This window comes from Nocardia sp. GP40, from assembly GCF_050434125.1.
Classification (GTDB): Bacteria; Actinomycetota; Actinomycetes; order Mycobacteriales; family Mycobacteriaceae; genus Nocardia; species Nocardia albiluteola.
The window spans coordinates 1-56,505 of the sequence record NZ_JBNPVW010000009.1; the positions used below are offsets into that span (position 1 = coordinate 1).

General features: G+C 65.8%; 56 protein-coding genes and 6 pseudogenes (1 of these 62 only partly in view). 24 read left to right on the plus strand and 38 right to left on the minus strand.

Annotated elements, in window-relative coordinates; genetic code table 11:
- Positions 1-92 precede the first annotated feature (92 nt).
- Both ABH933_RS25430 and ABH933_RS25435 read left to right on the plus strand, forming a co-directional pair.
- On the plus strand, positions 93-1,115 hold the full coding sequence (locus ABH933_RS25430; RefSeq protein ID WP_429455133.1) for a group II intron maturase-specific domain-containing protein: 1,023 nt from the start codon (positions 93-95) through the stop codon (positions 1,113-1,115).
- A gap of 93 nt (positions 1,116-1,208) precedes the next feature.
- Positions 1,209-1,409 (plus strand): annotated as a pseudogene (locus tag ABH933_RS25435) (IS630 family transposase); the annotation flags it as partial.
- Here ABH933_RS25435 and ABH933_RS25440 read toward each other — a convergent pair.
- The 3 genes from ABH933_RS25440 to ABH933_RS25450 form a co-directional block, all read right to left on the minus strand.
- Positions 1,406-2,872 carry an aromatic amino acid ammonia-lyase gene (locus tag ABH933_RS25440; RefSeq protein WP_429428081.1) on the minus strand — a complete coding sequence of 489 codons (1,467 nt, stop codon included), beginning with the start codon at positions 2,870-2,872 and terminating at the stop codon, positions 1,406-1,408. The pseudogene ABH933_RS25435 and the gene ABH933_RS25440 overlap by 4 nt on opposite strands.
- Positions 2,872-4,206, minus strand: coding sequence for an MFS transporter (locus ABH933_RS25445; protein ID WP_429428083.1), 1,335 nt, complete (start codon positions 4,204-4,206; stop codon positions 2,872-2,874). The genes ABH933_RS25440 and ABH933_RS25445 overlap by 1 nt, the downstream gene beginning before the upstream one ends.
- 219 nt (positions 4,207-4,425) lie before the next feature.
- Positions 4,426-5,220: an IclR family transcriptional regulator gene (locus ABH933_RS25450; RefSeq protein WP_429428085.1), complete on the minus strand. Its 795-nt coding sequence runs from the start codon at positions 5,218-5,220 to the stop codon at positions 4,426-4,428.
- Between the two features lie 239 nt (positions 5,221-5,459).
- On the opposite strand from ABH933_RS25450, the gene hutU reads away from it, so the two are divergent.
- Entirely contained in the window at positions 5,460-7,112 is a 1,653-nt protein-coding gene (hutU, locus tag ABH933_RS25455; RefSeq protein WP_429428087.1) for a urocanate hydratase, read from the plus strand.
- Between the two features lie 326 nt (positions 7,113-7,438).
- Positions 7,439-7,561, plus strand: a pseudogene (locus tag ABH933_RS25460) (IS3 family transposase); the annotation flags it as partial.
- 4 nt (positions 7,562-7,565) lie between these two features.
- Here the strand turns inward: ABH933_RS25460 and ABH933_RS25465 are convergent.
- Positions 7,566-7,802, minus strand: a pseudogene (locus ABH933_RS25465) (helix-turn-helix domain-containing protein); the annotation flags it as partial.
- 204 nt (positions 7,803-8,006) lie between these two features.
- Between ABH933_RS25465 and ABH933_RS25470 the strand changes: the two are divergent.
- Entirely contained in the window at positions 8,007-8,543 is a 537-nt protein-coding gene (locus tag ABH933_RS25470) for an FAD-dependent monooxygenase (protein ID WP_429428089.1), read from the plus strand.
- Positions 8,544-8,952: 409 nt separating this feature from the next.
- Here ABH933_RS25470 and ABH933_RS25475 read toward each other — a convergent pair whose 3' ends face one another.
- The 6 genes from ABH933_RS25475 to ABH933_RS25500 all read right to left on the minus strand — a co-directional run bounded on the left by ABH933_RS25475 (position 8,953) and on the right by ABH933_RS25500 (position 13,863).
- Positions 8,953-9,186 carry a hypothetical protein gene (locus tag ABH933_RS25475; RefSeq protein ID WP_429428090.1) on the minus strand — a complete coding sequence of 78 codons (234 nt, stop codon included), beginning with the start codon at positions 9,184-9,186 and terminating at the stop codon, positions 8,953-8,955.
- A 40-nt stretch (positions 9,187-9,226) separates the two neighbouring features.
- On the minus strand, positions 9,227-9,760 hold the full coding sequence (locus ABH933_RS25480; protein ID WP_429428092.1) for a dihydrofolate reductase family protein: 534 nt from the start codon (positions 9,758-9,760) through the stop codon (positions 9,227-9,229).
- A gap of 1 nt (position 9,761) precedes the next feature.
- On the minus strand, positions 9,762-10,685 hold the full coding sequence (locus ABH933_RS25485; RefSeq protein WP_429428094.1) for a helix-turn-helix domain-containing protein: 924 nt from the start codon (positions 10,683-10,685) through the stop codon (positions 9,762-9,764).
- Between the two features lie 527 nt (positions 10,686-11,212).
- Positions 11,213-11,521: a chitin binding peritrophin-A domain-containing protein gene (locus ABH933_RS25490; RefSeq protein WP_429428096.1), complete on the minus strand. Its 309-nt coding sequence runs from the start codon at positions 11,519-11,521 to the stop codon at positions 11,213-11,215.
- Positions 11,522-11,953: 432 nt separating this feature from the next.
- Positions 11,954-12,664, minus strand: coding sequence for a response regulator transcription factor (locus ABH933_RS25495; protein WP_429428098.1), 711 nt, complete (start codon positions 12,662-12,664; stop codon positions 11,954-11,956).
- On the minus strand, positions 12,652-13,863 hold the full coding sequence (locus tag ABH933_RS25500) for a histidine kinase (protein ID WP_429428100.1): 1,212 nt from the start codon (positions 13,861-13,863) through the stop codon (positions 12,652-12,654). Before ABH933_RS25500 ends, ABH933_RS25495 begins: the two co-directional genes overlap by 13 nt.
- Positions 13,864-13,991: 128 nt before the next feature.
- Between ABH933_RS25500 and ABH933_RS25505 the strand changes: the two genes are divergently transcribed.
- Complete coding sequence (locus tag ABH933_RS25505) at positions 13,992-14,975, plus strand: CPBP family intramembrane glutamic endopeptidase (RefSeq protein WP_429428102.1); 984 nt, start codon at positions 13,992-13,994, stop codon at positions 14,973-14,975.
- Between the two features lie 280 nt (positions 14,976-15,255).
- Here the strand turns inward: ABH933_RS25505 and ABH933_RS25510 are convergent, their stop codons facing one another.
- Positions 15,256-15,549 carry a helix-turn-helix domain-containing protein gene (locus ABH933_RS25510; protein ID WP_429428104.1) on the minus strand — a complete coding sequence of 98 codons (294 nt, stop codon included), beginning with the start codon at positions 15,547-15,549 and terminating at the stop codon, positions 15,256-15,258.
- Positions 15,550-15,925: 376 nt separating this feature from the next.
- The gene (locus ABH933_RS25515; RefSeq protein ID WP_429428106.1) at positions 15,926-16,408 is read right to left on the minus strand and encodes a hypothetical protein; all 483 of its coding nucleotides are present in this window, start codon (positions 16,406-16,408) and stop codon (positions 15,926-15,928) included.
- A gap of 517 nt (positions 16,409-16,925) precedes the next feature.
- Here ABH933_RS25515 and ABH933_RS25520 point away from each other — a divergent pair.
- Positions 16,926-17,093, plus strand: a complete 168-nt coding sequence (locus ABH933_RS25520) for a hypothetical protein (RefSeq protein ID WP_429455110.1) — start codon at positions 16,926-16,928, stop codon at positions 17,091-17,093.
- A gap of 943 nt (positions 17,094-18,036) precedes the next feature.
- Here ABH933_RS25520 and ABH933_RS25525 read toward each other — a convergent pair.
- The 4 genes from ABH933_RS25525 to ABH933_RS25540 all read right to left on the minus strand — a co-directional run bounded on the left by ABH933_RS25525 (position 18,037) and on the right by ABH933_RS25540 (position 21,147).
- Complete coding sequence (locus ABH933_RS25525; protein ID WP_429455111.1) at positions 18,037-18,852, minus strand: alpha/beta hydrolase family esterase; 816 nt, start codon at positions 18,850-18,852, stop codon at positions 18,037-18,039.
- Positions 18,853-19,473: 621 nt separating this feature from the next.
- Positions 19,474-19,902 carry an IS110 family transposase gene (locus ABH933_RS25530; protein WP_429426406.1) on the minus strand — a complete coding sequence of 143 codons (429 nt, stop codon included), beginning with the start codon at positions 19,900-19,902 and terminating at the stop codon, positions 19,474-19,476.
- Positions 19,903-20,183: 281 nt separating this feature from the next.
- Positions 20,184-20,729: a YdeI/OmpD-associated family protein gene (locus tag ABH933_RS25535; protein ID WP_429426404.1), complete on the minus strand. Its 546-nt coding sequence runs from the start codon at positions 20,727-20,729 to the stop codon at positions 20,184-20,186.
- 1 nt (position 20,730) lies between these two features.
- Positions 20,731-21,147: a VOC family protein gene (locus ABH933_RS25540; protein WP_429426402.1), complete on the minus strand. Its 417-nt coding sequence runs from the start codon at positions 21,145-21,147 to the stop codon at positions 20,731-20,733.
- A 29-nt stretch (positions 21,148-21,176) separates the two neighbouring features.
- Here ABH933_RS25540 and ABH933_RS25545 point away from each other — a divergent pair.
- Positions 21,177-21,506, plus strand: a pseudogene (locus ABH933_RS25545) (helix-turn-helix transcriptional regulator); the annotation flags it as partial.
- A gap of 463 nt (positions 21,507-21,969) precedes the next feature.
- On the opposite strand, the gene ABH933_RS25550 reads toward ABH933_RS25545, so the two are convergent.
- From ABH933_RS25550 to ABH933_RS25580, 7 genes are all read right to left on the minus strand, one after another.
- Entirely contained in the window at positions 21,970-23,763 is a 1,794-nt protein-coding gene (locus tag ABH933_RS25550) for a serine/threonine-protein kinase PknD (protein ID WP_429426400.1), read from the minus strand.
- A gap of 310 nt (positions 23,764-24,073) precedes the next feature.
- The gene (locus ABH933_RS25555) at positions 24,074-24,640 is read right to left on the minus strand and encodes a carboxymuconolactone decarboxylase family protein (RefSeq protein ID WP_429455113.1); all 567 of its coding nucleotides are present in this window, start codon (positions 24,638-24,640) and stop codon (positions 24,074-24,076) included.
- Between the two features lie 92 nt (positions 24,641-24,732).
- Positions 24,733-28,257, minus strand: coding sequence for a carboxylic acid reductase (gene car / locus ABH933_RS25560; protein WP_429426396.1), 3,525 nt, complete (start codon positions 28,255-28,257; stop codon positions 24,733-24,735).
- 167 nt (positions 28,258-28,424) lie between these two features.
- Positions 28,425-28,910 carry a MarR family winged helix-turn-helix transcriptional regulator gene (locus ABH933_RS25565; RefSeq protein ID WP_429426394.1) on the minus strand — a complete coding sequence of 162 codons (486 nt, stop codon included), beginning with the start codon at positions 28,908-28,910 and terminating at the stop codon, positions 28,425-28,427.
- Between the two features lie 112 nt (positions 28,911-29,022).
- Entirely contained in the window at positions 29,023-29,997 is a 975-nt protein-coding gene (locus ABH933_RS25570; protein ID WP_429426392.1) for a quinone oxidoreductase family protein, read from the minus strand.
- 116 nt (positions 29,998-30,113) lie between these two features.
- A complete protein-coding gene (locus ABH933_RS25575; RefSeq protein ID WP_429426391.1) occupies positions 30,114-30,527 on the minus strand; it encodes a PPOX class F420-dependent oxidoreductase in 414 nt (137 codons plus the stop codon).
- 64 nt (positions 30,528-30,591) lie between these two features.
- Entirely contained in the window at positions 30,592-30,954 is a 363-nt protein-coding gene (locus ABH933_RS25580; protein WP_429426389.1) for a nuclear transport factor 2 family protein, read from the minus strand.
- 149 nt (positions 30,955-31,103) lie between these two features.
- Between ABH933_RS25580 and ABH933_RS25585 the strand changes: the two genes are divergently transcribed.
- Together ABH933_RS25585 and ABH933_RS25590 are read left to right on the plus strand one after the other, a co-directional pair.
- Complete coding sequence (locus tag ABH933_RS25585) at positions 31,104-31,919, plus strand: MerR family transcriptional regulator (RefSeq protein ID WP_429426387.1); 816 nt, start codon at positions 31,104-31,106, stop codon at positions 31,917-31,919.
- Between the two features lie 90 nt (positions 31,920-32,009).
- Positions 32,010-32,150 carry a hypothetical protein gene (locus ABH933_RS25590; protein WP_429426385.1) on the plus strand — a complete coding sequence of 47 codons (141 nt, stop codon included), beginning with the start codon at positions 32,010-32,012 and terminating at the stop codon, positions 32,148-32,150.
- 133 nt (positions 32,151-32,283) lie between these two features.
- Here the strand turns inward: ABH933_RS25590 and ABH933_RS25595 are convergent, their stop codons facing one another.
- Positions 32,284-32,679: a hypothetical protein gene (locus tag ABH933_RS25595; protein ID WP_429426383.1), complete on the minus strand. Its 396-nt coding sequence runs from the start codon at positions 32,677-32,679 to the stop codon at positions 32,284-32,286.
- A 152-nt stretch (positions 32,680-32,831) separates the two neighbouring features.
- Entirely contained in the window at positions 32,832-33,113 is a 282-nt protein-coding gene (locus tag ABH933_RS25600) for a hypothetical protein (RefSeq protein ID WP_429426381.1), read from the minus strand.
- 92 nt (positions 33,114-33,205) lie between these two features.
- On the opposite strand from ABH933_RS25600, the gene ABH933_RS25605 reads away from it, so the two are divergent.
- Positions 33,206-33,529 (plus strand): hypothetical protein, encoded by a 324-nt coding sequence (locus tag ABH933_RS25605; protein WP_429426379.1) that lies wholly within the window; start codon positions 33,206-33,208, stop codon positions 33,527-33,529.
- 59 nt (positions 33,530-33,588) lie between these two features.
- Complete coding sequence (locus ABH933_RS25610; RefSeq protein ID WP_429426377.1) at positions 33,589-34,023, plus strand: hypothetical protein; 435 nt, start codon at positions 33,589-33,591, stop codon at positions 34,021-34,023.
- 390 nt (positions 34,024-34,413) lie between these two features.
- Here ABH933_RS25610 and ABH933_RS25615 read toward each other — a convergent pair whose 3' ends face one another.
- From ABH933_RS25615 to ABH933_RS25635, 5 genes are all read right to left on the minus strand, one after another.
- On the minus strand, positions 34,414-35,109 hold the full coding sequence (locus tag ABH933_RS25615; RefSeq protein WP_429426375.1) for an isochorismatase family protein: 696 nt from the start codon (positions 35,107-35,109) through the stop codon (positions 34,414-34,416).
- A gap of 149 nt (positions 35,110-35,258) precedes the next feature.
- Positions 35,259-35,519, minus strand: coding sequence for a hypothetical protein (locus tag ABH933_RS25620; RefSeq protein ID WP_429426373.1), 261 nt, complete (start codon positions 35,517-35,519; stop codon positions 35,259-35,261).
- A 357-nt stretch (positions 35,520-35,876) separates the two neighbouring features.
- Positions 35,877-36,233: a hypothetical protein gene (locus ABH933_RS25625; protein ID WP_429426371.1), complete on the minus strand. Its 357-nt coding sequence runs from the start codon at positions 36,231-36,233 to the stop codon at positions 35,877-35,879.
- A complete protein-coding gene (locus ABH933_RS25630; RefSeq protein ID WP_429426369.1) occupies positions 36,230-37,549 on the minus strand; it encodes a helicase-associated domain-containing protein in 1,320 nt (439 codons plus the stop codon). The genes ABH933_RS25625 and ABH933_RS25630 overlap by 4 nt, the downstream gene beginning before the upstream one ends.
- Positions 37,550-37,559: 10 nt before the next feature.
- On the minus strand, positions 37,560-39,977 hold the full coding sequence (locus tag ABH933_RS25635; protein WP_429426367.1) for a TOTE conflict system archaeo-eukaryotic primase domain-containing protein: 2,418 nt from the start codon (positions 39,975-39,977) through the stop codon (positions 37,560-37,562).
- Between the two features lie 99 nt (positions 39,978-40,076).
- Here ABH933_RS25635 and ABH933_RS25640 point away from each other — a divergent pair, with 99 nt between their 5' ends.
- Complete coding sequence (locus tag ABH933_RS25640; protein WP_429426365.1) at positions 40,077-41,279, plus strand: hypothetical protein; 1,203 nt, start codon at positions 40,077-40,079, stop codon at positions 41,277-41,279.
- A gap of 503 nt (positions 41,280-41,782) precedes the next feature.
- On the opposite strand, the gene ABH933_RS25645 is transcribed toward ABH933_RS25640, so the two are convergent.
- The 4 genes from ABH933_RS25645 to ABH933_RS25660 form a co-directional block, all read right to left on the minus strand.
- Positions 41,783-42,508, minus strand: coding sequence for a class I SAM-dependent methyltransferase (locus ABH933_RS25645; protein ID WP_429426363.1), 726 nt, complete (start codon positions 42,506-42,508; stop codon positions 41,783-41,785).
- Positions 42,509-42,569: 61 nt separating this feature from the next.
- Positions 42,570-42,893, minus strand: a complete 324-nt coding sequence (locus tag ABH933_RS25650) for a hypothetical protein (RefSeq protein ID WP_429426361.1) — start codon at positions 42,891-42,893, stop codon at positions 42,570-42,572.
- Between the two features lie 305 nt (positions 42,894-43,198).
- Entirely contained in the window at positions 43,199-44,086 is an 888-nt protein-coding gene (locus ABH933_RS25655; RefSeq protein ID WP_429426360.1) for an alpha/beta fold hydrolase, read from the minus strand.
- Complete coding sequence (locus tag ABH933_RS25660) at positions 44,083-44,298, minus strand: hypothetical protein (RefSeq protein ID WP_429426358.1); 216 nt, start codon at positions 44,296-44,298, stop codon at positions 44,083-44,085. Before ABH933_RS25660 ends, ABH933_RS25655 begins: the two co-directional genes overlap by 4 nt.
- A 934-nt stretch (positions 44,299-45,232) precedes the next feature.
- Between ABH933_RS25660 and ABH933_RS25665 the strand changes: the two are divergent.
- A pseudogene (locus ABH933_RS25665) lies at positions 45,233-45,661 on the plus strand (IS110 family transposase); the annotation flags it as partial.
- Between the two features lie 279 nt (positions 45,662-45,940).
- On the opposite strand, the gene ABH933_RS25670 reads toward ABH933_RS25665, so the two are convergent.
- Positions 45,941-46,423, minus strand: a complete 483-nt coding sequence (locus ABH933_RS25670) for a MarR family winged helix-turn-helix transcriptional regulator (protein WP_429426356.1) — start codon at positions 46,421-46,423, stop codon at positions 45,941-45,943.
- A gap of 108 nt (positions 46,424-46,531) precedes the next feature.
- On the opposite strand from ABH933_RS25670, the gene ABH933_RS25675 reads away from it, so the two are divergent.
- Together ABH933_RS25675 and ABH933_RS25680 are read left to right on the plus strand one after the other, a co-directional pair.
- Positions 46,532-46,876, plus strand: coding sequence for an EthD domain-containing protein (locus tag ABH933_RS25675; RefSeq protein WP_215922755.1), 345 nt, complete (start codon positions 46,532-46,534; stop codon positions 46,874-46,876).
- A 136-nt stretch (positions 46,877-47,012) separates the two neighbouring features.
- Positions 47,013-47,876: a dioxygenase family protein gene (locus ABH933_RS25680; protein ID WP_429426354.1), complete on the plus strand. Its 864-nt coding sequence runs from the start codon at positions 47,013-47,015 to the stop codon at positions 47,874-47,876.
- 205 nt (positions 47,877-48,081) lie between these two features.
- On the opposite strand, the gene ABH933_RS25685 is transcribed toward ABH933_RS25680, so the two are convergent.
- Positions 48,082-48,498 (minus strand): esterase/lipase family protein, encoded by a 417-nt coding sequence (locus ABH933_RS25685; RefSeq protein WP_429426352.1) that lies wholly within the window; start codon positions 48,496-48,498, stop codon positions 48,082-48,084.
- Here ABH933_RS25685 and ABH933_RS25690 point away from each other — a divergent pair.
- Positions 48,481-48,915 (plus strand): hypothetical protein, encoded by a 435-nt coding sequence (locus ABH933_RS25690; RefSeq protein ID WP_429426350.1) that lies wholly within the window; start codon positions 48,481-48,483, stop codon positions 48,913-48,915. The two genes, ABH933_RS25685 and ABH933_RS25690, sit on opposite strands and share 18 nt — an antisense overlap.
- Before the next feature lie 132 nt (positions 48,916-49,047).
- On the opposite strand, the gene ABH933_RS25695 is transcribed toward ABH933_RS25690, so the two are convergent.
- Both ABH933_RS25695 and ABH933_RS25700 read right to left on the minus strand, forming a co-directional pair.
- Entirely contained in the window at positions 49,048-51,099 is a 2,052-nt protein-coding gene (locus ABH933_RS25695) for an FAD-dependent monooxygenase (protein WP_429426348.1), read from the minus strand.
- A complete protein-coding gene (locus ABH933_RS25700) occupies positions 51,096-51,566 on the minus strand; it encodes a GbsR/MarR family transcriptional regulator (RefSeq protein WP_429426346.1) in 471 nt (156 codons plus the stop codon). The genes ABH933_RS25695 and ABH933_RS25700 overlap by 4 nt, the downstream gene beginning before the upstream one ends.
- A 205-nt stretch (positions 51,567-51,771) precedes the next feature.
- Between ABH933_RS25700 and ABH933_RS25705 the strand changes: the two genes are divergently transcribed.
- The 7 genes and pseudogenes from ABH933_RS25705 to ABH933_RS25735 all read left to right on the plus strand — a co-directional run.
- Entirely contained in the window at positions 51,772-52,761 is a 990-nt protein-coding gene (locus ABH933_RS25705) for an MBL fold metallo-hydrolase (RefSeq protein ID WP_429426344.1), read from the plus strand.
- A gap of 222 nt (positions 52,762-52,983) precedes the next feature.
- Positions 52,984-53,205 (plus strand): annotated as a pseudogene (locus ABH933_RS25710) (class I SAM-dependent methyltransferase); the annotation flags it as partial.
- A gap of 1,168 nt (positions 53,206-54,373) precedes the next feature.
- The gene (locus tag ABH933_RS25715) at positions 54,374-55,051 is read left to right on the plus strand and encodes a M24 family metallopeptidase (protein WP_429455115.1); all 678 of its coding nucleotides are present in this window, start codon (positions 54,374-54,376) and stop codon (positions 55,049-55,051) included.
- Positions 55,048-55,182, plus strand: coding sequence for a hypothetical protein (locus ABH933_RS25720; protein WP_429455117.1), 135 nt, complete (start codon positions 55,048-55,050; stop codon positions 55,180-55,182). Before ABH933_RS25715 ends, ABH933_RS25720 begins: the two co-directional genes overlap by 4 nt.
- Before the next feature lie 10 nt (positions 55,183-55,192).
- Complete coding sequence (locus ABH933_RS25725; RefSeq protein ID WP_429426340.1) at positions 55,193-55,447, plus strand: hypothetical protein; 255 nt, start codon at positions 55,193-55,195, stop codon at positions 55,445-55,447.
- Positions 55,399-55,674 (plus strand): hypothetical protein, encoded by a 276-nt coding sequence (locus tag ABH933_RS25730; RefSeq protein ID WP_429455119.1) that lies wholly within the window; start codon positions 55,399-55,401, stop codon positions 55,672-55,674. Before ABH933_RS25725 ends, ABH933_RS25730 begins: the two co-directional genes overlap by 49 nt.
- Before the next feature lie 31 nt (positions 55,675-55,705).
- On the plus strand, positions 55,706-56,505 hold the 5' end (the start) of the coding sequence (locus tag ABH933_RS25735) for a polyprenyl synthetase family protein (RefSeq protein WP_429426336.1). 1,219 nt of this gene lie beyond the right edge of the window; only the first 800 of its 2,019 coding nucleotides appear in the window; it begins with the start codon at positions 55,706-55,708; the stop codon falls past the right edge of the window.

Consider the following 56,505-nt stretch of genomic DNA (forward strand, 5'->3'; position numbering starts at 1 on the left):
CATCCCCATCCGCGAACGCACCCACACCGACACACCCGCCAACGAGAACACCGACACGGAGGGCGAACATTGCCAACTGCGTTGGGGGCGTAATCAGCCCGTTGCTACTCAACGTTGCTCTGCACGACATGGAGGCCGCCGCCGGGGTCGCCTACTACACCGCCGGCACTCGTGCCGGGAAAACGGTGAAAGGTTGTCCGGCGGTCATCCGATACGCTGATGACCTTCTCGCACTGTGCTATTCACGCGAGCAGGCCGAACAGGTCAAGCAGCAGTTGGCGGATTGGCTGGCTCCCAGGGGGCTCGTCTTCAACGAGGACAAGACCCGCATCACGACCCTGGATCAGGGCGTGGATTTTCTGGGATTCAACATTCGCCGCTACCCGAACGGGAAGCTGTTGACCAAGCCGAGCAACACCGCGCTGCGGCGCATCCGGTTACGGCTGTCCACCGAGATGAAGCGGCTGCGCGGCTCCAACGCCGACGCAGTGACCGCCACTCTCAATCCGATCATCACCGGATGGGCGGCCTACTACCGGATCGGGGTCTCCAAACGGGCGTTCGCAGCGTTGGACGCCCATACCTGGCGACTGGTCTACAAATGGGCCAGATTCCGTCACTCGAACAAACCGATGTATTGGGTCAAGGCCCGCTACTTCGGTATGTTCAACCCCGCCAGGCGGGATTCGTGGGTATTCGGCAGCCACGATAGTGGCTTCTATCTACGGAAATTCGCTTGGACACCGATCGTCCGGCACCGGATGGTCGCAGGCACGGCGTCTCCGGACGACCCAGCCCTGATCGACTACTGGACCGAGCGGCGTCGCCGCCGCACACCCCCGGTGGGCAAGGACACCCTGCGTCGCCTGCGCGCGCAGAACGGCCGATGCCCACTCTGCCGGGGGCTGCTGCTGCACACCGACCGCGAACCACAAACTCCGCATCAGTGGCAGCAGTGGCTCACGGCCGCCCGCACCGCGATCCGCCGAGAGGCGATCACCGTCACGGGCGCTCACCGACCGGACGAACGGACCGCAACGCATCTCGTTCACGCTCATTGCCATCGCAACCTCACCAAAAGTGGTGGCGGGCACCGCACTTCTGCCGACCTGTGAGCCTTCAGGGCTTGCTTGAGCCGGTTGCCTGGAAAGCGGGCACGGCCGGTTCTTAGGGGGCGGGGGCGTGGCAACACGCCCCCGCTACCCGCCGAACGCTGGTTCGGGCTGCTGACCGACAAGAAGCTTCGCCGCAGCACCCACCGATCGGTCCAGGCCCTCGAACGCGACATCCGGGACTGGATCGCACACTGGAACGACAACCCGAAACCGTTCACCTGGACCAAGACCGCCGACGACATCCTCGAACGACTCGCCTCATATCTTCAACGAATTCCTGGCGTAGGACACTAGTGGGGCAACAGCAGTTCCGCCGCGGATTCGACGTCCTCAGTGAGGTTGCGGTCATCAGTGCTCGGATGCAGCACGGCGGCGGCTCGGTCGTAGAAGTCGCGCAATTCGCCCGGGGGCACCACGATTGCGCGCATTCTGAGGGCGCGGACCGCGGCTACCAGTTCACAGGCCAGGACCAGGCGCAACGGTTCCACCGATTCGGTCAGCCGGCGGGCGCCGGTGGAGGCGAAGCTGGCATGTTCCTCCGTACCACGCGAGATGACCGCACTGCCGAGAGTGACAGGCTGTGCCGCGCCGCGGATTTCGGCGACCGCGGCCTGGGCGGTGTACTCGGTGATCATCACACCGCTGCTGCCGTCCGCGCTGTGTGCGAGGAAGGGCGGCAGGCCGGTGAACGCTGGTTCGACCAGGATGCCGAGGCGTTTGGTGGACAGTTCAGCGGTGCCGAGCAGGCCCAGCCGGAGCTGGTCCAATGCCAGGGCCAGCCGGGCGAAGTGGAAGCCGCCGTGGTGGTGGTAATCCTGCGCGCCGATATCCAGCAGCGGATTCTCCACCGCCGCATTCAGTTCCACGGTCAGCACTCCGGACAGTGCGTCGAGGGCCTCGCGCGTCGCACCGTCTATCTGCGGCAGACAGCGCAGGCCGTACGGGTCCTGGATCAGCGCCGGCTGCCAGTCCGCGCCGGCCAGGAGTTCGCGCATCCGGGCGGCCAGGTGTTGCGCACCCGGATGCGGTCGCCGGGCATGCACGTACTCGGCATACGGTTCGGTGGAGCCGCCGACTGCGGTCAGGGTCAGCGCGGCCAGCAGCGGCAGTCGTTCCAACAGTACGGTGAGATCGTGCGCGGCCAGGCAGGTCTGGCCGATGGTGAGCGCGCCACTGGAGATCAACGGCAGCGCGTCCCAGCGGGTCAGCTGGATCGGTGTCGGCGCCGGGCCACTGCCCCCGTACCAGGGCAGTTCTCCGGCCAGGGTGAGTCCCAGCTCGGCCAGCGCGGTGAGATCACCGGTCCCGATCGGACCCAGCGCGTGCACCCGCGGCAGGTGCCCGCTGCTCAGTGCGTCGACGAGGTGCCCGGCGACCGCCGGGTCGATGGCAGATCCGCCGGCGAGCAACTGGTTCGCGCGGACCGCGAGCATGCTGCGCACTTGGTCATCGGGCACCAGCGCGCCGATGCCGCCGCTGTGACTGCGTAGTAATCGCATTCCGAATTCGGCCGCCGCCTCGTCGGACACCGCGGTGGTGCGGTTGGCGCCGACACCGGTGGTGTAGCCGTAGACCGGGCGGGTTCCGGCGATGGCACGGCCCAGCAGTGCGGCCGGAGCGATCCGCGCGCGGGCCGCATCGTCGACGCACGCCCGCGCCTGGCCTCTGGCGAGCTTCGCGACCTGCGCGATCGTCAAGGTCTGCCCGTCCAGGGCGATCGTAGACCGCTGCAGATCGGTAGTGATTGCGTCCGTCATCAGTGGGCCCAGTCCTCGGCGGTGAGAGTGTTGCGGGTTTCCGGCGCCCACGCGATGCTGAACACGGTGCCGGCCAGCAGTACCAGCGCCATCCAGGCCATTGTCCAGCTGATGCCGAGATGGTCGAGACTGACCGGGAGGATGAAGGTGCCCACCGCCGCGGCGATCCGGCTGGTGCCATTGACCAGACCCACACCGGCGCCGCGCAGCGCAGTCGGGAAGAGTTCGGGCGGATAGACCTGGGTGATATTGGATGCCGCGGCCATGACAAAGGTGTAGATCAGGAACGGCGCCATCAGGACCCAGCCGGAAGCGCCGCCGGCCACTGCCATGATTCCCAGGCTGACCGTCAGGATGGCGAAGGTCCAGATGGTGAACGGCCGCCGTCCCATCCGCTGCACGGGCCACAGCCCGATCACTCCACCGGCGAGCAGAGCGAGGTTGAGCACGTTGTTCTGCGCGTTGGCATCGTCGATGCGCAGGGTGCCCAGGATCTGCGCCATGAAGGTGTAGATCGCGAAGTACGGCAGCACCTGGGCGCTGTAGAAGATAATGCCGAACCAGGTGCTCTTGGCACGTTCAGGAGCGAACAACTCACGGTAGCGGGGCTTGGGCTGATGGACGACGGCCTCACCGTCTGCCTCGGTCTCGGCGGTGGCGAAACTCTGGCCCAGGAAACGGCGGCGGATCTGTGCGGCTTCGGCGAAGCGTCCGCGTGCGGCCAACCAGCTCGGTGACTCGGGGATGCCGATCCGCAACGCCAGCACCAATGCGGCCGGCAGCGCGCCACTTGCCAGCAGCCAGCGCCCGGAGGTCTCGGTCAGCGGAATATAGGTGGTCAGGATATTGGACAAGACATAGCCGACAGTCCACAGCACGGTCAGCGCGCCCAGCATCAGGCCACGCAGCCGACGCGGCGCGAATTCCGACAACAGCGTCGGCCCGACCGCGTAGTCGGCACCCAGACCGAAGCCGATCACCACCCGCAGCAGAAACAGCGCCCACGGGCCGTGTGCCCAGAACTGCAGTGCCGAGGCGATGGTGATCAGAATGAAGTTGTACAGGTAGACCCGCTGGCGTCCGATGGCGTCGGCCACACGTCCCAGGGTGATGCTGCCGAAGAACAGACCGATGAGGGCGGAGGCGGCGAGCATGCCCTGCCACACGCCGGACAGATGCCACGGATCGGTCAGGATCGGCAGAACTGCGCCGATGGTGCCGAGGGCGTAACCGTCCGAGAAATTAGCTCCGAAAGTAGTTGCGGTGACGCGCAGATGGAAGCCGGTAAGCGGCTCTTTCTGTATGGCCGCTGGAGTGGTACGTACGAAAATCATGGGCGTGCAGCTTCCTACAAAGAAAATTATGGATTTTCCGCCGATATCTGCTGATGCAAATATATCTATGGCAAACGGGTCCGGACCGGGTGCATTGCGGCGAAAATGCACCCGTGGACATTGCCTAGTATGCACCGAAAAAGTTATCGGGCAGTTATCTACGGTTCCGGCAGGCTACAACATAGCTTGTGATCGGCGCAACATGAGCGGTCGATCAGGTTATCCGCTCTCCGGGCGCCCGCCGAGGGTGGCTGTCAGCGCCGCGGCGGTCCGGCGCACCTGGTCGGCGAGATCTGGCCAGGTGTCACCGCATTCGATCGAGTCGTTGGGGCAGTGGTGGCGCAGAGTGACCGCCACCGCTGCGATCGGACGCCCGCCGTGGTCGAAGGCCGGGGCCGCCACAGTTGCGAAACCCGCTGTGACACAACCATCTTCGATGCTCCATCCGCGCTCACGGTCGGCACTGAGCCGACGACGCAACTCGGTGAGAGTGCGTGGGCCGCGGTCGGTGCGCATCGGGAACGCGTGCGGACCGGGAAACAACGCGCGCACATGCGGGTAAGTCAGGTACGTCAGCATCGCACGGCCGGTCGCGGTCAGATGCGCCGGCAGTCGCACACCGACATCGGTGACCAGGGTCTGCGGCCGGGCCGGACGCTGTTCCAGCAGATAGAGCGATTCATTGCCGTGCAGGATGCCCAGGTGGGCGGTGTAGCCGACGGTGTCGACCAGGGCCTTCAGCAGGGGTGCGGCCACCCGCTCGAGGGGATCGTGCCGCAGGTAGGCCGAGCCCAACTCGAAGGCCGCGATACCCAGGCCGTACTTGTGCTCGGCGGGCAGATGGGCGACGTATCCGGCCATTTGAAGCTCGTTGAGCAGGTGATACGCGGTCGACCGAGGAAGTCCCAACTCGCGGGCGATCACGGCGGCCGGAACCGGACCGGCTCGTCGAGCCAGCAGGTCCAGCACCTGCAGACCGCGGCGGAGCCCCGGAACGTCGCTGCTCTCACCCATGCGCATCACGGTAGCAACATAGTCTGGTATTCCAGACACAAACCCCATTCAGGGCCTCGCGCCGGGCCGTCGAAGACGTTGAAATAGGTGTGCGACCCGAATCGGGTCACCCGACGCCGGGCGACCCGATCTATCGGTTTCGCATCCTTCGACCGCTGCGGCGGTGGTCGATGGATGTGCGGAATCGTCTATCGAGCAACGAGATTCGTTTTTCTCGATTCCTCGCAGAGAGGCACTTCGTGAAGAGTAGAACCATCCGTCCCGCCACCGGTGCCGCACTGACGGCCCGCAACTGGCAGACTGAGGCAGCGGTGCGCATGCTGCGCAACAATCTGCATCCCGATGTGGCCGAGCGCCCGGAGGATCTGGTCGTCTACGGCGGCACCGGTAAGGCAGCCCGGGACTGGGCCAGCTTCGACGCCATCATCCGCACCCTCAACGACCTCGCGGCCGACGAGACGCTGCTGGTGCAGTCCGGCAAACCGGTCGGCGTGCTGCGCACCCACGAATGGGCTCCGCGCGTGCTGATCGCCAACTCGAACTTGGTGGGAGACTGGGCGAACTGGCCCGAGTTCCGTCGGCTCGAGGCGGCCGGTCTGACCATGTACGGGCAGATGACCGCCGGTTCGTGGATCTACATCGGCACCCAGGGTATCCTGCAGGGCACCTACGAAACCTTCGCCGCGGTGGCGGACAAGCGGTTCGGTGGCACCCTGGCCGGTACTCTCACGGTCACCGCGGGTATGGGTGGCATGGGCGGCGCGCAACCGCTGGCGGTCACCATGAACGACGGCGTGGCGCTGTGCATCGACTGCGATCCGCACCGCCTGCAGCGCCGGGTGGGGACTCGCTACCTCGACGAGGTCGCCACCGATCTGGACGACGCCCTACGACGTGTGGTCGCCGCGAAGGAACAACGCCGACCGCTGTCGGTGGGGCTGGTCGGCAATGCTGCGGAGGTTCTGCCGGAACTGCTGCTCCGTGAGGTGCCGGTGGACGTGGTCACCGATCAGACCTCCGCGCACGATCCGCTGTCCTACCTACCGGTCGGGGTGTCGTTGGAGCAGTGGCAGGGCTACGCCGCCGCCGAGCCCGAGATGTTCACGCGCCGGGCGCGTGAATCCATGGCGCAGCACGTCGAGGCGATGGTCGGTTTCATGGACCGCGGTGCCGAGGTATTCGACTACGGAAACTCCATTCGCGGCGAGGCGCAATTGGCTGGCTACAAGCGTGCCTTCGATTTCCCTGGCTTTGTTCCCGCTTATATTCGCCCGTTGTTCTGTGAGGGTAAAGGCCCGTTCCGCTGGGCTGCGCTGTCCGGCGATCCAGCCGATATCGCAGCAACCGACCGTGCCATTGTTGAATTGTTCCCGGACAATGAGCCGCTGACCCGCTGGATCAAGATGGCCGGCGAGCGGGTGGAATTCCAGGGCCTGCCGGCGCGGATCTGCTGGCTTGGTTACGGCGAACGGCACAGGGCCGGTCTGCGGTTCAACGAGATGGTCGCCAACGGCGAGGTCGCCGCGCCGATCGTGATCGGCCGCGACCATCTGGACTGCGGTTCGGTGGCCTCCCCGTACCGCGAGACCGAGGCCATGGCCGACGGTTCAGACGCGATCGCCGACTGGCCGCTGCTCAATGCCCTGGTCAACACGGCTTCCGGTGCGACTTGGGTATCGATCCACCATGGTGGTGGCGTCGGTATCGGGCGTTCCATCCACGCCGGTCAGGTGTGTGTGGCCGATGGCACCGAGTTGGCGGCACAGAAGATCGAACGGGTATTGACGAATGACCCTGGTATGGGTGTGCTGCGTCACGTCGACGCCGGATACACGGAGGCGGACAGCGTGGCGCGCGAACGTGGTGTACGTATCCCGATATGGGACAAATGACCAGCGCCAATGATCTGCTCGCCGAGATCGACCGGGTCGGCGCCGACCCGGTCCGGGGCGGCTAGTCCCGACATGTCTTCACCGAGGCCGAGAGTCAGCTGCGGGAGTGGTTCAGCGCCGCCGCGGTGGCCCGTGGTCTCCAGGTGCATGTCGATCGCAACACCAATATCTGGGCCTGGTTCGGTGCGCCCGGCCCGGACGCGGTGGTGACTGGAAGTCGTCTCGACTCGGTGCCGGGTGGTGGCGCGTTCGATGGCCCGCTGGGTGTGACCAGTGCCCTGGCCGCGTTCGACCTCCTGCGTGCTCAGTGCTTCACGCCGCGCCGGCGCGAGGAAGGCCTGCGGGTACCGCACCGGCGCCGCCGCAAACGCCTGGGCGCCTCCACCGCGGGCACCGTGACCGCGGACGCACCGAATCGGGTGTGGGCAGTGGATTTCCAGTTCGACAGCCGGCTCAGCACAGTGCCCGGATCGACAGCGAAGTACCGGGCAACCCGAGCCAGAGGCAGCCGATGCCGTAGAGATCGACCGCTTCGTCAACCTGCTCGACAGACAGCCCACGCCGGCGCATCGGAACCTTGCACCGATGCAGGATCGCGGTCACGGTACGGCGATCGACACCGAACCTGTCCCCTACCTCTCGCGTCGTCGCGCCCGCCAGATAGGCCTGGGCCAAGACCAGAACCTCGCTCTGATCGAGTCGACGCGCCCGCCGCGGCGAGACCCGGCCGGCCGGACACCGGCGGCTCGCTGTGAACTCTGGCCACCGATCGCAGCTGGACCGCCGCCGGCACCCGGGTGGTCAGCCGCCTGCTGTCGAGCGAGCCCGATCAGCACCGCGGTACCGGAAGGCGTCGGCACGACATTCCTCGGACCCCGGCGCACGGCCGCGGTGATGAACCTGGGGCGGGGTCGGTCCTCGGCATTCTTCACCTACCGCAGTCCCGATCCGACCACCGAACTGGCTCTCGGCCCCGCACTCGCGCTCACTCGAGCCTTCGGAGATCTCGGCCGAGGTGTCGCCGATGCCCTCCGCCAACTCGAGGCCGACCCTGCCTCCGCCTACTTCGACTCGGTCAGCCAAGTCGTCATGGACCGCTGGAGCCACGGCCGCGTCGTGCTGCTCGGCGACGCGGCATGGTGCGTGACCGTATTCGCCGGTTATGGAGCAGCCCTCGCCCTCGACGGCGCCGACCGACTCGGCACCTCCGTAGCAGCACACAGCGACGACATTTCCACAGCGCTCGACGCCTGGGAGGCATCGCTGCGCCCCGAGGTTCGCAACCGACAAGCACTGGCCCGCAAAGGAATAAGCCGATTCGCCCCGCCGTCACGCGCTCACGTCTGGGCCGGCGAACTCATGCTCCGCGCCATCCAGCTACCCGGCATCCGCGGCCTGGTCCAACGCGCCATCCAAGGCGCCAACAATTAGGCGGGTGCCTGACCGGGCCTGACAATCGTCATACGCCCCGCCGACGCACTCCTCTGCCACAAGATCACGCGGTTGACAGCACTTGCCCGACGAGGTCGGTTGCTGTTGTCCGTGGCATCATGAAACCCGGCCTGCGGAGACACGGTCCGGCGGTGCGCGAAGCGGCCCTGTTACCTGTGGTAGGCCGGATCGAGGAAGCGGGCGTGGCGTCCGAGCCGATCACTGTCCGCGTGACCGGGGACCGCTTTCTCGACTCGATCCAGTCGGCGAACACTCGCCGAGCCTGCGCCACACCAACCGGCCGTTGACAGGTGGGTAGAAACTCCGCCGGCCGATGTCGACTTTGATCGACAGCCTCCCAGCCCGGACGAATGATCCACACGGCCGGAGTCCGGGGTTTTGAGCACTGTCAGATCTGGCAGGTGGGGCTGGGGTGGAGCCGCCAGCAGATGATCGATCCGCCACCGGCGGACCCGGTTACGCTGGACCCGGTATTGCCCGATCCGATCGGGAACGCCGCACCCGGAACCGCTGTCGGCTCGACGCTCACCGCGGCCGCCGAAGCAGAGTCGGCACCGCCGATGACGGCCGCACTCATCGCAACCACGCCACGAATCACGTTGCGCGACAATTTGTATGCCATATTTCGAAATCCTTACCGCGATGAATGGGATGGTGGGGCGTCAGCGCACGACCGAGTAACGCACGCAGGCGAATTCGCCGTTATGGGCGACTTCCGTGGTCTTCAGTTCGAGACGGCGGGGGAGCAGGGGTGCGCCCGCGCCCAGCGTGACGGGGGCGATGGAGACGATGATTTCGTCCAGCAGGCCCTGATCGGCGAATTGGCCGACCAGCTCGCCGCCGCCCATCAGCCAGAGGTCTTTGCCGTCGGCGGCCGCGGCCATCTCCTTGTGTACGACCTCCACCGGCTTCGAGGTCAATCGGACGTCGCGGCCGTCGTCGAAGGCCGGGAACTCGCGATGGGTGAACACCCAGGTCGGCATGTTGTAAGGCCAGGGCTCGGTGGAATTCTCATTGATCCATTGATAGGTGCTCGAGCCCATGGCGATCGCGCCCGCACCAGCCGCGAACCCGTTCAGTCCCAGCGGGCCGTCCCAGTCGACCTGCCGAGACAGCAGCCAATCCAGGTTGTGGTCGGGGGTCGCTAGGAAGCCGTCCAGGCTGGTAGCGGTGTGGTAGACGGTCTTGAAGGTCACGTCATCCTCTCTGGTGTAGCCATTCGATGGGATCGCCGTCTCCGATTTCGGTTCCGGCGATGGATAACTCGGTTCGCAGCCAATGCCGTACGAGATACCGGCGGTGGGTGGAGTAGCTGAGGATGTGGGCGATCACGCTGCCGATGACGAAGCTCTGCGGCGGCTCGCACAGCGCATCGATCAGGGTGTCGTCCCACCCACCACGCCGGGTGAGATCGCGGATGGTATCCAGCCACCGAACCGCTACGCGCTCATGGCGTTTCACCAATTCCGGGAGAGCGTCGTCGGCGGTCGTCGGGATGTCCTCGCCGTCGATCGCGGCCAGCCACACCTCCTTCGCCTCGATGAGGTGGGCGAGCACGGTGGCAATGGATTCCTCGGGCCCCCGGAACGACTCCACCAGCAGGCCCGGAAATCGCACCCGCCGGTACTGCGATTCGTCGAGTTGCGCTGCCACACTGAGGAGTTCGCGGGTGTCGTCGATATCGTGATGGATCAGCAGGGTCGTGGGATCCAGCACGGCCTGTTCTTTCGGCGCACTCGTCACCCACAGCGACATGGGCGGGTGAAAGTGGATGCCATTGCTCGTGGGCAACCACCGTCGGCGCTCGTCCGCGGGAGTCAGGCTCGGCGGATGCCCGAAGGCGGCGCTGAACGCGCGGCTGAAACCCTCCACCGAGTCGTACCCGGCCGCGAACGCGACGTCGGTCACCGATTTACCCGTCGACAGCTCCCACGCGGCCCGCTCCAGCAGCACCCGCCGCTTCAGCGCCACCGGCGGCTCGCCGGTACCGCGCGAGAACTGCCGGGTGAAATGGAACGGCGAAACAAAGGCATCAGCCGCCATCGCGCCGAGCGTGGTGTTGTTCTCGTCCAGCACCGCGTCGAGCAGTTCGCGTAGTCGATCTCGTCCGGTCTTGGCCACACGACGAGTCTGCCAACGCGGCCCCGAAACCCGCTTGACCGATCTTGCTCAGCCTCCGACTCCACCTCGGCGTACTGCATCCGGCCATGACCCAGCGCGACGTTCACGTCGTGGCCCAGGCCCTGGCCGACGCGGTCGGCTGACCGGTCTACGTGCTGACGGTCACCGGTCGCGCGCCGGCGGCGGGGGTTGAGGGACAGCCGCCCGAGATCCGGCGCTAAGGAATTCCGGCACCCCGTCGAACCAACAGAACCCGAGTGAGAACATTCGCGAGGAATCCGGCGCTAAGGAGTTATCGCAGATCAGTCCGTCACTATCTGTGGTAACTCCGCGCCGACCTGGGCGAATGCGGTGGTTTGAAGGTGCCCACTCCGCGAATTATCTGCGGTAGTGCGCCGTCCCTATCCCGGCCGGTGATAGCGAAACCGCTTAACGAGACTATTCTCGAATTTGGTCCTGCCGGGCCGATTCCGGGGTTGTGCTCGCATGATTTCGGCCTGGTGGCGGGGTTGAGACCGATGCCGGGCCTAGCCTTGGCCAGCTTGGTATTCGTCAGCCACCGCGCCCGCGGAGGCCGGCCAGTCGCAGTACTGGCCCTTCGGGTTCCAATCCAGGCCGGGCGGACACGACTGAACGGTCGCGATGTTGTTTGAGCACTGAACATACTTCGTCGTGTCCCCCGGGTACGGGAAGAGGCCGTTGGGCTGGGGACAGCTGAAGGCGGCGGCGTCGAGTCCAACGCCCTCCGCGCGGGCCGAGGACGCGGCGGCGAGCGTGAGGCCGGAACCGAGCAGCAGCGCACCGGCGGGCAGAGCGAGGATACGGGCGAGTCGCACGGTCGTCCCTTCGGATAAGCCCATCAGGTCGCTCGAATCATGGCAGGGGCTGGACGGACGCACGTGTGGACGCGCCGACTTCGCTTCGTTGCGATCGGCTGACACTTTTCGTGCCAGCGGGTCGGGTTCCAGTGTTGCGAGGTAGGCCGCGACGGGCGCGGCCTGCTAGCTTGGTGGCGAAGACGAAGGCGTCACCGCGTGGTTCGGCCGGCACGCTGCCAATGGCATCGGCGTCCTTCCTGGTGTTGCCGTGCGATGCGGATTCGGTGTTCGCCCGGTCGAAGACCGCAAGCGTCGAATAATGTTGCGCGACACCGCTTCCCTAATCCGAATCCACCGGATTCGTTGCGGCTCGGCTGAATCCGCAGTCCACCCTACCTGCGCCTCGGCCTGTCGGACCGGCCCGAGACCGCCGGTTGATCCGCCCACCGGTCAGGGCAGCGCGCTGCGGCGGGTGCCAAGCGGTTGAGAGCCCGGGCGGGGCAGGGTGATCGTGCCCGCATTCTGGAAATAGCGCAGTACCGCCATCACCCGGCGGTCGCTGTCGTCGGCGGGATGCAGGCCCAGTTTGGCGAAGATGCTGCGGATGTGTTTGTGCACAGCGCCTTCGGTCACCACCAGCCGCGCAGCGATGGCGGTGTTGCCCAGACCCTGCGCCATCAGGGCGAGCACATCGCGTTCCCGGGCGCTCAGGCGCTGTATGTCGCGATGCGCGTGCTGGCGCGCGAACAACTGCGCCACCAGCTCGGGATCCAGCGCGGTGCCCCCGGCGGCGACGCGGTACAGCGCGTCGAGGAAGTCGGTCACCCTGCCGACGCGTTCCTTGAGCAGATAGCCGACTCCGGCTCCGCCACCGCCGAACAGGGTGGTGGCGAAGGCTTGCTCCACGTGCGCCGAGAGCACCAGCACCGCCAGACCCGGCTGGCCGGCCCGGGCGGCGGCCGCGGCGACGATGCCCTCATCGGTGTGGGTGGGCGGCATCCGGATATCGACGATCGCGACGTCGGGCCGCTCCCGGGCGACCGCGGCCAGGAACTCGTCCGGTGTCGACGCCGTCGCGGCCACCTCGATCGATTCGGCGCGCAGCAGCGCGGCGATCCCCTCCCGCAGCAGCGCATCGTCCTCGGCGATCACGACACGCACGGCACCCACACCTCCACCGTCGTCGGCCCGCCGCGCGGGCTCGACACCTTCAACGTCCCGTCGTGCGCGGCCACCCGTTGCCGGATCCCGGCCAGCCCGGTTCCGGCGGCCTCGTCGGCGCCTCCGTGCCCGTCGTCGCTGACCCGCACACCGAGCCGGCCACCGGCCCGCCCGACCTCGACGGTGATCCGGTGCGCCCGGCTGTGCCGGACCGCATTGGTCAACGCCTCCGAGACCACAAAGTAGGCGGTCGCCTCGAGCGACAAGGCCAGCCGGCCACCGGATTCGCCCTGAAGCCGGCATTCGATGGGGCAGTTCGCAGCCAGCGTGGCCAGTGCCGCGTCCAGGCCGTGGTCGGCGACGACGGGCGGCAACACCGTGCGTACGACGGTTCGCAACTCGGCGAGGGCCGCTTCGGCGGCCTGCTGGGCACGTTCGAGCAGCGCGTCCGCCTTCTCCGGATCCCGGGCGACCGCACGCCGGGCGGCACCGAGCAGCACGACCGTCCCGGCCAGCCGGTTCTGGGTGCCGTCGTGCAAGGCGCGTTCGATGCGGCGCAGTTCGGCGGCATGCGCCTGCAGCGCGCCGGCGCGGGTGGCGGTCAACTCGGCCACCCGCTGCGACAGATCGCCGTCCGCCGGTGGCGTCAGCAGCCGCAAGGCCGGCCCCATCTGGATTCTCGCCAGCAGCGGGCCGGCGGCGAGCAGGAGCAGCAGCCAGCCCAGCCCGAGACCTGCGTCCGCGAGCACCCCGGGCCAGGTGTTCAACCGGGTGCCCCAGGCGGTTCCGGTTTGTCCGGCGGGGACCACCCGCCACCACAGGGGGTAGCTGAGCTCACGCACCGCGACGAGCGGCAGGACGATACCGAGCAGGCCGAGCAGCAACCCCAGCGTGGCATGGCAGACCAGCCAGGCGAACACTCGCCGGGACCCGGGTTCCAACAGCGGCCCGATCTCGTGGCCGAGCCGTTCCAGCCGATCCCGCTCACACCGTGCGACCGCGCGCGTCACCCGCCGCATCGGTCCCAGCGCGCGCACCCCGGCCAGCCGCAGCGCGCCGGCCCCCAGCCACCCCAGCACGGTGAGCAGCGCGAACAGTGCGGTGCCCAGCCCGCTGGCCAGCGCGCCGATGGCCTGCACCCCGGCGCCGGACCTGGCGGCCAGCTGGCGCGAAAGAGCTGACGCCGCAGTGGTTCTCATTCTCTCCTGCATACCAGGTGGTACGCCCGCGGGTGCGGCCGACGGTGAAACAGTAGTGCCTGCACTACCTGTGGCCGGGCAGTGCACGGGATCGGCAGCGACGTTTCGGCTACCTAGCGTGAATACCCATGGTGAACACGACAACAGCAGCGAAGCAGCGGACGACCGTGCCGTGGCCGGAGATCTCGTTCTTTCTCGTCCTGACCTTCGGCGGCGCCTGGCTCACGGCCTTGCCGTTGTGGATCGGGGGCGTCTCGGTGTCGGGCCCCTGGTTTCTGCTGGTGAGCATCGGCACGATGCTGGTTCCGGCGATAGCCACCGCGGTCACCGCCTGGATCTGGCGGCCGCCGCAGGGCATCGCGAGATCCACCGGGCTGGTGTTGCCGCGGCCGGCGCGGCGACTGTGGGGGTTCGGCGCACTGGGATTCGGCTATCCCGTCGTAGTGGCATTGGTCGCGCTGCCGCTAGGGCTGCTCACCGGCGTCGCCTACCTCGATGTATCGGGGCTGTCCGGGCTGCGGCAGCTCGCCCGCGATCAGTTCGGGCTGGCAGGCGGCGCTGCGCCCGGTTCATTGCTGCTGTCCGCTGTGGGGATGACCGCGGCACTGTTCGTGTTCGGGCTGCTGCCGTGTTTCGGCGAGGAATGGGGCTGGCGCGGGTACCTGATCCCGAAACTGCTGCCGTTGGGCATCTGGCCGGCGCTGCTCATCGACGGCGTGCTGTGGGCGGTGTGGCACGCGCCGCTGCTGCTGCGCGGCTTCAACTACGGCAGCACTGATGTGGCCGGGATCGCGGAGATGATCGTGTCGTGTGTGCTGGCGGCGATCGTGCTGGGCTGGCTGGACCTGCGATCCGGCTCGGCCTGGCCGGCAGTGATCGCCCACAGCTCGAACAACACCTTCGCCGTCCTCATCACCACCGGGCTCGCCGTGGACACCGCCCATCCGGTCGACCGGCTGCTGACCCAGATTCCGGTGTGGGTGGCCACGGCACTGCTGGTGTTCGTCCTGCACCGCCGGGGCCAGCTGAGTGTGCCGACCGGGCGGGTGAACCCACCCAACGGCGCCGGAATCCCGCAAACTATTCCCCGAACCGGGCGGCGGCACCGGTGAGTTCGTGCAGTGCCGCGTGAGTCGGGGTGCCGGGGTCGAAGTCCAGCGCCATCACCATGTTCCAGCTCGAGTCACGACTCCAACTCCACGTGACGATTCACCGTCGCGGACCCGGTAGGCCGGATTTGCCAACCAGCTCGAGCCGTTCGGCACCCAGGCGAGCTTTTCGCTGGCTGACTCGATACTTCGCCGGCCAAACCCACCCGCTCACTACGGTGGCCCCTCCGAGGAGCGTTACGGTAAGCCTTCTTTGTTGAACCAACGAATCCTCCGTCAGCGTTCACTCCGCGCTGACGGGGCGGCCTCCCGAGACACCCACAAGCAACCCGGATCCCTCGGCTGGGATCCCGATCTCAGTAGTGCGGCGTCCAGAGAGTTCGGCCAGCACGGTGGTGTGTTCGACGCCCAGGTGTCGGCCGATTCGCGCGAGGGACCAGCCGAGGTTGTAGAGGTGAATGGCGTCGTCGACCTGCTCGGGGGATAAGCCCCGGCGGCGTATCGGCACGTGGTGCCGGTGGAGGATCTCGCTGACGGTCCGCCGCTCGATACCGAACTGGGCACCCAGCTGGTACACCGTCTCCCCAGCCTTGTATCCGGCGATGAGTTCCTGAACCTCGTCGGCGCCGAGTTGGCGGGCCCGGCCGGGTTTGGGTCGATCGGCGGACAGTGGAGCGGGTGTGGTGGGGTCGGGAAGCTTCCGCCGCAGGGTTTCCAGGGCTTCTACCTGCGGTTTACGGTGATCGAATATGGCCTCGTGCTCGAAAGGCGGAAAAACCCCTGTTCAAGAAGGTATTGCATATCGCCTGGTCAGTGCCTGTTTTATTGTTCTAGTAAGCGCCCCAGGGTGCGTGTTCGTCGGTGTTGATTGAGTCCGACGGCACACTTCACTATCGCGGCTGTGAGCTGTGCTCGTCACGACTGTGGTCTCACCTGGTCCTCATGGATTGATGTCAGGACCGAGCCCGCCCGTGTGTGTCGCGAGTGCGGACGCCACGCTCGCGCAGGCGGTTCAACACGGTGGCCGGATCGACGGCAAAGTGCTTCCCGACTCGCGCCAGGGACCACCCGAGACGGTAGAGGCGGATCGCCTCCTCGGTCTCGTCGACAGACAGGCCGCGTCGGCGCATCGGAACGTTGTGCCGATGCAAGATCGCACTGACGGTACGACGGTCGACATCGAACCGGCTGCTCAGTTCGTAAGTCGTGGCGCCAGCGATGTAGTCGTGTATCAGCATCTGGATCTGGTCCTGGGCGAGTTGTCGCGCCCGCCTCGGCGTGGGCCGGTGCGGCGGCAAAGATGAACTTCCGCCAGCGATCGCAGTGCGGTTGTCACGACGAGGTGGCTTGCCGGTCATCTGTTCTCGCGCGAGTTCGACGAGCACCTTCGCGAGCTTCTCGACATCGGGTGGATCGTGGATCGCGACGGACGCCACGAACCGTGAGTCCGCCCCATCGGGTGGGAGCATTGTTCGGAGTTGTCATACGACGATCCTCGGCTCGCATCACGACGTTGGCCACGTCGGTCGGCTGGGGAGGGGGCGCTGTTACGGTCGGATGGCCCTCGGGGTGGACGTCGGCCGGTACACCGCCGCTGAACCGACGGCTACTCGAGCAGTCTGCATCTCGCCTCAGTACCTGGAGACTGAACGCGCGCATGGGAAGTCGTGTGGTCTGGAGTGTCGGTGTATGCGTGTCGGATTCGCGAAATGCGCGGTGTTGGCACTTGTGCACTGTACGTTCCTATGCGGCCATCTCCGATCGGCCGATTTCTTACGGATTCACTAGTCGAATTTCCGATGCGCACTGTGGATTTCAGGCCGATACACGGCCTGGCAGTCCCCTGTCTGAGAAGAAGAGAACGGCGTGAGCAGCCCGACGAACACAGCCCTCGATGCACGGCAGAATGATGCCCCGCCTGCCGCGGCCGGTACGGACGAGTTCTAGAAACCTGTGGCGGCCTTGATTGTTGGTGTTGTGTTGCTCGTGGAGGCGTTCGCTTCGCTGGATCGGATCCCGGGCTGGGCCGACCGTTACGGCGCGATCTGGGTATATCTCGGCTTTTTCATATTCATGTCGATCGCGGGCCGGTTGTTCTGGTGTTCTTCGGTGGCCGCTTGAGCAACCGGCATCTTGCGGCTGCACCTGGAGTCCGAACGCGCTCATGGGAAGTCGCACAGGCCGGAGGATCGGCGTGTGCGTGTCGGATTCGCGAAATACGCGGAGTTCGCTATTCGCAGCAAGGAGAGCACAACGACATACAGGACCTTTTGGGGCAGTCGGCGAGCAGCGCTCCTGTGCTTACCTGGAGTTCTCGCTCGGTCTGGTACCGACACGCAGGGCGGACGCTCGTTCCCGGGGATACCCCTATACGTCAGCGATGATTTTGTATACGGGCACTCACCTCATCGGTAGGCTTGGGCGAGTGTGGACAGCGGGGAAATGGACGCGCCTGCAAAGCCTTTGGGCGGCTGTGTTCGCGGTCGGAGCTTCTGGCGCCGCGTTGGCGGGGCCGCTCGGGCAGAAGTGGCTCACTCTGGCCGGGTGCATCGTCGCGGTGGTTGGCGCGGTCGGCAGCGTCGCACTCTTGACGGGGCGTTCACGTATCGAAGGTCTCAAAGAGCAAGTGGAACTCGATCGCCGGTTGCGGGTCCCCGCGACTCCGGTTGCCGACCTCGACCCCTGCGATATAGGCGTCACCCCAGCCACATCAACTGCGGTAAGCGCCGAACGGGTACCTTCTTACATAATCCGCTCAGCAGACGCGGCGATTGCCTCAGCGTTACAAGACGCGGCTTCGGATCTCGGCAAGTGGCTGGTGGTGGTGGAGGGTTCGCGGCGGCCGAGCGTACCGGGGCCGTAGTCACGACCCGACAGGCGCTGTCGGTGGACCAGCTACATGCTTACGGGACGGGGCCGTCCGTGGGTGTCGCGGGTGGGGACGCCACGTTCCCGTAGTTTGGCGAGGATGGTGGTGTACTCGACGCCAGTAAAGTCACAGGTCAACGGCCTGCGAATTTATTGCATACGTCACCGCATGAAAAACACCAGTCACCTAGCCGACCTACGGCAGCGAATAGCTGGACAGGAAGCTCCAGATTCGACCGCGTAAGTCCTCACCGATGGGGCCGGTCGGCCACTCATGCGCAGTATTGAATTCCAAACGCCACACCAACCCGGTTGCATCCGCACAGGGCCCGGGCGTTGTGAAGGCGCCAAACAGATCGGTGGACATGGTGGACGTGGACGTCACCGCCTTCCTCGGGCAGTTGTCCCGGCTGATCCAGCTTTGGGTGTTGATCGCACCGACTATAGGGCTCGAGATCGGGTCGAGCCGGCCCTGGAATATCCCGACCGAAATCGGGCGTCCGGGTAGACACGGTGTCCCGAGGCTGAACGTCGCGGGGTTCGGGTCGATCGCGTCGCTGCTTTCCCACCCTGCGACGGCGGTGAACACGTCGGCAGCGTCGCATGCCAGTCGCTGCGCCATGATGCCGCCGTTCGACCAGCCCTCGGCGTAGACCCGCCGTGCGTCGATACACCAGGTCGATTCGACGTTGCGGACCAGACCGGTCAAGAACGCCACATCGATGGACCCCCGCTCGAAGTGCCAGGTTTGGTCAAGGGCGATGCCCTGTGGATAGGCGACTATGAAGTGGTGAGCCGCGGCGTAGCTGCTCCAACCCGTCTCCGCCTCCATGCCTGCCGCCGTGTCTCCCGTACCGTGCAAACTGATCATCAGCGGAGCCGGACCTTTCAGACCCGGCGGTACATTGAGGGCGTACATCCGGTTCCCAACAAATCGGGTCACGGTGCCATGGGTCGGCTCCGTGGTGCAGTTGGCTGCCGATGCCGGGGCGGGCGAGAAATCGACCGTCATCGTAAAGATGAGAAGGACGCCAACAGCGAGGACGCAAGCCTGCCGAAGAAATCTGCCCGAGCAGAGAGCCACGGTCGCTGAGTGTCTCACGCGGCCGGCCGCCGTTTGTGGTGGGAACGGCCGGCGCGGCGAGTCGTCCGGTGCGGATCATCGCTGAAGAATCGGCCAGCCTGATTCGTACAGGCGAAACCCATTTCACCATGGGTCACTGTGCAACTATCGGCTGACCGATTCATACAAACGAAACCCCACCCTCCAACTGGGCAATGAGCGGAGCCAGGCCGACACCCGGCTGCAGGTCCTGCGGGTGGACGTAGTCCGATCGCTCGACGCTGACGATGCGCGGTAGCCGATGAGCGAGCAATGCAGGAAGCGATCAGAACGGTCGAATGCTTTCGATCGCCTTTGCTGTCACTGCACGGCCGGGGTGAGTCAGCCAACGTCTGCCATTTGTGTCGACGATCGACAGTGAGCGCACCCTCGACGAGCAGCCGGGCTGCGCAGGAGAGGTCGATACCGGGCAATTCCATCAGTGTGGAACCCGCCGCGGTGACCAGTTGCCGCAATTCCTTGTCCGCGGCCTTGACGCGGGCGTCGAGGACCTCCAGGTCGTCGATCAACTCACCGACCACCCGCAGCCGCATCCGCGCCGCGGAATCTGCAGCCCAACGCCACCAGCTCCGGGTCCACCTGCACCCGACGCAGATTCGGCGACCGCAAGGCCGCCAACGCCACTGGATGCGCGTCGACCGGGTCGGTTTTGCGGCCGTTGCCGGTGGCGAACACTCGCACCTGCGCCGACAGTTTCGCGGGCACATCGATCACGGTTCCTCCGTCGTGCACGAGGTGGTGCGCGAGATGGCGGCCGATGCTGTTGCAGCCCTCGATCGCCCACACCCGATCCAGGAAACCCTGTGCCGCAGCTAGCATTTCAGAATATCCGGCGGTGTCGGTGCCGTAGCGTCCAGTGGCCAGAATCCTGTCCTCGGCATCGATGACCTCGATGGTGGCCGAGCGTTTGTGCGGGTCCATTCCGATGATGACCGGCATCGGTGTCCTTCCAGATCGACGGAGGAGGTATCCGTGCGGGAAGGCACCGCTACTTCGAGCCAGGGCAAACCCCTTTCCAGCCACGCCCGCACGGTAACCCGATGGGACGCAAGCCATTAGCGAGCCACACCGATAACTCTGGCGGGCAGCCGATTAGGGAGCTTCCCACCGGGTACCTGGGACTGATCCTGGCCGGGATCAAGCCCTGGCATCAAGTCTTAAGTAGTCGATTATCGGAAGTTGAAAGCGGCAGGCCGGCAGCGAATATCGATGGAACGGGGTCAGGTCGGCCGTGCTGTCCGGGGGTGGTTGGCGCGGATGTTGTCGGCGGCGAGGGTTACGGTGCGATCGATACGGCGGTGGCGGGTCTCGGGTTTCTTGGCGGATGCGATCCATTCCAGGATGAGACGTTTGGCTGACGGTGGGAAGTTGTGGAAGTTCTCGCGAGCGGCCGCATTTCGGTCGAGCAGGTCGAACAGATCGTCGGGGATGGTCTCGGCGTCGGGGGGCAGCTGCCAGGTACCTGCGGCCTTGGCCAAGTCGACCATGGCTTGGCCGTGTTCGGTCATCAGGCCGCGTTCGGTCATGGCGGTGCTGCGCGGGGTGCGCGGACTGAACCGCAGCAGGGAGCTGTCCGCGTCGTGCTTGCGGGCGTGGCTGTCGATCCAGCCGTAACAGAGCGCATGCTCGATGGCTTCGTGGTACCGCACGCTCGGGGTTGGACTGTCTTTATGCTGGATAACCAGCCAGATCTCCTTTTCGGAGCGGCCGTTCGCGGCCAGCCAGGCACGCCAGTCGGCAGTCGTGCTTGCGAGAAATGTGCTCATTTCACGCCCGCGACCAGGAGGCGAGAACGTCCAGGTAGTGCTGGTTGTACATCACGGCGAGGATGTTGCCGAACGGGTCGACGACGGATGCGGTGACGAAGCCTGGGCCGCGCTCGACCACTTTCTCGTGGACGGTCGCACCCAATTCGACGAGCCGATCGACGGCGGCGGCGGCATCGTCGACGTGCCAGTAGATTACGGCGCCCTCGGCGCTTTCCGAGTGGCCATGGGCCGCGAATCGACTGTTGACGATGCCCAATTCGTGCTGGTAGTCGCCGATGCGGAACTCGGCGTAGGCGGGCGTCCCGGCGATTTCGCGTACGAAATACGGCTCGGTGCCGAGAAACGCGGTGTACCAGGCTGCCGCCGCGGTGACGTCGTCGGCGAACAGGTTGACGGTGGTGAGCCCTCGCAGCATGTCGTTGTCCTTCCGTTGAAGCGACGCAACACCAAGCCGAGCGGCCCGACGATTTCGCGCTCGCCGCAGCGTGGGACCAGGTCGTTGGAGAGGTGGAGCAGCAACGATCACGCACCTGGGCAACGGTGCTCGTCGAAGCCCGGTTCGTGCCGGTTCTGCGCGACCAGTTCGGGCGGCATTGCACGCTCGACCGGGAACTCGAGGACGGCCGTGCCACCGTGCGCGTCGGCGCGCCGACGGCATTGGATATCGCTCGACATCTGGCCGGCTGGGGCTCGATGCTCGACGTGGTTGAACCGCCGTCCGTCCAAACCCACCTGGCCCGAATCGGCGCAGAACTATCCAACCGCTACTCCTAGTGAGCGACATTATCCGCCAGGGCACGCCCGGGCACAGGGTGCTACTCACGGGCGGTTGAAAACCGCGGCGTAGGAACCGAATCGACCTCGGCATCGCGACCGCTGAGCATGGCCTCGTCCCTTGGGTGGACTTCCCGGAGAAGCGACGACCCACCTACTGCCAGCCTCGGCTGCTGTTGTTCGTCATGCCAACCCTGACGTAGGGTCGGGGCAAGCCCTCCGTGCGTACCGATGCTCAATGCGCCGTATTGCCGCTTATCGAGCGGGTTCCGCTGGTTGCGGCGGCAGCAGGACATCGCGATGGTTCAGCCGCCGACCAGTTGGCGTGTGGCGAACGTCGATCATCAACGATTCAGCCCGGGAACGGGCGACTCCCGCAACAGCGACGTCGTGACCAAGAAGTCAAGCAATCCGACTCCGTAGAACTGGGGGAGCATCACCACCGAATTACGCGGAACGGGGCTCAGCGGACCGGGAGTTTCACCACCGGATCGGGGCCCAGGTCGGTGATGTAAATGTTGCCCGCCGTGTCGACGGCCACACCCTGGGGATTCTTCAGGCCGGTGAACGGCAGCGGGGTCGGCGTCGATGCGCCCGCCGCCAACCTCACCACCCATTGATTACCCCAGTCCACGACGTACAAGTCTCCCGCCGTGTCGACGGCCACACCCTGGGGATCCTTGAGCCCGGTGAACGGCAGCGTGGTCGGCGCCGACGCGCCCGCCGCCAACCTCACGACCCGCTCGGTACTCAATTCGGTCACGTATACGTTGCCCGCCGTGTCGACCGCCACCCCCAGGGGATCTTGGAGCCCCGTGAACGGCAGCGTGGTCGGCGCCGACGCGCCCGCGGCCAACTTCACCACCCGATCATTACCCCGGTCGCCGACGTACACGTTTCCCGCCGTGTCGACGGCCACACCCTGGGGATCCTTGAGCCCGGTGAACGGCAGCGGGGTCGCCGTCGGCGCGCCCGCCGCCAATTTCACCACCCGATTGTTACTCGTGTCGGTGACGTAGATGTTGCCCGCCGTGTCGACCGCCACACCCTGGGGATTACTCAGGCCGGTATACGGCAGCGGGGTCGGCGTCGATGCGCCAGCCGCCAATTTCACCACCCGATCGTTACCCATGTCGGTGACGTATACATTGCCCGCCACGTCGACAGCCACATCGGTGGGCGAGCTGACGCCGGTGAACGGCAGCGGAGTCTGTGCCGAGTAGCCCGAGGTGATAGGTGTGGGTGAGTTGCCACCGCCTGATCCGAGGCGGACGCCGATGACGACCGCTATGGCGGCCACCACCATAACCGCGACCGCGGCGGCGAGCAGTCCGGCGGTCTTGGGCGACAATCTGATTCGCCGCCCATGGCGCGCAGCCACGCCCTCGGTGGTGCTGACCGCGGAATCGCCCACCGCGGCGCGGGCCGCCGCGGCCAGCTCGTGCACGGTCTGGTAACGATCGTCGGGGTCTTTGGCCATTCCCTTGGCGATGACCGCATCGAACGCAGCCGGTAGATCGGGTGTAATGGTGCTGGGACGCGGCGGCGGGGTATTCAGGTGATGGGCGATCACACCCTGCACCCCCGCTGCGCTCGCAAACGGTGGCCGGCCGGTCAGGCACTCATACAGCACGCACGTCAACGCGTACACGTCCGCTCGGGCATCGGCCTTGACCTCTGCGCTGATCTCCTCCGGCGCCATGTAGGCAACGGTGCCGAGGGTCTCGCCGATCGAGGTCAGCGTACGGTCATCGGTGGCGTGGGCGATCCCGAAGTCGATCAGGTAGGCGAACTCATCGGCCCCCAGCAGGATGTTGGAGGGTTTGACATCGCGATGGACCAGCCCGACGTCGTGGGCCGCCTGCAGCGCGCCGGCCACCTGTGCGACGATCGCCACTGCCCGCCGGGGCGACAAGGCCCCTTCTCGGTTGATCACCGCACGCAGGTCGGTGCCCTCGATCAAACGCATATTCAGATACAGCCGACCGTCGATGTCGCCGAAATCGTGGATGGGGATCACATGCGGCTCGGCCAACTGCGCCACCGCCCGGCACTCCCGGCGGAACCGCTCGCGCAGCTCCTCGTCATCGGCGAAGCGCTCGGGCAACACCTTGACCGCCACCACCCGGTTGGTCAGCGAATCATGCGCCCGCCACACCTGGCCCATGCCACCCTGCCCCAGCAGCGACAACAGCCGATAGCGCCCGAACACCTCCGCTGAGGCGGTGTCCTTGCCACCAACTGACGTGTCATCCATTATGCCGTCCCGTGACCACCCGACTGGCAAACGGTGTACTTGCTTGCATTCCAACCCCCGCCTGAGCTGGTACCCACCCTAGTTGATTTAGCCAGGCCAGACAGTCGAGAGTCGGCGCTATCCGCCAACAAACCTGTCGCAACTTCAGCGTACCTCTCTGCACACCTGGTCCGGGCGCGCCGCTCGGAGCCTTCGCGCCCGGCTATTTCGATGCCATGACCGGCTGGGTGCAGCAGATAGCGAGTGGCAGCCTATGAGGTGCTGGCGCAGGACCTCTGGATCGACGGCACCGGCTCGGCCCGCAAGCCTGTCAGGCGTCGAAACCGGGGAGACCCGGTTCGCGTTCGATACCGAGGCTGTTGAGTATGTAGGCAACGAGGTGGTACTGGCCGGCGAGGAACGGTACCTCGATGAGTTGGCGCTCGGTGAAGTGTTTGGAGAGCACGGCCCAGGTTTCGTCACTGATGCATGCATCTTCATGGAGTTCGTCGGCGGCGCGGAGTAGCGCCGCTTCCTCCTCGCTCCACCCCACGGCGTCGGGGCCCTCCTTCACGCGGGCGATTTCCTCGTCGGTGACGCCCACCTTGCGCCCCAGCACGGCGTGTTGCCCGAACTCGTACTCGGATCGGCAATGCCACCCGGTGCGCATCATGCTCAGCTCACGCAGGCGCGGCGGGAGCTCACTCTCGACCGCCAGCCAGGCCGAGAACGGCATCCAGGTGCTGAGCAAGCGCGGATGACGGGACAGCGTATCGAAGGTATTGTCCGTTCCGCTGGAGCCGAACTTGTCGATCTCCGACTTGGCCTCGATGTCGCGGCCTCTCGGGGGGAGCGGGGTGATACGCGGCGATGTCGGCCGGGGAGTCTTCACTGTCATGTGGCTCCTTATGTGCTCATTTGGATGCGGAGCTCGCCGGGGCTGTGAATGCTGCCGCGAAGCTGGCGAAATAACCGGAAAACTCCGCGCTGTTACAGCAGTCCGAGCTGTTGCAGGTTGGTGATGTATTTGACGATTATCGGCGTGGTGATGTGTGGAATGTCTTTGTCCGGGCCGATTTTCGCCTCCTGTACCGCGGTGTGGAACCGTTCGGCCGGTGCGGGGGCTCCCCGCAGCGGCGGTGCGGGTTGCTGGTAAAAGCGCAATAGTGGCAGCACGGAATGCTGGCGCTGCCGGTCCGGCAGGGCACGCATGGCGGTCTCGAACCAGTCCAGCCAGTCGTGGTAGTCGGGGATGCGTTGGATGGGGTGGCCGGCGGCGATGAGCCAGTCGACGTATTGGTCGAGCCCGATGCCGTCGTCGTACGGATTGGCCACGTGATATGTCTCGACTCCGGTTTCCAGCTGGGTGCCCAGGGCGGCGATCGCTTCGGCGATGAAGTCGACGGGCAGGCCGTCGTAGTGGGCGCGCTGGCGGTTGCCGTCCTTGTCGAGTTCGTAGAACGAGTAGGGCGCGATACCGGTGGCGACCAGGGACAGCATCAGCCGGGTGAAGATGTCGGGCACGTTGAGCTGACCGACGTATTCGGTGTCGGTCATGATCATGTCGCAGCGGAACACGGCCACTGGCAGCCCGCACCGATCGTTCGCCTCCCGCAGCAGCACTTCGCTGGCCCACTTGCTGGTGTTATAGCCGTTGGCGTAGCTGTCGTCGAGTCTGCGGGTCGGGTTGATGGTGCGGATGTCGGCGGTTTCGGTGAACTGCGACGGTGGGATCTGGTCACCGACTCCGAGGGTCGACACGTAGCCGTACGGCTTGATCCTGGTGGTCAGCGCGAGCCGGATCAGTTCGGCGGTGCCTACCACGTTGGGGCCGAACAGCTGGATGTAGGGCAGCACGTGGTTGACCAGGGCGGCCGGGTCGACGATCAGGTCGACGATATCGGCCAGCCGCTGCCAGGTCTGTTGATCCAGCCCGAGGTGCAGTTCGCTCTTGTCGCCGGCGATCACCTGCAGGTGCTGGGCGGCCAGCTCGCGGTAGTGCGCCAGTAGCACCGGGTCTCCGCTGTCGAAGGTCCGGTCCAGCCGGGCCCGGGCGGCGGTGTCATCCTTGCCGCGTACCAGACAGATCAGTGTGCCACCGGCGGGGGCCAGCCGCTCCAGCCACTCCAAGGCCAGGAACCGTCCCAGGAACCCGGTCGCACCGGTAAGCAGCACGGTGCGCACGCGTGCGCGGCGCCGCGGCAGCGTCGGCGCAGCCGCCAGTGTCGCGGCGTCGATGAACTTGTCCAGGGTCAGGTCGCGGGCGGCCACCTCGGTGACCTCCCCGTCGCCTGCGCGGCCGTGCACGCCGGCGAAGGCAGGCCGTTCGGCGCCGGGCTGTCGCTGCGCCTGGATGTAGTCGGCGAGGGTCTGCAGGTCGGCGGCCGAGCTGATGATGACACCCACCGGCACGTCGATGCCGAAGATCTCGTGTAGCAGGTTGGCAAAGGTCAACGCGGACAACGAGTCTCCGCCCAGGTCGCTGAACTGTGCATCGGGACGCAGCTCGGTGTCCGCTGTGCCGAGCAGCGCTGCCGCGGCCCGTCTGATCGTCTGCAGCACCGGCTGGTCGCCGCCCTCGCGGCGGAGCCGGCGCAGCTCGTTGTCCTGCCCCTGGGCCAGATCGTCATACAGCCGTTCCAGCCGCTGGCCGTAGCGTTGCTTCAGTATGGGGCGCGCTATTTTGCCGATGCCGGTCAGCAGGCCGTTTTCCTGGCTGAACGGCGCCGGTTCGATGAGGAAGTCGCGCGGGATCTCGTAGGAGCGCAGCCCGGCCGCTTTCGCTACATCCTGTAGCGATGCGCTGATCAGTGGTTTCAGCTCGTCGCCGGCATGGTCGGCGAGGGCCTGGCCGGTGGGCACGATCACCGCCAGCAGGTAGGGGCGGGCGCTGTTGCCATAGAGGTAGATCTGGTGAACCAGCGGGCTGGTTTCGAATACGGCCGCCAGCTTGGAGACTGCGACGAACTCGCCCTGGGACAACTTGATCACGTTGTTGCGCCGATCGGTGAACTGGAATATCCCCGGTGCGATCTCGGCGAATATGTCGCCGGTGCGGTAATAACCGTCTGCGTCGTACACCTCAGCGGTGACGTCCGGCCGCTTGTAGTAGCCGGCGAACATGTCCTCGGACTTGACCAACAGCTCGCCTCGCGGGTGGGGCTGATCGGTGCGGAGGTACCCCAGCTCAGGAACGTCGGCGAGCTTGTAGTCCAGCATCGGCGGACGTTGCACCCGGCCGTCGACGAACACGAATCCGTCCTCGGTGGAGCCGTACATTTCCAGTACATGCAGGTCGAGGGACCGTTCGGCCCATGCCCTGACCTCGGCTGACAGAGAGGCGGAGCCGGTGATCGCCGACACGACCCGCCCACCGAACAGATTTCGGCTCAATTCGGCCGTGACCTCCGCGTTCAGTGTCTCCTGGTCGGTGCCGTGGACAGACCGCCGGTCCAATCGACGGTGGTACTCATCGAAGAGCATCTCCCAGACGCGCGGCACGAACATCACGTCGGTCGGGCGCACCAGCGCCAGGTCTTCGAACAGCGTCGACATGTCGGGCTTGGCCGCGAAATAGGCCGTGCCGCCGCTGCCGAGCGACCCATACACGATATGCCGGCCCATGGCATGGCTCATCGGCACGAAGTTGAGGGTGATGGACGCAGCGCCATTCGGCCAGGACGGTCCGCGCGACCGGCGCCACAAGTTCGCGATCAGCCGCTCGGGATACATCGCACCCTTGGGTGCGCCGGTGCTGCCGGAGGTGTAGATCAGCAGCCGCACCGGATCGGGCTCGCCGGACACGAACGCCGGCACAGCGGGAAGTCGCTTGCCGCGTGCGACGACATCGGCCAGGATTTCCGCGACCGCCGGGCCGCCCGCTTCGGCCAACCGGGCGCGGGCGGCTTCGATCGCCTCGGAGTGGTCGTCGACCTCGCCGTGATAGTCGAACACGACCAGCCGAGCGGGAGCGTCGCCGGTCAGTATCAGGTCGACGGCGGTGGACAGCTGGTCGATGCTGGCGGCGATCACGGTCGGCTCGGCCTCGGCGACAATGGACCGCAACTGGGTGACCCCGGCGCCGGTCTGCAACGGCACTGCTACTGCCCCCAGGCGCATCAGCGCCAGGTCGACGGTCGCGTAGTCCATGCTGGCGAAACCCAGGACACACACGCGGTCCCCGGGCCGCACCGACTCGTTCGTCCAAGCGGCGGCGATCGCGCCGGCGCGGTCCCACAATTCGGCGTAGGTGATGGTCTCGAAACGGGCCAGCAACTGGGCCGCGGTGCGGCCGGTGGCTGGGTCCGTAACGAACTGCACCGCGCGCTGCCCGAGTGCGGGCCGGTCGGCGTAGCCGTCCATCACGGTCTGCACAAGCTGCGGCAGCCGCAGTCCCGGCTGCTGGATCGCTGCGGTGATCGCCTCGTCCGGGCGGGCAGCGGCGAACTGCGCGTCGGTGGCGGACAAGTCTTGAATGCGGCGCGCGAGCCGCTCGGCACCGGTATCGGTGGACATCGAAACCTCCTCGTGGAATGAACCTTCCGCTGGGAATGCATTTCGGAGGCCGGCGGCGTTGTCGGTCAGCGAACGATTTCGGAGACCGACGACGTTGTCGGTCTGCCATGAAGCGGTGTCCGAGCCGATCCGGCTGAACCCGGGTTACGAACCGGGGTCGGACTCGGTCACGTGGTCAGCGACGCGGGAGCCTGCTGGGGCTGCGGATTTTCGGCGGCGTGACGGGTCAGCTGCCGAAGCAGCGGCAAAGCCGCCCGCATGGCCAGGCTCAAGGTCACCTGATCGTGAACAGACAGCACGTCCAGCAGTTCGCCCAGACGCTCGTGCTGCGACTGGCGCAACTCCGACCGCAGCGCCCGCCCCACGTCGGTGATCGCCACCAAGGTGGCGCGGGCATCGTCGGGGTCGACCAGGCGATCGAGCAAGCCGTCCCGCTCCAACCGCCCCACCAGTTGCGTTGTTGCCGGCTGACTGGCGCCGGTCGCCGACGCCAGTGCCGTCAGCCGAGTCGGACCTTCCTCGTCCAGTGTTGCCAATACTGCACGCGCCGTCAGGCTGGTGCCCCGGGCGAGATGCCGCGTCAGCAGCGCCGCCCCCACGTCCAGGGCCTCGGCGATGTCCTCTCGGATCTCTGAACCACGTGCCCGCTCCATAAGACAATTATATAATAGAGTTATGCAATATGCTAGATGTAGACAGCAATTCTACTGAATTCTAACAGGTCGTCATGCATAGTTGCATAATGTACTTATGGTTACAGGGCGGTCAGGGGAGGAGCAGGAGCTTGCCGACGGTCTCCTGGGATTCGAGATCCCGGTGGGCGGCGGCAGCGTCTTCGAGAGGGTAGGTGCGGTCGATCAGGACGTTCAGAGTGCCGTCCTCGATCCACCCCATCACCTGTTCTGCGCGCCGACGCCACTGCGCGGCCGTCAGTTCCGGGCCATCGGGCCGGGCACGCACAAGGTGCACCCCGTGCGGCACGTCCAGCAGGTCGATGGGCGGAATCAGCCCGCCCGAGTAGCCGTACGTAACGAAGATCCCGCCGACGCGTAGGACCGAGACGCTCACATCGAACAGCGCCTTTCCGGTTCCGTCGAACGCCACGTCCACACCGTTGCCGCCGACCAGTTCCCGGATCGTCGAGCCCAGGTCCTCGATCTCATCACGCACCAGCACCTGCCAGGCACCGGCCTCGCGGGCCGCGCCCGCCTTGTGCGCCCGTGACACCGTGGCGATTACCCGGCCACCCCGGTGGGCGGCCAACTGGGTGAGCATGCGGCCGACGCCGCTGCCGGCGGAGTGCACGAGCACCACCGCATCCCGCCAGACAGGGACGGACACGTGGGTCAGGTACTGTGCCGTCATCCCCTGCATCAGCCCGCCCGCGGCAGCTTCGAAGCTCACCCCTTCGGGAATCGGCACGAGGCTATCGTTCGGTACTGCCACCATGTCCGCGTAGCTCCCCGGGACACCCACCCAGGCGACCCGGTCGCCCACCTTCGCGGTGGCCTGGTCACCGGCCGCCGTCACGATACCCGCTCCGTCGACCCCCAGACTGAGCGGCGGTTCATGGTTGAAGTGGGCCGCGGGCATGCCGCGACGGACGTAGGTGTCCATGAGGTTGAGGCCGGCGGCCTTCACTTCGACGACCACTTCGCCGGGCCCCGGCTGGGGAACCGGCCGATCCTCGACGAACAACACGTCAGGAGACCCGTGTTGCGACGCTGTGACGAATCGCATGCTCTACCCTTTCGGTTCGGTGCCGAAGTGGCTTCTCGGCACGGTGAGATCGACGGCCCGGGCAACCGGTACGACCGTGCACACCTGGTCCGGTCTCGGGGCCACTGCTGGCTGGGCTAATGCTTGCTGAACCCGGTCGGGCGCACCACGATGACCACCCAGTCCGGGGCGTCGGCGGGAGCCTGCCCCGGGGGCGGGGCGTCCGGGGGAGGCTCCGAGCCTTTGTAGCGGTCGGCGATACGCAGGAAGAAGCTCGCCCCTCGATCAGGGTCGATGCGCTCGACGTTGCCGCGCACTTCCAGGTAGCGGTATGGATCGTCGGGATCCGAGATCGACATGGCCACCCGCGGGTTGATCTGTACATTGCGGTATTTCTGCCGCTTGGTGGTGTGCGCGAACCGAAGCAACTCGCCGTCCCAGTCGAACCACATCGGACTCACCTGCACCGCACCGTCAGGCCGGGTCGTCGCCAGATGCCCGTACAGCGGGCGTTCCAGCAGATCGTCGTATCCGGCGGGAACCGTAACCATGATTTGCTCCTCTCCAAATATGAGGGAATGCCAATTGATACAACTGCGGTGCCGCTGTACCAGGTCAGTAGTCGGCGGGCTGGTTGAAGACGATCACCAGGCTGGCGATCTTGCCGTCGCGCACGCTGAAGTAGTTCGTCAGAACAATCTCGTCGGGCAAATTGGTCCGGTCGAACGCACCGTCGTAGGTTCCGCGCACTACGGTGTCGCCGTAATGATCGAGCACCTCGCGAACGTCGATCGTCACTTTGTCGCCGACCATCTCCTTGGCCACCCAGCGGCGGATGGCGTCGATTCCGACGAATTCGCGGTGGTTGTCGTTGACGTAGGCATCCTCGGCAAACGTGGCGACCGCGCGATCGAGGTCGCGGGCGTTGATCGCGTCGATATGTTCGGCGACAATCCCGGTCAGGTCGATCTCTTTCATACTCTTGTCTCCCGATTCGTGGCCGGTGCGTGGTGCAGCCGGTGATCCCACCGTGCGCGCTCACATCGTGGGCGAGTCAAGGCCCGTCCAGGGCGTAAGTCTCCCTCGATGGGAGAGTGCACACTGAAGTCATGAGTTCACCCACGCTGTTGGCCATCGGGGACTTCTCCCGTGCGACGCAGCTGAGCGTGAAGATGCTGCGTCACTACCACCAGATCGGGCTGCTCGAGCCCGTCGACGTCGATCGCGCCACCGGCTACCGCCGCTACAGCACCGACCAGATCTCCGCAGCACAGATCATTCGCCGCTTCCGCGCTCTAGAAATGCCGCTCGACGAGATCCGCACCATGATGAGCACCACCGACATTCGTCACCGCAACGAACTGATCAACGCGCACCTCATGCGACTGGAATCCCAACTCGCGCACACCAAGCGCGCCGTTGAGTCGCTGCGTGAACTGCTCGAACCCGGACCTGCTGCCTTGGAAGGCCGGATCGGCTACCGCAGAGTCGAAGCGACCGACGCCGTCGCGATCAGCGAGGTCGTCAACTTCAGTGATGCGCTGACGTGGGTCCATGGAGCGTTGGCGGAGCTGCACGCCACAGTAACCGCTCGAGGCGCGCGCATCCGCGGAACGGCGGGGGGCATCTTCGCCGACGAGCTAGTTGCCAATGAACGAGGACGGGCGACGGTTTTCGTCCCGTTAGCCGGCGACATCCGACGCACCGGACGCCTCATCGAACTCGTGGTGCCCGCCGCCGAACTGGTCACCGTTGTGCACGCCGGCTCGTATCACGACTTCGACCTGGCCTACGGCGCCCTGGCCACCCACGTCGCCCAACACGCGATCCCCGTCGATGAGCCCATTCGCGAATACTTCCTCGTCGGCCCCCAAGACACCCGCGACGAAACGGCCTGGCGCACCGAAATCGGGTGGCCAGTCTTTCACACCGCCACCGCCTGAGTGGCAAACAGTTGGCCGGCCCCATTAGGTCAGGCGCTGAGCTCGGCCATCACGAGATCGCGGATTGGGGCCGCGACCGATTCGGCAACAGTGACGGCAGCGACGCAAGCCACCGACTCGAGCTCTGCGACCGATACGGCCACGGTCGCGCTGGACGAACAGACCTACGACACCGCGACCGTGCTCGTTGGTGTTCCCGCCTACGACACCGCATCGACAACCGACGCCTGACCCTGGCCGTGCAGACTGCCGAGACGGTTACGGCGACCGACACCGTGCGGGCAGGGCATGCCAGCCAAGGTGTCCCTGCCTGGCTACGCCTGATCAAGGTGATACCGAGGCTGCCGCAATGGACGGGCCCGCGCTACTGACCGGCTGGCATCTTCCAGCAGTCCGCGTTGCTCGCGGCGCTCAGCGCCGTCTGCACCTCGGCCGCGCTGACGGTGCCTTGGGGAAACGGTGGATCGAGCACGAAAACGGGCACGTAGTTGTCGTCCTGCAGCTGGGGCGCCACGTGGCAGTGCGGGCGCTGATCGGCCGGTTCGCAGTCGCCGCGGCCATCGGTGCCGTGCACGACGAAGACGCCGCCGATATCGGCGCATGAAAGGCCAGCCGGAGCTGACGCGGTGGCCGCAGGCGCGTCGACGGAGGTCGTCGATGGCGCCGCGGTGGCCGAGGTGCTAACCGACGTCGCGGACGATCCGCACGCGGCGAGCTGCAGCGCGGCGGGAATGATGAGGGCGACGGCAATCCGGCGCATGAGATCTCCTATCCAGCAAGCAAAGTGGCGGGATCCCCCCGACGAGATCCTGTTCGATTAACGATCCCCCAGATGGCGCCGCGCCAGGATCCTAAGTCCCTGGCGCGGCGCTATTTTCGTGTCTATCCGTCGTCGCGGCGTCTACGGCGCCATCAACGCACCGCAGTCACGGCGCGTCCGTCGCGGGTGTGGACGATGACCTCCGGCTCGGAGTCTCCGCGCGCGCGGGCGAACGCGAATGCGAGTCCGTCGACGCCGATGGGCTCGCGGTGCTCCTGGCCGTCGACGACGATCGCGATTGCTTCGGCGTCCTCGGCGGCGAGACCGGTGACGGCGAAGCGTTGGATCGTTGGCAGGTTTCGCAGGCGCTCGCGGGTGGGCGTACGCCAAACTGCAGCGGCCGTCAGCATTTCACCGGGCAGCCGATAAGGCATACGCCGCCTTCAGTGAGTCGGATCCGTCCGAAGACCCGTATTGGATTGGCTACTTCGACGAAGCGGAGATTGCGGGCACACTCGGTGGTCGGTTGCTCGAACTGGCGCACCACGACTCGGGATTCGCCGACAAGGCGGCGCAGTCCATCGATCAGGCGATCGCGTTGCGTCGGCCGAAGCGGTTGCGTAGCTCGGCGCTGGATCGGCTGGGGATTGTCGAGGCACGGTTGATCGAGGGGGAGCTGGATGAGGCGTGCCGTCTGGGTAACGAGGCTCTGAAGGTAGTCGAGCAGACCGGCTCGCACCGGGTGCAAAGGAAGCTACAGCGGGTATACAAGCGAACGGCGGAACTGACCAATGTGGCTGCGGTCGCGGAATTCCGGGACGCCATGAAGCCGCTGGTCAACGTTGTGTAGAGGGAGATGAGAGTGCGGATCGGCGTAACCGGTCATATGAGAATATCACCGAGGGCACGGTGCCACTTGTCTGCGACGAGATCACGCGTTACCTGAGCGGCGCTGGGGAACCGTCCGAGCTGGTCGGGGTGAGTTGTATTGCCCGCGGTTCGGATTCGCTGTTCGCGAAGGCCGTGCTGGATGTCGGGGGCCGACTCGAGGTGGTTCTGCCGTCGCGAAATTACCGTGAGCGCAAGGTGAAGGCGGATCACGCCGAACTGTTCGACCAGTTGCTGTGCCGCGCGGAAGCCGTGCGCGTCATGGACTTCGATGATGCCGGTCGCGAGGCTTACGAGGCGGCGAACGAGGCAGTTCTCAGCACCTGCGACAGATTGATTGCCGTGTGGGACGGTCAACCGGGTGAAGGAGGCGGCACCGGCAGCGTTGTCGCCTCAGCCCAGAACAAAGGATTGCCTGTCGTCATCGTGTGGCCCTCTGGCTCGGCGAGGGGCTGAGCACGAATACGCGAATACATGACACGCGTCGGCTGAGCGTTACATCTGGTTAAGGGCATCACGGTGCCAGTGCACCGCGGGAATCCGTTACCGACACCGGTCTAGCGACTCCCGAATCCGCAGACGACTGCACGGTTACCGGGAGTGGCGACGCAGTCGCGGCAGGGTCGCGTCGCAATGACGTCACCGTGTTGCTATTCGACGCCGGGCCGTTGCGCGCTGAACGCTTCTGCGTCGCTGCCGATTTGAGCCGCTCGACCTCCGTGGCGTGTGCGCGTTCCTCGACCAGGTGCGCCGCCTGCCCGTGCTCCAGGGTGTGACTCGCAGCGGTAGCTGGCCAGTCTCATCGATAGTTGGCCAACCATCTGTTGGTTCGGCGGAGAGTACCGGTCAGATTCTCGTGGCAGTGTCGATCATGCCGAGCACGTCCGATGTTGGGCGCACGTCGCCGAATGATCTGTAAATGGTGTGGAGTGTGGCGTTGTGGTCCCGGTCGCGGCGGGCGGCGTTGGCGTCGGCGACCATGATCACCCGGAAGCCGAGGGTGGCGGCATCGCGCGCCGAGGATTCGCAGCATACGTTGGTGACGGTTCCCGTGATCAGGATCGTTTCGATGTGTCGCTGTTCGAGTATCTGTGGCAGCGTGGATCGATCAGGGAAGGAGGCGCTGAACGCGGATTTGTCGACGAACAGGTCATCGTCGTGGGTGGCCAGCTCCGACCATAGCCGGGTGCGCAGCGGGCCGGAACCGCCTGAACTGCTGTAGGTTTCGGCAATTCGGGGGCCGAAGAATTCGATGGCTGTCGCAGTCGGTTTGCCCGTGCCGGGCAGGACCCAGGCAACGGTTCCGCCTGCTGTGCGCAGTGTTTCGGCCATCCGATTGATGTTGGGCACGATCCCGCGGCAGTAGGCGCTGTCGGCAACGTGGAACGGCACCATGTCGATCACGATCAGCGCAGTGTGCTGGGGATCGAGTTCAGGGTAGGCGAACCGGCGTCCCCGGCGCGTTTCGTGGCGGGCATACTCGCGGGCCTCGATGCGCCAAACGTGTGATTCGGGCGTCTGAGTAGCGTCCTCAATATCCACGAGATCGAGTCTCTCACCGGACGCTTCTCGTCGGCGCGGGTTGCCGGCTCTCGGATTCCCTCGAGCGCGGTTCGTTGCCGTTGGTCGGTCTTGATCAGGAGAGCTGGTCCCCATCCTCGATGGCCAACTCGCCCTGGAACTCTGGCCAACTAACGCTGCGAGTCACACAGGGCGTCCTCGGCGCCCCGGGCGAGTTCCTCGGCCGCCTCGGCGCGCTCTCGGTCGCCGCGGGCCTGGATGCGCATGCTTTCGATTTCGGCCTCGGCCTCGAGGGCGCGCACGACCGCGGCGAGTCGTGCGCGCTTGGCGGCGGCGAGCTTGGCGGCCGTGGTGGCTTTCGCGAGATCGGCCCGGGCTCTGGCGAGTTCGTTGGCGGCAGGCGTTGCAAGGGGAGGGGGTGCGGTGGTCATTCGAGGCTCGTTCCTGCGGTTGATCGGCGTTGATGGCATCAACACTTGGTCGGTAAACCAGCAGGTCGCGGCTAGTTCGCGAGAAGCGAACGAAAATCGCTCAAGCCCAGCTCAGGAGCCCTTTTGGGCGGGAAATCAAGGGGTTCGAGTCCCCTTAGCTCCACCATGAACAAAGCTGCAGGTCAATAGCCTGCAGCTCCCTCGTTTCGTGCTCATTGCACGAACACTGTCGACAGAGGATTCGGTTCTCGGGCGGGGCCCCTGCAGATGGGAAGGACAACGAGCCGGACTATTCATGACGGCTGGGTTTCCAAAGCCGATCTTCCGCTTCGACTCCGACCTGGTTTGGGGGTCGTGCTACCTGTTCCAGTGGCGGTAGGCCTCGATCCATTCGGCTCCGTCCGGGAATGGTTCCGGTAGTGGTAGATCCAGGATCAGTATTCGCTGACGGGACTTTCCGCGGCGGCAGACGGCCACGATGCCGTTGTCGATGGTCAGGTCCACACCGGTGACCGTGACCGCAACGTCGAGGACTGTTGTCTGGAACGGCATCGCGAGGTGGGTTTCGATCATGGTATAGAAGCCTGTGACGTATTCGCTGTCGTTGTAACAGTCGACGGTGGCTTCGTCGATCATTTCCTGCAGCTCGGCCCGGGTCGGTGCGGGACGACGTCGAACAGGGGTGGTGGTGTCGGGTGCTGGTTGATCGTTCATGATTCGGTACCCGGGGTAGGCAGGATATGCCCACGTGCGCGGAGTCTGCGGCGGAACTCGGGCAGCCGGTCGGGCCTGATGGCCAGGTGGCGGTCGCCGATGGGCTGGCACAGGGTGCGAAGCGTGCGGTCGCGGGCCAGCAGTGTCGCGGTCGCCGGGTCGGCGCATTCGATCAGGCGGACGCTGCCGAGATCGGCGAGTCGGCCGGCGCGTTGCTCGGCATCGCCGATCAGTACCCGGAGCGTGTCCGGCAGTGGCTTGGTGGAGCAGGCAAGCAGGAAATCCATGAAGTCGGCCAACCGGCGGCCGGCGTCGATCGCTGTCAACAGGCTGTCGGTGGTGATCGTCCAGACGCGGTCGCTGGTTTGCTCAGCGTGGGCGCTGAGCAACAGGCGGTCCGCGGCAGATATGTCGCCGCCGATGACGACGTCGTGGTTGGACAGAACTGTCAGCTCCCGCGTCCTCTTGTTGGGGGCGGGTGTGTACTGGTCGGCGAGGCCGATGGCGTAGCGCCCCAGCGCAGTCCGTTGTATCGCGTTCAGTCCGTCGTAGCGGCTGAGGAATTCCAGATCGTCACTGCCCCACTGGTGGTGGTAATCGGTTCGGGCGCCGGCCGGTTCGGTGTAGTCGATGTCGATCAGGCCGAGAGTGGCGGCGTATTCGAACAGCACGGCGAGGGTGTAGCGGCCCTCCAGGATCGGCCAATCGCCGTAGCCGGAGTATCCCATGCTGCCGTACTCGGGGTCGACGAGGTATAGCTTCCATCGGGCTCGGTCGCTGCGGGTGATGGTGGGGTGTAGTCCTTTTCGTTGCATGGTGCGGAAGAGTTCGTCGATGCCGATCCAGTCGTCGGGTACGCAGTGTTCGAGTGCGCTGGCTACGGTGGCGCGGCGAGTCTTGGCGGCGGTGAGGACGTTTTTTGAGCGTTGCCCCTTGATGTGCTCGATTCGGGAGAACTCATCGACAACCGCATGCGCGGGCCAGCGCCGCCACAAGTGCGCGATGACGTCGGCGGGTGATTTCCGCAGCGCGGTGCGGCCTTTGGGAGTGAGCTGCAGCTTGCTGGCGGAGGTGGTCGCGAGGCCGCCGGCTTGCAGCAGTAGTGGCCAGGCGAATGCGGAGATCGGTTCGTCGGGATAGAAGTCGCCGTCGGCCAGCGCACCAGCGATAGAGCGGACGGTTGCCGCGGCGGGCCGCGATGTCTTGTCGCTGCACCGTAGTTGGCCCGCAGCGGCCAGTTCCAGTACGGCTCGGACGTTGGCCAAGGCCTCCTGCTCGGTCTGTCGCATCGTGCTGGTGGTCTCGGGGGCAACCATGGCAGCAACTCTATTCGAGCGCAACAGCGCTGTCTCGGGCGTTGTCGTCGTCTCCGGCGTGGTCATTTGCTGGTGCGGCAGGTTGTCGGGCTCGGGTCTTGCGGGGATCGGGAAACCCGAGGGTGACGTAACCGGGGGCGCGTTTGTGCAGTGTCGAGGCGAGAACGGGAGTGTGCTGGTCGTGGTAGTCGTGGACGGTGGCGGTGTCTTTTCCGGGGCGGGGTCGGGTGATGCGGCCGACGTATTGAACGAGGCGGCCTTTGAAGGTGATGGGGGCGGCGAGGAACAGGGTGTCGAGGGCGGGGCAATCGAAGCCTTCACCGATGAACGAGCCGGTGCCGGCGAGCAGGAGCGGGGTCCCCGCGTTCGTGCGGGCTGCGATGGTTTCGGTGATGGCTTGCCGGTCACGGGCTTTCATGCCGCCACGGAGGATGACGATGTCGTTGCAGCCGGCTGTGGTCAGTCGCTCGACGAGGGCGTGAAGGTGGTCGATCCAGGTGGTGAGGACCAGGATGTTGGCGTCGGCGTGGTGGGCGGCGAGCACGTCGGTGACGATCTGTCGCAGGCGATCTTCGTCGGTACGGAGGGCCCGGTAGATGTCGGCCATTCCTCCTGGATCGGTGGGGTCGGCATTGCCAGTATAGGTGAACGTAGTGGGGTGGATGTGCAGGACTGGGTGTGGTGCGGGTGTTTCGCCGTTGCTGGGCAGTTGTCCGGGGGCGGTGGTTTCGACGGTGTGGGTGCGGGATCCGAGTTGGTGGTAGATGAGGTCGTCGAGTTGGTCGCGACGGTATGGGGTGGCGGTGAGTCCGAGCCAGTAGCGGGCCGGGATTTGGTTGAGTACATCAGTGAAGGCCGTCGCAGCGATGTGATGGCATTCGTCGACGACGACGAACCCGTAGCCAGTGGTGAGTTCGGCGACGTTCGCGCGCCGGGCGCGAGTCGGCAGGAGCGCGATGTCGATGATGCCGGTGGTTTTCGATCGGCCGCCGCCGATCTGGCCGCAGCGAATGGCGAGGTGGTCGGCGATACGGGCGCGCCATTGGTCGGCGAGGGCTTTGCGGTCGACCAGCACGAGGGTGCTGGTTGCCCGGGCGGCGATTGCGGCGCAGGCGATGACGGTCTTCCCGGTTCCCGGCGGGGCGACGAGGACGCAGGTGTCCTCGCAGGTGACGTCGCGGACCGCCGCATCCTGCTCCGGCCGTAGTGTCATGGTGGTGGTGTAGGACTGTTCGGTGCCGTTGGTGCGGTTGTCGTCGAGATGTAATGTGCTGCCAGCGGATTCGATGAGCCGAGTGAGCAGCGGCAGCAGTCCGCGTGGCAGGATCAGATCTCCCTCAACGGTCTCGTCGTAGCTGCGCAGGAAACGCGGTGTGTCCCAGGTGCTTCGGCGGGCCCGTTGCCGAGTATAGAACTCGGGGTTGGGAATCGCGGCGGCGTGTTTGACCGCTGAGATCATCGCCGGACCGAGATCGGCGCTGGTGAGCCGGAGCCGGGCGCCGAACTCTGCACGCACGATCGGGGCCGGGCGGGGCACGATGCGCGAGGAGTCCGGCAGCTGCAGCCGCCGCACATCGTGCCCGGTCTTCGGTTCCGGTAGGGCGGCCGCCAAGACGGTGACCTGTTTCGGTGACAAGCGGGGAATGCTCGACAGGTAGGCCCATTGATCATCGAAGGGTTCGAGCGTAGCCGGGTCAAGGAACAGGGTGGTGCCGTGCTGTCTGCGTGCACCGTTCAGCGGCGCGGCGATCAGATTGCCGACGCCGCGGCCGGTGTGGGTGTCCTGCGACGGGAACAGCCGATCGTAGCTGGACAGGTTCATGCTTCCGCGCAATTGGATTGCCTCGGTAAGGAGGCCGGTAGCGATGCGTCGCGCCGCGGTCGCCGGAACTGCCTGGGCGAAGAAGATCCACACGTGCGCACCGCGACCGGACTGGGATACCTCCAGAGCTGCGGGGATGTCTTTGGCGCGAGCGGCTTTCAGATAGGAAAGGGCGTCGAGCATCGCGGTGTCCTTGTCGAAGTCCGCAGCGACCCACCAGCAGGTGTCGTCATCGGCGAGCGGGTACAGCCCGATGTGGCGCTCTCCCCGCAGGTGTCGATCCACCATGTCACTAGTCAGCGGCAGGTACGGTGCCTCCGTTGGAGACATGCCTTTGCGCCACCGGCCCCGGATCGCCGGAACCCAGCCGGACCGACCATCCTGCTGGTTTTCCCATCGCACCGCATACACGTCCGGGCGGCATCGGAACAGATCCAGATAGAACTGGACCTTCTGTTGCGGCGTCGACCGCATATCGACCCGCGACATCGTCGCTGTCTGATCCGGATCGGCAGCTCTCGCCTGCTGCTCGGTCAAATCCAACAGCCGGCGCAGCCGGGTGTTCTCCGCCCGCAAGGCATCCAATTCGCCGGGGTAGCGCTCCACGGGCTACCAGTCTGCCTCCCCGATGCCGGTCTCTTGTTTCCGAGCCCGCAGAGCCCCAGCTAGATCGGGGAATTACTGTGGCGCAATGACAATCATGATGTGGGCAGAATCTGCGCTGTCGAGGTGGCGGTGAGCGAGTACCAGTACTACGAGTTCGTGGCCGTCGACCGGCCGTTGGATGAGCGGGCGCAGGCGCAGGTGCGGGCGTTGTCGACGCGGGCCCGGGTCACCAGCACTACGTTTGTCAACGAGTACCACTGGGGCAACTTCCGCGGAGTGCCAGACCGGATGGTGGAGCAGTATTACGACGCACATCTGTATCTGGCGAACTGGGGTTCTCGGCGGGTAATGCTGCGGCTACCGAAGCGGGTGCTGGATCTCGACATGGTCGAGCAGTACTGCCTCGACGAGCATATGGCCGCCTGGACGTCCGGTGAGCACTTGGTTGTGGATATGGCCAGTGAGGACGATGAGGCCGAGTGGGATCGCGACCCCGAGTCGTGGCTTCCGGCGATCCTGGGTGTGCGGGCAGAGTTGGCCGCCGGTGATCTGCGCCCACTGTATCTGGCGTGGCTGGCCGGTTACGGGAGCTGGGAGCGCGAGGAGTGGGCGTTCGACCGCGACCACGACGACGAACCCGAACCAGCGGTGCCGCCGGGATTGGGCGAGCTCACCGCTGCTCAACGCGCCCTTGCCGACTTCCTTCGGCTCGACGACGACCTGCTGACGGTGGCCGCCACGGCGAGTCCGCCGCTGCGGCCGGCGGCCGATGATCCGCAGGCCCTTGCAGCGTGGATCGCCGATCTTCCGGCCGCCGAGAAGAATCAGCTGCTGGCACGAGTGGTCGCAGGCGATGCGGCGGTTGTGGGTATGGAATTGCTGCGACGGTTCCGAGGCCCCCGGGTCGATCAGCGCGCGGAGCCCGACGCCCGGACGGTGGCCGACCTCCTCGATGGCGCGGCGCGGCACCGGGCAGAGCGGGAAAACCGCGAGGAAGCCGCCCGTGAGGCCGAACGCGCTCGCCATTCGGCCGAGCAAGCAAGGCGGCGCGAGCGGCGTCTCGACGAGTTGGACCAGGACGAGGAAACCGCGTGGGAACGAGTGGAGACGTTGATCGCGACCGTGAAGCCGCGCGAATACGACGCCGCCGTCGCCATCCTGACCGACCTCCACGCCGTGGCCGAGCGTTCCGGCCGGCAACAGGCATTCGGCCAGCGGGTGGTCGCGCTACACAACCGGCATTCCCGGAAACACGCGTTCATTGCTCGGCTCGCCGCCTCCGGTCTCAGCCTCAGATCTTGACCATGGCAACCGGGAACGGCCACGGATGTGGCCATTACCATCAGGCATCATCGATCACCACCCGACGCCATGTGGCGAATGCCCACAGGCTTGATCCGGATCTCAGGCCCCACCACCGTCAGGGTGTTCGGGTTGTGAAGCGTTAGGCCCACAGGATGGCAAAGTCGCAGGTCAGCGGCCTGTGACTTTGTTGCATATGTGTAGTTATCCGAACCGTTCCGTGCTTCAGCGCGCATAGCCGAGGCATGTCGTGCACAAGCTTCTGGATGGGCTCGTGGCTGGTTGAGCGCTCATGCCGATGAGCATGCGGTTCGAGCCGGTCGCGGCGTCTGACGAGTCCGGCGATGATCCGGCCGTGGGGACTGACACCGCGGGGTGAACAAGGGATTGGGGACTTTTACCTGGCCGCCAGCGGCGACCTACCACCGGCCGCCAGCGGTGACTCTGTCATGGCCACGGACTGAATGAGCCGTAATGCCGACTGTGGTGTCCTCGGAGCTGGTCTAAGACGTCTTATCGGCGATGAACACGAACTCTCGTCCGGGACGGTCGGGCGCGTCTCGAACGTCTCGGACCCGGTACCCGTGAGCGAGCAGGTCTGCCTCGATTTCCGCCCGGTGGCGGAACCGCAGCGTCGACTCCGACACGATCACGGCGCGGTCCGGGGCGAAGGTATAAGTGTGCCGGAACGAGACAAGCGGGAGCCGTACGGCAGTGCCATCGAGACGCTGCTCCACGCGTCCGACGCCGAGGACATCACGGACCACAGGACCCGTGCGGGCCCAGTCCTCCCAGGCACGCCGCTCGGGGCGTCTGGTCTCGAAAACGAGGTGGCCGCCTGGTCGCAGAGCTCGACCGATGGCGTTCAAGGCATTGGACCACTCGTGGTCGGTCACGAACACCTGCGCTACATTCCCGCTCATGACGGCCAGGTCGGCACCTGTCGCCGGTACGTCCGTGGCATCGCCGTGCAGCCAGGTGATACCCGGTGGCGCGTCTTTCGCCTTCGCGACCTCGAGGGATGCCTCGGCTGGATCGATGGCCACCACCGTGCGACCCGCGCGCGCCAGCAGCACAGCGAGAGTGCCGGTCCCGCAACCGATATCGAGGACCGTCTCGGCGTCGAGCTCGTCGGCGAGATCGATATAGGCGAGCAGATCCTTGCGAGCGCCCTCGAACTGGTCATAGATCAACGCCAGACGAGAGTCGGCGAAGATCGCATCAGGCACTGGGTGACCGTATCCCTGCACGTGCGGCCCGCACCACCGATTTGCGTGTGTCCGTGGTGGGCTACAACGGTTTCCGTGCTTGCGCTGCCAGCACGGTCGGGGTGGGTGTCCGCACGGCGAAATTCTCGAGGACGAGGCCGCCGATGAAGGCTGCGCTGGGCGCTCGGTCGTCGATCGCCTGGTGCGGCGACCGGACCCGGGTGCGGACGTGTCGCAGTAGCGGGTCGGGCCCAGCGAATGCGGTCTTGAATACCTCTCCGCGGAAGCAGGGGCCGTTGTCCGACACCACCGCGATCGGCGGGGGCGCCACCGGGCCGATCCGCCAGATGCCGCCGCCGGTGGTTTCGAATTCGCCGAAGTCGGTTTGCCGGACTCGGTTGCGCATTGACCGATCTGCTGCGGATCAGCGCCAACGAAGCGCCCCGGCGAATCGAAAGTTGCTGGCAGACAGCATCACACACGACGCTTCATCGATGTCGACGGCTCGCTGCCGACCTCGATGCCACCCTGCCGGACAGCGGATCTCACCATCCGGGCGAGAGCCGACTCGGGTGGCGCCGGCATGGGCCGCATGGGATTCGCAGTGGAGTTCATCAACCACGCCGATCACGATGGCGGCGGCGCGGGCTTCGGGGAGAGCTTCTCCGCATCGCCGCCTGTCGGGGTCGCGCGCCAATCGACCCGTGTCGATCACCCTTGCGACGCGTGTCGCCGGATGACGTCGTAGACGCGCTCGGGGTCCTCGATCTGGGGGTAATGGCCCAAATCCGGCAGGCGGGTCACCACGGCGTGCGGGCGAAGGCGCAGTACCGCCTGGAGCACGGCCTCGGTGCAGATGGGGTCCAGCTCGGCCCAACCCAGCTCCAGCCGGCCGGGCCAGGTGCGTAATGCGTTGTGCCAGCGGTCGGAGGTCGGTGGAGTAACGCGTTCGTGGTTGTAGTAGATCAGCTTGTCCAGCATGCGGTGACCATCGTTGCAGGCCAGCAGCGACCACTGGTCTGCCGCTTCCTCGGCGCCGAGCGGGTGCGCCCGGGAGAAGATGCCCCTGAACGAACGGCGGTAGGACGACTCGGTGGTTAGCCGCGTGACAAGCGGCCCGAACCGGCTCAGCAGGAGTTTCTGTCCCCGCAGCAGGCTGGCCCGCTCCCGGACCAGGCTCGCGTTGAACAGCAGCGCCGACTTCAGTGTGAACGACAATGTGCCGTCGATGTCGCGTGCGATGATCTCGGTCGCGACCGAGCTGCCCATATCGTGGGACACCATGACGACCGGCTTGCCCGCGAACCGTTGCGCCAAATCCTCGGCAATGTCGGCCTGTATTCGGAGCGAGTACTGCTCATCCCGCGGTTTGTCCGACAGTCCGTAGCCGAGGAAATCGAACACAACCAGTGGATGCCCGTCGATCAGGTCGAAGGCGTCTCGCCAGTCGTAGGAACTCGACGGATATCCGTGCAGGAACAGCAGCGGCGGTAGATCCGCGGCTCCCGCGCGCTCGCGTAGGAAGATCTTGTGGCCTCCGACCTGCTCGAACGTGCCCGATCGCTGCCAGGCTGCGACCCGTGGGGTCAGGTTCGTCATCTCCACCCTCCGTGGGGTCCAGTGGTTGCTTGTGTCCCGCGTGAATTCCAACCGTGCCGGTGTAGCCTGTCGGCGCCGTCGAGCAGCAGATCGAGGGCGAATTCGAACTCAAATTGCTCGTCGCAGCCCTGGCCGACGCCGGAGACGTCGCCGGTCGCGGCCGTTGCGATTTCCAGGATATGCGGGTAGCGCCGGCCGAATTCGGTCACCATCGCCTGTAGTGCCTGCGGGTCGGGGGCGGAGTGTCATCGTTTCCCGATTCGCGCCTCGCGGATCGTCGTCCGTCGTCCGGATCCTGTCCGCGATCACGGGAAGATCCGGGGCGATGAGCGCCGCCAGGGCCAGCATGTCCTCCCGTATTGATCCGGCCGTCCCGATGACCAGGTACCGCCGCTAGATCGCTACCCAGCGCTTGTCGCCCACCCGATGTCCTTCGTCCAGCAACTCACTGACCGAACAGGTCTTATACCCGACCCCGCCGACATGTCCGATCCGCCGAAGCCCGGAGCCACACTGCCCTATTCGGCCTTCGCCCATGAACCCCTGCACATTCCATCGAGCCCACCGTAATCGCCCGAGCGCTCTGTAATGGCTCCCCTACTTATCCCTGAGCGATCGATCCAGCGGGTGGATATCTGACCTTGCCTGGGCCCGTTGAGGTCTTGCTGTAGGCGTGATGCTGGTCCCGTCGGATCGATCGCTCTCGCCCCAACCGGCTGCGGTGACCCCTTCTTGGCTCCCTTGGGCCGTGGAGTCCTCCATAAAGGCAGCGGGCGCCGTAACTGGATCGGGTGAGGTACTGCCGCCGGGATCTGTTCGCACCTTCTGGGATTCGAGCCCTCAGTGCAGACCGGGACGAAGGCGACAGTTTCAGCGGCCGTTGTCTGCGATTGGGATTGTTCGTGGTTCGAGCCCGCCCGCATGAGCAGACGCCCCACTGTTCGCGAGCCGACAGAGCTCTGGAATAGACCGGCGCCGTGCGGGTGAGCTGGGATCGCGAACAGCTCATCGCCAGGCAAGCCCAAATAGAGGCTCGTAAGTAGGGCGCTGCGCGTTCTCGCCCGGGTTCGACCAGCGGAAAACACCTGACGGAGGAATGGATTGAACCGATACTGCGGAATCGACTGGGCCTAAGGACACCACGACATCGCGATCGTCGACCATGACGGGAAGCTGTTGTCCAAGAAGCGAATCGGTGACAACCCCACCGGCTTCGCCGAGCTGACCCAGCTGCTCGCCGACGCCGGCGACATCGACGACGACCCGATCCCGGTTGCGATCGAAACCCCTCGCGGGCTCATAGTCGCGGCCTTGCGCGCCTGCGGGCGGCCGGTGTTCGCGATCAACCCGATGGCGGTGGCCCGCTATCGCGAACGCCACTCGGTAGCTCGTGCCAAGTCCGACCATGCCGACGCGGTGACCTTGGCCAACATCCTGCGCGTCGATGCCCACCTGCACCGCAGGCTTCCCACTGACAGCGAGCTGGCCCAAGCCATCGCGGTCCTGGCGCGCGCCCAGCAAGACGCGGTCTGGAGACGGACGAAGGCCAACCCTTCGGTGTCACCGTGCGTGCGCCTACCGGCTTGATCCGGAGCGTCGGCCCTTCGGCTGTGGGGTGGTTCGGGTTGATTAGCGTTAGGACCACAGATTGGCAAAACCGCAGGTCAACGGCCTGCGGTTTTGTTGCGTTCGGGTCGTTATCCGAACCATTTCCGTGCTGGAGCGCGCACTGCCGATTACAGGATGTGCCGCGGGCTGTGAGGCCAGCGGTTTCCAGGAGGCGTTGTGAGCCGCAGCCAATCACGTCGCGCGTCGTGAAGCAGAGGCCGCGCGGTGTGCGTGCGGTGAGCGCACTTACCCGGTGGGACCACCGGCGGTCTCCCGCCGCACGGTCTCAGCGATGCTGGAAAGTGCCGTGCCGAGGTGTCGGCGCTGCACGGTGGTCAGCGGGTCGAACACGAGTCGGCGCACGTGCGCGACATGTCCCGGCGCGCTGTCGACCACCTTCTGCCGGCCATCGCCGGTCAGTGTGGCCAGGGTGTAGCGGCCGTCGCTCGGGTCGATTCGACGAACGATCCACTTCCGTGCCTCGAAGCGGTCCATCAGCTTCGACAGTCGCGGGAGAGTGCTGTCACAGCCCCGGGCCAGCTCACTGAGCCGCATGGTGGCCTGATCCGCCATCGACAACCGGGCAAGCACGCTGTACTCGAAGTTCGAGATGCCCGCGTCACGCTGCAACTGACGGTCCAGGGCCGCAGGCAGCGCGATCGCGACGGTGAGAAGGTCCTGCCAGAGTTCCTGCTGCTCGGCGTCGAGCCACGGCGTCGGTTCGTCCATGCGGCCCACACTACTTGCCCAGGCAACAAGTATCAGTTGCCTGGGCAAGTGAATCGGTCTACCTTATGAGTTGCCCAGGCAAGTCAAATTCGATCTCGAGGAGTCCTAGTGATCAAGCTCAGCATCTTTCTGACCCGGCGGGCAGACCTCACCCACGAAGAGTTCGTGGATTACTGGACGCAGAAGCACACGCCGCTGATCGCGAGCGTGCCCGGCGGAGAGGTCCCAGTCCGGCGCTACGTACAGCTTTTGCCCACCAACGACGAGATCCCCGGCGTCAACACGGCCGTCTACGACGGTGTCGCCGAGGTATGGGTCGACGACATCGGCGACGCCGCCCGCTGGTTCACCTCCGACACCTACACCACGACCATCGCCGCGGACGAGGAGAAGTTCATCGACCGCTCCCAGACTCGCTTCCTCTACACCACCGAGACCCCGATCTTCGGCTGAGCACCGCCGTCTGCGACGACTCGCCGCTCCGGGTCCAGCCGTCGGCCACAGGTGAACTCCCGCAACGAGTCCCGGGTGACCTGAGGATCAGGCCACCCGGGCCGCCCCCGCCCCGTCCGGTAAGGAACCACACACCATGACCACGCTGCCCACCGCTCGCATCCCGGCCGGGGCCTACGACGATCACCTCGCGCGGGTCCTGCCTCAGAGCCACGAACAGCGGCTCTGGGTCCCTGCTGATGGGGCGCTGCCGAGCCTGTTCATCAGCCACGGAGCGCCCTTCACTCTCGACGACCCGCAGTGGCTCGACGACCTGTTCGTGTGGGCGCAGTCCATGCCCAAACCGAAAGCCATAGTGATCATCTCAGCGCACTGGGAGGACGCACCGGCCGCGATCTCGGGCACGGCGGCGGGCATCCCGCTCTACTACGACTTCAGCGGATTCCACCCCCGCTACAAGACCCTGCCCTACGCGACCCCGGATTCGACCGACCTCGCCCGTCGGCTCGAGTCCACGCTCAGCCCGGCGACCACGGTGCATCAGCACCCGGACCGAGGTCTCGACCATGGCGCGTTCATCCCCCTCATGGCCATGTATCCCGCAGCCGACGTTCCGGTCGTCCAGCTGTCGATGCCCAGCCTCGATCCCGCGGCGTTACTCGAGTTCGGGGCACATCTGCGATCCCTGCGCGACGAAGGCATTCTCGTCATCGGCTCGGGCTTCATGACCCACAGCTTCGAGGTCTTCCGCCGCCCGGAACTTGCCGCCTACACCAAAGCCTTCGATGAGTGGGCCGTCGACGCACTCGGGCGCGGCGATGTCGATGCCCTCACCGACTACCGGCGCAAGGCGCCCGGCGCCGCGGTCGCCCACCCGACAGCCGACCACTATGTGCCCCTGCTGGTCACAGTCGGCGCCGCGAGCGACCCCGGCAGTGTCACCACCACGATCGACCGCATAGTCATGGGCAACTCCATCCGCTCGGTGCAGATGAACTGAGGGCCCTGCCAGGATCCCACGCCATCGACGAGACCGATGCCTCTGCGACAGTGTCAGGTGGTTGCGCGGACGATGGCCAGACAGTAAGCGGCGCAGGCGTTCTAGCCTTCGGCGCGAAGATCTGGCATGACCGGTGATGGCCACCGGGGTGGCCATCCTCGGTTCCGTGGCCGACAGGGTGTCGGAAGCGGCACAGTCTCCTTGCTTACGGACAGTTCGTCGCCAGTGGCGCGCCACGCAGGGCTGAGTCGATCAACTGTTGTAGTGCGCCGTCGATCGGCTCCTGACCATGGTCGACCGTGCGACCGGGACAGAACGACTGGATGCTCGCATTGGTCGCTCCATCCAGCGGATTCTTTTCCGCCCCTGCGCTTTCGGAGAAGAAGTGGTAGGCGGTCAAACCTGCCGGCACCATGGGGGCTGCGTTGAGTCGAGTCAGGAATTCCGAGCCCGGCACCAGATCCCGACAACCCGGCGACACCCTGGAGCACACCGATCCGAGATCGTCACCTTTTTCGGGCGTGCCGTAGTCGATGTAGGTTCCGACCGAATCCATCCCGCCCAGGAACTTCACGTAGTCACGTTGCGCCAGACCGCCCATGGAGTGACCGACCAGATCCACTCGCCGCGCCCCGGTCTGCTGCCGGATGTGGGCGACCTTATCGGCCAGCGCCCGCGCCGACTCCGAGATCGGCGCTGTCCCAGTGGGATTTCCGGACAACACCATCGAAAAGGCCGAGTATCCGTGATCGCCCAGCCAAACCCGCAGAGTTTCCAGCCGCGCTCGATCGGCAGCGATGCCGCCGATCACCAGTACCGGATCCCGGTCTCCCTTGTCGGCCATCGCCGTCCCGGTCTGCCCTGCGACCAGACCTATTGCGAGGCACAACATTACGATGCCCGTGCGCGCTATTCGTGCCAGAGAGTACATCGACTCGCTTTCCTGGAGTCCCGACTGCTGATCTACGGTCCGGTGCACGCGAATGTGCGTGACCAGGCGGTCGTGGCGTTGCTGACGGCGAACAGCATGCCTTTTTGATCGAGCCGCTCGTCAACGGTACATGACACGCGTCGATCTCAGTCAGTGCCAGGATATGTACAGAACGCTGCCGCCTGAACTCGAATTGATATGGGTAGAGTGACGTCGGCGATCCGGGGCAAGTCTCTGCCCTCAAACGGCAGTGGGCACCGGCGCAGACCGACTACGCCGGGCGAACAAATACGCCGCGGCCGCGGCAGGCACATTCATCAGGACCCCGTACACCGCCCCGGGCACCGCCAGCGCCGTACTGTGCAGCACCGAAGTGGCCACGGCAATAGCCAACGCGCCGTTGTGGATTCCGATCTCCATGGCGGCCGCGATCGCCTGGTCGGTCTCGATTCGGAACAGTCGGGACACGTAGTAGCCGACCACCAGGCCGATGATCGCCAACGTCAGGCATACCGCCGACAGCGCGCCGATATGGGAGGTGAGGGTGTGGAAGTCCCGGGTCACGGCCGCCAGGACCACCAGCACCAGCACCACGATGGATGCCACCTTCACGCTGCCGCGCATCCGCTGCGACCAGCCCGGGAAGCGGTGGTGCACCCCCATGCCCAGCGCCACCGGCACCAGCAGGATCGCGAATACCTGCGCGAATTTATCTGGGCGCAAGCCGATTCCGGCGTCACCGTCGAGGAACAGCGCATATGACAGGCCCACCCACAGCGGCAGGGTGAATACCGCCAGCACCGAATTCACTGCCGTCAGAGTGATGTTCAGCGCCACATTGCCGCCTGCGACATGGCTGAACAGATTCGCCGAGGGCCCGCCCGGTGACGCCGCGACCAGTAACATACCCGCCGCCACCGCACCGTCGAGCCGGAACAGGTAGACCAAGCCCAGGCACACGGCCGGTAGCACGACCATCTGGCACACCAGCGCCACTACCGTTGCCTTCGGATAACGCAGCACCCGAACGAAATCGGCCGTGGTCAACGCCAAACCGAGACCGAACATCACCAACGCCAGCGCGAGCGGCAGGAATACCGCGAACAACGAGCTCACTGCCAACTCCCAATCGAACCGACGGGCCAGTCTGCAGTCTGGCACCAGCGCCGACCCTAACTGATCCGGACAGTACAAGCGGGGACTGCCCCGGCTTCGGTTGACTCTTGCAGCGGCCACCGCCGGCACTATCGCGTGCCGACGCGATAGTGCTGGGCTGCTGTCGTCAATGCTGGGGCGGCGGAGGCTGTCGTAACGGGCTAGGGCGGCGGGGATGTCGGAGGCGTCGGCGAGTTCGGCGGCCAGGACGGTCGCGTCCTCGAGGGATTGGCAGGCGCCCTGGGCGAGGAACGGCGTCATGGCGTGCGCGGCGTCGCCGAGGAGAACCACGCGGCCCTTGGCATATGCGCGCAGTGGGTCGAGGTCGGAGACATCGTTGCGCAGCAGCGACTGCGGCGGCGTCGCCGCGACGAGCTTCGGAATCGGGTCGTGCCAGGTACCCACGCGCTCGACGACTTCGGCCATGTCATCGTCGTAGTGCACGTGCGGTTCGGGCTGGCGGATGGCGACGAACCAGAACACGCGCTCCTCGGAGATCGGATGCGCGGCGAAGCGTACGCCGCGTCCCCAGGTCTGGAAGCCGTCCACCGGCCAGACCGAACCGGGCGCGGTCACCCCGCGCCAGACGAGGATGCGCTGGAAGACCGGGTCCGTGGTGTGCGGCCAGACGGAAGTCCGCACCGCACTGTGGATTCCGTCCGCGCCGATCAGGACGTCGGCGGTCAGATGTTGAATGTCGTCGCCGGTCCGGTAGGTCACCGTGACGGCCGTATCGGTCTGCTCGACCCCGGTGACCTCCGCCCCGGTGTGCACGCTGTCGGCAGGGAGGTGAGACTGCAGCAGTTGCTGCAGATCGCCTCGATGGTTCGCCAACAGTGCTGTGTCACGGCCTTTTTCGAACTTCATCAGGTATTTCCCGGCCGGGGTGAGCAGGTTGACTGCCGCCTCGGAGGGCTGGGAGATGGCGCGGAATTCCTCGCCGACGCCCAGGGCGTCGATGGCCTTCAAGGCATTCGGCGCGAAGGACCAGCCCGCGCCGACCTCCCGCGATTCGCCCGCTCGCTCCAGCACGGTCACCGACCATCCGACGCGGCGCAGGCCGATGGCCGCGGCGAGTCCGCCGATGCCACCGCCCGCGATGATCGCGTGCCGACCGGTGTCGTGTTGCTTGGTCATTCGTGTTGTTCCTTCGTGTCGGGAAGCGGTTCCGCTGTGAGCCGCTCGGTCATCCAGTCGTAGACGTCGTGTGCGGCCTGTAGCCGTCGTGCGGGGGTGCCCGCACCGCCGGCCAGCCCGATGCCTTCGGCCGTAATGCCACGGAATTCGGCGAGGCTGGCAATGCGCCGCTGCACGACGGTTTCCCAGGCGCGGTCGTCCATGCGGTAGTAGTTGGTGCGCTCACCGGGTTTGGTTCGCCGCCGGATGAAACCGGCGTCGGTCAGGACCCGCATATTGGTGGCCAGCGACGCGCGGCTGGCTGCGATCGCCGTGGCGATCTCATCGGCGGATTGCTCGGCGGGATCGCAGATCATCAGCCATCCGAGAATGCGTCCCGCGATGGGTGGCACTCCGTACTCGACAGCGCAGAACATCGCGACCTTTTCGACCCACTCGAGCACCTGCTCCGGATCCGCCTGTGCCATCAGCACCATCCTTTCCAGTTCCGTCTAGTTGTTTCAGTTCTAACTGAATCAACTAGACGGCGCAAGACATTCGGGGCGGTGCGTGAACAATCAGGTAACCGGGGCCAGCAGCGACGCCGTCGACACCAGTCGTTCGACGGATTCCGTCGGTGCCGTCGTTTCCTAGCGTCGGGTGGGCACACCGTGCTCGACGAAAGGCAATGACATGAACGCCCATGCTGTACCGGACCGGGAGCTCGGCGAGCGACCCGAGGGATATCAGGGACCGAACCTCTCACCGGTGGGTCTCGAACACCGTGCACATCGATTCGACGACGGGGTCTTCGCGCTGATGGCGACATTGCCGCCGAAGGACAACAACGGCGTCATCGCGGGGGAGGACGCGGCACTGGTCGTGGATGCCGGTATCACTCCGAGCATTTCGGAGCGCATTCAGGCGCACGCGGCCGAGTTGACCGATCGGCCGGTGCGGTATCTGGTGAACACGACCTACCACGGCGATCACACCTTCGGCAATGCCGCCTTTCCGGGCGAAGTGGTGGTGATCTCGTCACGGCTGAACAAGGAGAACATGTCCGATCTCGGCAACGAGAAGCGGCAGCGCAGCGGGAACATGTACGGGGCCGAAGCGGAATTCGATGCGGTAACCCGTTGGCGCACACCGGATGTGGTGTTCGATGATTTCGCCGAGGTCGATCTGGGTGGCCGCATCGTGCAGCTGTGGCAGTTCGGGCCGGGTAACGGTCCGGGCGACACCGTTGTGTACGTCCCGGATACCCGCACCGCGTGGACCGGCAACTACGTCTGTCATGCGGGCATTGCGCCGATGCTGCTGCAGGGCGGGCCCGAGCCCTATCTCGCATCCCTGCGGAGAATGCGGGAAACGTTGCCGGACATGGCGATCGTAGTGCCGGGGCATGGGCCGATGGGCGATGCGGTCGAGGCGGTCGACTGGTTGATCGGATATCTGGAGCAGCTCCACGACGAAGTCGCCTCGGCTGTCGCCTCGGGACTGACGCTGGAGCAGACTCAGGCACAAGTCACCGACCCGTGGGCCGAGACGCTGACACCGAGTCTTACTGCCGCGCTGAGCGATTACGCGGTGCCCGCGGGGTTCGCCGCCCAGGGGCTCCTCGTGCTGTGCCGGAATCTGCACCGGCTCAATGTGCTCGCGACCTTCCGGAGCATCGCGTGACTCCGCCGCGTACCCGGTTGAGTCTGAATCAGCTCGAGGAAACCTTGCTGATCACGCTGTGGGCCAAGGCTCTCGACAGCAGGCTGCCCATCCCTATGGGGCGACACCCGCTCCGCGGAAATCGCGGATCGGATCGACTACGACTTCGCCACTTTGAAGATCAAGGACAGCCTGACCTACGAAACGGCCCTTCGCAGCCGGAAATTGGACGATGCCGTCCGGATGTTCACTGCCGCGCATCCCGATGCGGTGGTGCTGGATCTGGGCTGTGGGCTCGATCCCCGGATGCATCGCTGTCAGCCGGCGTCCGGAATCGATTGGTATGACGTCGACTTCCCGGACGTGATCGCCCTGCGTCCGGAATTCCTGTCGGAGCCTTCCCATCTCGTCGGTGCGGACATCACCGCCGCCGGTTGGCTGGCGGGGATACCGCGTGACCGTCCGGCCATGATCGTCGCCGAGGGGCTGATACCCTTCCTGCCCGGCACCGCGTTCCATGTCCTGACCCGCGTTCTCACAGGCCATTTCGGTACCGGCGAGATTGCCTTGAACGGCTATACGCGGTTCGCGGCGTGGGCGATGAAATATCACCCCACCATCAAGGCGCTCGGCATCACCGCTGCGGCGGGTTTCGACGACCCCCGCGAACCGGAGACCTGGGGCGCCGGGCTCACCCTCGTCGATGAGGATTTCCTCACCCGTGCACCCGAAGTCGCCGACTGGCCGCAGCCCTTGCGCGGGCTCACCCGGTCCACCCAGCATGCGGGCCATGCCGATCATGCCCTCGCTGATCGGGGTCCGGCCGCGGCGCCGTTGCAGCATCGTCGCGGCCCGCTCGGTGAGCTCGGGATCGCCGACCAGTACGCCATTGCGGATCGCGTCGACGAGCATCGTTCCCGCCAGGTCGGCCGGCGCCCGGTCGGCCGTGTCGATCAGCATGCGGGCGGCATGGCGCCGGGAACCGAATTCCGATTCGACGATGGCACGCAGGTGATCCAGGTGTGGTGCGTCCCTCTCGTCGAGCGGCCCGCGGGCCGCTCGACGGACCAGAGCAGCGGTCCGCCGCAGATCGCCGGCTGCTGCCGCCGCCTTGGCGGCGCAGGTCAGGCGGCGTGTGCCGCCGACCGGATCGACGGTCATCGCGCCCGCACGCTCCATCGCCGCGGCCGCGAGCGCATGGTCCCCTCGATCGGAGGCCCGGCTGGCGGCGGCTTCCAGTGCTGCGGCGATGTCGTCATCGGGTCCGGTGGCAGCCGCGGCGCGATGCCACGCCGCTCGATCATCGGCTTCGATGGTGCCGCACAGGGCCAGCGCCGTGGCGAGCGCGCGGTGTGCCTCCATCCGACGGTGTGCCGGAGCGGCGCCCAACACCGCCGCGCGGGCCAGCGGATGCCGAAAGGTGATCCGATCATCATGGCGCACAAGCAATCCCGAGTCCTCCACGCGCGTCAGCTCGGCGGGTCCCGCGTGATAGGCGGCTGCGGCGGCCAGTACGATTTCGAGCCGGCCGGTCTCTTCGGTGGCCGCGATCAGCAGCAGGGCGGTGGCTGCGTCGTCCAGCCCTACGGCCCGTGCGCCGAACGCCGTCTGTACCCGGGTGGTGAGTGGCAGCGTGGAGGCCGCTGCGCCGGGGGTCACCGAGGCCGACGTGTATGCCGCCGGCATGGCCGAATCCTTTCGGCTGGGCACGGTCGCGCCGGGCATGCTCATCCAGTCCGGACCCGGGTTCGCCTGCTGGGGTCCGCCGGTCTGGTCCTACCGCCCGCAGGCCCCGCGCATCATCGAGGACGGTGACGTAATTCTGGCGGAGGTGTTCTGTCAGTTCGGCATGCGCGAAACCCAGCATCAGGTGGCCATCGCGGTCGGTGAGGTGCATCCGGATATCGAGACCGCGGCGCAGGTGGCCCGCGCTTCCTACGACGCCGGACTGGCGATGTTGCGGCCCGGCAATACTTTCGGTCAGGTGGTGGACGCCATGAAGGCTCCGCTGGACGCGGCGGGCGGCTGGAACATTCATCCGCTGGTCCACGGCATGAATCCCTATGGCACCGTGTGCGGTTTCGGTCAGGGTATGCGGAAACTGCCCGAGGCCGCCGAGTACGGCCTGCTGGCCGAGGTGCCCACCATCGGCACCGATCTGCCGCTGGCCGAGGGCATGACCTTCGCCTTCGAACCCAACTGCGTGATCGGCGGGCGGCTGGCCAATATCGGCGGCACGGTCGTGGTCGGCGCGAACGGCGCGGTGGAACTGAATTCGCTCACCACCAATCTATTGCGAGTCCAGCCATGACACCGAAACGTCTGCTCGCCGACCTCTACCCGGATGGCACGCGCCCGGTGAAGGGCAGCGTCGAAAACGGCTGGCCCACAGACATTCAAGAACGCGTCCTCGCCAACTGGCGTGCGTACGGTTACCGATAGGAACACGAAAATGTATCGGACCCTTGCCTTTCTGGCGATCCTCTCCGCGGCCATGCTGGTCGGCCTCATGACCACCTTGCTGACCGTTATGCGCGGTCTGTGGAATCAGCAGCCCGAACTCGACGCGGCCCGCAACTTCCAGGACTTCCTACAGCACGCGGGCACCAATCGGGTGCTGTCCACGCTCACCATCATCCCGTCATCAGCGGCGTCTGGATGGCGTTCCTGCACGCGCCCGATACCACCGCCAAGGTCTGTGCGGTGACCGGCGGCGGAGTGTTTCTGCTGGGCTTCTTCATCTGGACCGCCATCTTCAACCTGCCCATCTACAAGGCTGTCGCCACATGGAATCTGACCGAGGCCACCCCGGCAGATGTCCGTACCCAGATGAGGCCTGCTCGAGGTCTCGGCCGGCGACAGACGTCAAAATCGGTTGATACCAGGATTTTTCGCGCGTTGTGGTGTCAAATTTCCAATGCATCAACGGTGTAGATGGCCGATGCCACCAGTGAGGAGCGTGTGCGTGTCCCGTGAAATAGATTCCGCTGTCTTCCCGCACCTGGATGCGGACCTGGCCCGTGTCCGTGATGTTCTCGGGCCCATACAGTTTCCAGGCAGGCCTGAGCTGACCGCACTGACCGACGAGGGACCGGACACGTCTCGCCGCATGGTGCGCCCGACGTTGACGTTGCTGTCGTACTATCTGCTCACCGATCCCGCGACCCCGGCCGACGAGCGGGCGGTACGCGCCGCTGCCGCGGTGGAGCTGCTGCATCTGGGGTCGCTGTATCACGACGACGTCATCGATCACGCGGACCAGCGTCGCGGTCGCGCCAGTACCAATGCGGTGTGGGGTTCGCACATGGCCGTGCTGGCGGGGGACTGCGTGACGTCCTCGGCCACGCGAATGCTGGTCGAACTCGGCCATCGCGAAGTTTCCGCGGCGGTGATCGCGAGTGAGCAGATGTGCGCGGGAATGGTGCTCGAGGCCGCCGATCAGTATGTGGCATCTCGCACCGAGCAGGCCTACCTGGACTCGATCGGCGGCAAGACGGCGGTGTTGCTGTCGTTGGCGTGCCGGGGCGGCGCGATGCAGACCGGCTGTTCCGATGAGCAGGAACAGGCGTTGGCCGAGTTCGGTCGATACTTCGGGCTGGCCTACCAGTTGTGGGACGACATCCTCGATGTGACCTCGACCGCCGAAGAAATGGGCAAGCCGGTCAACACGGATCTGTTCGAGGGCATCTACACCTTGCCCGTGATCCGTGCGGCCGCCCGCGACCACAATCTTGCCCGCCTGCTGGGCCGGCGAATGACGCGGGA

Coding starts and splice junctions, on each gene's coding strand:
- ABH933_RS25695 (WP_429426348.1), bottom strand. CDS start 51,099: ATGACCAAGCAACACGACACCGGTCGGCACGCGATCATCGCGGGCGGT.
- ABH933_RS25470 (WP_429428089.1), top strand. CDS start 8,007: ATGAACCTGGGGCGGGGTCGGTCCTCGGCATTCTTCACCTACCGCAGT.
- ABH933_RS25555 (WP_429455113.1), bottom strand. CDS start 24,640: ATGACAGTGAAGACTCCCCGGCCGACATCGCCGCGTATCACCCCGCTC.
- ABH933_RS25670 (WP_429426356.1), bottom strand. CDS start 46,423: ATGGACGAACCGACGCCGTGGCTCGACGCCGAGCAGCAGGAACTCTGG.
- ABH933_RS25575 (WP_429426391.1), bottom strand. CDS start 30,527: ATGGTTACGGTTCCCGCCGGATACGACGATCTGCTGGAACGCCCGCTG.
- ABH933_RS25475 (WP_429428090.1), bottom strand. CDS start 9,186: ATGGCATACAAATTGTCGCGCAACGTGATTCGTGGCGTGGTTGCGATG.
- ABH933_RS25725 (WP_429426340.1), top strand. CDS start 55,193: ATGTATCGGACCCTTGCCTTTCTGGCGATCCTCTCCGCGGCCATGCTG.
- ABH933_RS25580 (WP_429426389.1), bottom strand. CDS start 30,954: ATGAAAGAGATCGACCTGACCGGGATTGTCGCCGAACATATCGACGCG.
- ABH933_RS25650 (WP_429426361.1), bottom strand. CDS start 42,893: ATGCGCAACCGAGTCCGGCAAACCGACTTCGGCGAATTCGAAACCACC.
- ABH933_RS25570 (WP_429426392.1), bottom strand. CDS start 29,997: ATGCGATTCGTCACAGCGTCGCAACACGGGTCTCCTGACGTGTTGTTC.
- ABH933_RS25525 (WP_429455111.1), bottom strand. CDS start 18,852: ATGACGGTCGATTTCTCGCCCGCCCCGGCATCGGCAGCCAACTGCACC.
- ABH933_RS25505 (WP_429428102.1), top strand. CDS start 13,992: ATGGTGAACACGACAACAGCAGCGAAGCAGCGGACGACCGTGCCGTGG.
- ABH933_RS25535 (WP_429426404.1), bottom strand. CDS start 20,729: ATGAGCACATTTCTCGCAAGCACGACTGCCGACTGGCGTGCCTGGCTG.
- ABH933_RS25630 (WP_429426369.1), bottom strand. CDS start 37,549: ATGGTTGCCCCCGAGACCACCAGCACGATGCGACAGACCGAGCAGGAG.
- ABH933_RS25450 (WP_429428085.1), bottom strand. CDS start 5,220: ATGGGTGAGAGCAGCGACGTTCCGGGGCTCCGCCGCGGTCTGCAGGTG.
- ABH933_RS25680 (WP_429426354.1), top strand. CDS start 47,013: ATGACCACGCTGCCCACCGCTCGCATCCCGGCCGGGGCCTACGACGAT.
- ABH933_RS25705 (WP_429426344.1), top strand. CDS start 51,772: ATGAACGCCCATGCTGTACCGGACCGGGAGCTCGGCGAGCGACCCGAG.
- ABH933_RS25625 (WP_429426371.1), bottom strand. CDS start 36,233: ATGAACGATCAACCAGCACCCGACACCACCACCCCTGTTCGACGTCGT.
- ABH933_RS25500 (WP_429428100.1), bottom strand. CDS start 13,863: ATGAGAACCACTGCGGCGTCAGCTCTTTCGCGCCAGCTGGCCGCCAGG.
- car (WP_429426396.1), bottom strand. CDS start 28,257: ATGTCCACCGATACCGGTGCCGAGCGGCTCGCGCGCCGCATTCAAGAC.
- ABH933_RS25730 (WP_429455119.1), top strand. CDS start 55,399: ATGGCGTTCCTGCACGCGCCCGATACCACCGCCAAGGTCTGTGCGGTG.
- ABH933_RS25540 (WP_429426402.1), bottom strand. CDS start 21,147: ATGCTGCGAGGGCTCACCACCGTCAACCTGTTCGCCGACGACGTCACC.
- ABH933_RS25565 (WP_429426394.1), bottom strand. CDS start 28,910: ATGGAGCGGGCACGTGGTTCAGAGATCCGAGAGGACATCGCCGAGGCC.
- ABH933_RS25530 (WP_429426406.1), bottom strand. CDS start 19,902: ATGCCGGTCATCATCGGAATGGACCCGCACAAACGCTCGGCCACCATC.
- ABH933_RS25445 (WP_429428083.1), bottom strand. CDS start 4,206: ATGATTTTCGTACGTACCACTCCAGCGGCCATACAGAAAGAGCCGCTT.
- ABH933_RS25600 (WP_429426381.1), bottom strand. CDS start 33,113: ATGCCTTATCGGCTGCCCGGTGAAATGCTGACGGCCGCTGCAGTTTGG.
- ABH933_RS25655 (WP_429426360.1), bottom strand. CDS start 44,086: ATGACGAACCTGACCCCACGGGTCGCAGCCTGGCAGCGATCGGGCACG.
- ABH933_RS25720 (WP_429455117.1), top strand. CDS start 55,048: ATGACACCGAAACGTCTGCTCGCCGACCTCTACCCGGATGGCACGCGC.
- ABH933_RS25550 (WP_429426400.1), bottom strand. CDS start 23,763: ATGGATGACACGTCAGTTGGTGGCAAGGACACCGCCTCAGCGGAGGTG.
- ABH933_RS25660 (WP_429426358.1), bottom strand. CDS start 44,298: ATGGTGACCGAATTCGGCCGGCGCTACCCGCATATCCTGGAAATCGCA.
- ABH933_RS25700 (WP_429426346.1), bottom strand. CDS start 51,566: ATGGCACAGGCGGATCCGGAGCAGGTGCTCGAGTGGGTCGAAAAGGTC.
- ABH933_RS25595 (WP_429426383.1), bottom strand. CDS start 32,679: ATGCGCCGGATTGCCGTCGCCCTCATCATTCCCGCCGCGCTGCAGCTC.
- ABH933_RS25620 (WP_429426373.1), bottom strand. CDS start 35,519: ATGACCACCGCACCCCCTCCCCTTGCAACGCCTGCCGCCAACGAACTC.
- ABH933_RS25440 (WP_429428081.1), bottom strand. CDS start 2,872: ATGACGGACGCAATCACTACCGATCTGCAGCGGTCTACGATCGCCCTG.